Genomic DNA, 57,671 nt, shown 5'->3' on the forward strand with positions numbered 1-57,671 from the left:
TAGTAATTTACGTTCGGCGTCTTGCAAGGGATATCTGTATTAAGCAAACTAAACTAGGAAATTTTTTGTATTCCCCCAAGAATTCTGCTTGATCCTCTTGTCGGCGGTAAAAAAAGGTAATGCGATAAAAAGGAAATACATACAATCATAAAAAAAGCATCAATCTTAACAGACTGATGCTTTTGGTAGCGGGGAGCAGAATCGAACTGCCGACCTTTGGGTTATGAATCCAACGCTCTAACCATCTGAGCTACCCCGCCGTTTCGGTATGCAAATATACCACTTCGTATGTCAATTCAAAAGATTTTTTTATTTTTTTACCAATTCTGACCTATTTAAAACTCGCATTAAACGCAACAAACTCATTTTTAACTCAATAAATTTATCATTAAAAAATAGAAACAGTAGTTGAAAAAATTGATAGTCCTAAAAACAACATGTTTATCAAAAAACAGGGGCAACTTTTTACAAAAAAACTTGCAATAACAAAATAAATATGTATTATTACAAATAATAAGTTGATGCAGTAAAAAGCAATTTTGGAAGAGATTTGTAGCGGGGAGCAGAATCGAACTGCCGACCTTTGGGTTATGAATCCAACGCTCTAACCATCTGAGCTACCCCGCCATTTTGGGAATGCAAATATAGCTTATTTTTGATTTAAACAAACTAAAATTTAAAAAAACATTTTTATGGCAGATAAAATAAAATTCCAACTAGAATATATCATCAACTCTTCACCTAGAATTTTATTTCCGTATTTGCAAGAACCAAACGAATTGGCACAATGGTTTGCAGATGATGTAAACTATAAAGACACCGTTTATACTTTCATTTGGGATGATGAACCTCACCGAGCAAAAATTGTAGCATCGAGAGAAAATAAATCTGTACGCTTTAAATGGCTCGATGATGATCCCTATTATTTCGATCTGGAGATCGATCAAGACGAGCTAACAAATGATGTTGCTCTTAAAATAACAGATTACGCTAAAGAAGAAGACCTTGAAAATAGAAAGTTAATTTGGAAAAATTCAATAGTCTATCTTCAAAGTGTTATAGGTGCATAAAAAAGCCTATCTTTGCAATATATTTCCACTAAGAGCTCCAGCTGGAGCTCCTTAGTTGGAAGATGCCTTAATGTAAAGGCATCAATTTGCTTTGCGTCACGGATGAAAAAGGTTCATTTACTTATTCTTCAAGCTTTCATAAAACCATTTATTGTCACATTCTTTATTGTGATGTTTGTCTTATTGATGCTTTTCCTATTCAAGTACATTGATGATTTGATTGGAAAAGGATTTGAATGGTATACGATCATGGAGCTAATTGGATATCAATGCGTTGTTCAAATCCAAATGGCAATGCCTTTATCCATGCTCCTTTCCTCCATTATGACTTTCGGAAATCTGGGTGAAAGCTATGAATTAGTTGCGATCAAAGCTGCGGGCGTATCTTTACGTAAAGCGATGACCCCACTATTTATACTCGTTGCAATTTTCGCAACAAGTTCTTTTCTGTTCTCCGACTATATTCTCCCCGTAGTGAATCTAAAAATGGGTACGCTACTTACTGATGTACGTAATAAAAAGGCAGATTTCCTCATCAAACCCGGAATCTTTAACAACACCATCCCAGGTTACTCGATCCGCGCTAAAGGAAAAAATAAAGCGGGAACAATTCTCTATGACTTGATGATTTATGATCATCGTGGCGGTAACACAGCCAATAATGTACTTATGGCGAAAGAAGGGTATATCTATAACTCTCCTGACAACAATTATATGATCCTAAAACTTAAGGATGGTATCCGCTATGAGGAAGCACGGACTAAAAACTCCAAAACCTACGATCCACGTCAGCAATTTACGCGATTTAAGTTCAAGGAAACAGAGCAAAAGTTTGATATGGGAAGTTTTCAACAAGGTAAAACGGATGAAAATCTCTTCAAGAGCCACCACGCCATGTTAAACCTGAAACAGTTAGACATGTACATCGATTCCAACCATATTAAGATAGACAGTATGGGAAAAGCGATCGTCCGTACATTAGACACCCGATATAATATCTATTCGAAATATTTTAGTGCGAATCAACCTGGACAGCCAAAGGTCAAAGAAACTAAGATCAAACCTTTTAAAAATTTGCTTACCGATCTGGTTCCCCAAGAACAACGGGCACAGATCACCATGAATGCATTAAACCAATTGAATTATTTAAAGGAAGATCTGAATGGACGTACACTTGAGTTTAAAGATTACAAATCGAAAGATATACGCTATCGGATTGAATGGCATCGCAAGTTTACCCTAGCTGTCTCCTGTCTTTTACTATTTGCAATCGGAGCTCCACTAGGAGCCATTATCAGAAAAGGTGGACTTGGTCTTCCGGTCGTGATGGCCATCATTTTCTTTCTGATCTATCACATTATCTCCACAGTAGCAGAAAAAACAGCGAAAGATGGTGCCATATCATCAGCCGTAGGCATGTGGATGGCCATTATTGTCTTAACACCATTAGCCGCTTTTCTAACGTACAAGTCGACAACTGATTCTGCCTTATTTGATATTGATCAATATAAATTAAAAGTAGAAGCCGCTTGGAAGTGGATTAAGGAAAAGCTTGCAAAAAAGAATAAATTAAAAGAATCACATTAGATTGTGACAACGCTATTATAAATAAATTTAGATTCTACACTAACTTTGTACCAATTACAATATATCAATAAATGGATTTCAAATTAAACACGATCGAAGAAGCGATCGCTGATATACAGGCAGGAAAAGTAGTAATCGTCGTGGATGACGAAGATCGCGAAAATGAAGGAGACTTTGTCACTGCTGCCCGCAATGCAACTCCCGAAATCATCAACTTTATGGCGACTCACGGTCGTGGACTAGTATGTGCCCCAATTACTAAAGAAAGAGCAGATGCATTACACCTTGACTTAATGGTGGGACAGAATACAGCGGTATATGAAACGAACTTTACAGTTTCCATTGACTTACAGGGATATGGTTGTACAACCGGTATTTCTGCATCGGACCGTTCGAAAACAATTAAAGCAATGATCGATCCTAATATCCATTATGAAGAATTAGGTAGACCAGGACATATTTTCCCGCTCATAGCGAAAGATGGTGGTGTATTACGTCGTACAGGACACACTGAAGCTACAGTTGACCTCGCTCGATTAGCAGGATTTGAACCAGCAGGTGTATTGGTTGAGATTTTAAAAGAAGATGGTGAAATGGCCAGACTTCCGGAACTAATGGAAGTTGCTAAAAAATTTGATTTAAAGATCATTAGTATTGAAGATCTAATTGAATACCGTCTTAAGCACGACTCTTTAATCAATGAAGAAGTCACTGTTAATATGCCAACGCAATATGGTGATTTTAAAATGAAAGCCTTTACACAAAAAGACACTGGCGAACAACATTTAGCGCTTTACAAAGGCGAGTGGAATGAAGATGAACCTATTTTAGTACGGGTGCACAGCTCTTGTGTTACGGGTGATATTTTTGGTTCTTGCCGTTGTGACTGTGGCCCTCAATTGCACAAAGCAATGGAAATGATCCAGCAAGAGGGTAAAGGTGTTATTGTCTATATGAATCAAGAAGGTCGCGGTATTGGACTGATCAATAAGCTACATGCTTACAAATTACAAGAAAATGGTTTGGATACGGTAGACGCCAATGTACAGTTAGGGTTCAAGGCAGATTTAAGAGACTACGGTGTAGGAGCCCAGATTCTTAGAAACCTTGGTGTCACAAAAATGCGTCTTATGTCAAATAATCCGACAAAACGTGCTGGCCTAGTAGGTTATGGTCTTGAAATCATAGAAAATGTACCTATTGAAATAACGGCAAATCCCTTTAATGAAGAGTACTTAAAAACTAAAAGAGATCGTATGGGACATACAATCATGAAAAATCTATAAAAAGGAAGTAAAAAAGGCGGTGTTTCTATTGGAAACACCGCCTTTTTTAACATAGAGAATTAAACCCCAATGATGATAAAATCGCTTCCATTTATGATCTTGTTATGGCAGTACTTTCAATAAATAGAAGTAACTTTATAATATGGAACAACAAGGGAGATATATCATCTTTTTCGATGGTGATTGCTTGATCTGTAATCACTTTGTTCAACTATTATTAAGGATCGATCGCAGAAAGAAATTCTTATTTAGTTCCTTGCAGTCTGAATTTGCCCGGACGGCGCTAACAAATATTCCCAAAAATACTGATTCCATCGTTTTCCTATCTCCAGCTGGTACCTATCTCAAAAGTGAAGCTATTTTAAAGATTTGTAAGCAATTGGGCTTCCCTTACATTACATGTTATTTACTAAAGATTTTACCACTTTCGTGGAGAGATGCGCTTTATGATTATTTTGCTAAAAACCGCTATCGATGGTTTGGAAAGAATGAATTTTGTACGATACCTTCAAAATCTGAGCGAGAAAGATTCATTTGAACAAACAGTAATCTTATTGAAGTGAAGTTTAGTTCAGAAATCTTCTAATTATACTTGTGACAATTAAATTTACATCGATGAAAAATACACTTTTAATTGACAGTGCCTATATCAATGGGAAATTTATCAAGTCAAAACACACATTTGATGTGGTAAATCCTGCAACAGGAAAAGTTATTGCTTCGTTGCCAGATTTAAAAGTAGTTGACTGTACTAAAGCCATAATTGATGCTGACAAGGCATGGAAAAGCTGGAAAAACACAACGGTACTGGAACGTTGCAACATTGTCCGCAAATGGTACGATCTTATTCAACACTATAAAGACGATCTTGCGGAAATCATGACCCTAGAAAGCGGCAAACCGCTAAGCGAATCGAGGGTAGAGGTTGACTACGGTAGTTCTTTCGTAGAATGGTTTTCAGAAGAAGGAAAAAGAGCCTATGGTGAAACCATACCTACCCATAAAAAAGGAAGTAGAATGATAACGATTAGGCAAGGTGTAGGTGTCGTAGCCGCAATTACACCCTGGAATTTTCCTTTAGCGATGATCACCCGAAAGGTTGCTCCAGCTTTGGTGGCTGGTTGTACCGTTGTGCTAAAACCGGCCTCCCAAACCCCATTTTCTGCTATAGCATTGGCTAAACTGGCTGAAGATGCAGGGATTCCGAAGGGTGTTTTTAACGTAATTACAGGAAAAGATAGTGTTGGTATCGGCAAAGAACTAGCTACAAACGACCTGATAAGAAAACTATCTTTCACAGGCTCTACCGAAGTCGGAAAAACACTCATAGAACAATCAGCCTCTAACATTAAAAAAGTATCTATGGAGCTCGGTGGTAATGCTCCCTTTTTGGTTTTTAACGATGCGGATATTGATGCTGCTGTCGAAGGAGCGCTTGCCGGAAAATTTAGAAACTCAGGGCAAACTTGCGTTTCCATCAATAGATTTCTAATACAAGAAGATGTCTATGATGAGTTTTCATTGAAACTTAGCCATGCTGTCAGCAAATTGAAAGTTGGTAATGGACTTGACAAAGGCGTCCAGGTAGGTCCTTTAATCAATGCAAAAGGGCTAGAAAAAGTACAGCATCATGTACAAGACGCATTAAATCATGGTGCCGAATTGGCTACTGGAGGAAAGGTCATCAAAGATCTATTTTTCCAGCCAACTGTGCTGACCAACGTCCCGAAAGAAGCGCTTATATTCCGCGAGGAGACTTTTGGTCCAATTTGCGCCCTTTTCAGTTTCAAGACAGAAGAAGAAGGAATAGCAATGGCCAATACGACTGAATTTGGGCTAGCCTCCTATTTTTATAGTACAAATATAAATCGCTGTTTTCGTGTTGCTGAACAGCTAGAAGCTGGCATGGTAGGTATCAATACAGGCCTTATTTCAAATGCAGCAGCTCCTTTTGGTGGAGTAAAACAATCTGGTGTAGGTCGTGAAGGATCTAAATACGGTTTGGATGAATATATGGAATTAAAATATATCTGCTTTGGCGGTGAATAAAAAAGGAGCAAAATGCTCCTTTTATTTTTTCAAAAAATCCACTAGCTTTTCCCTTGTTGAACTGAACGATAAGGCGTCCCCTACTTTCTCATAATTCTGTTTATCCACACAGGTTGGATAAGCATATTTGGCAAAGGCCAGTTTATTATCATCTCGTATAAAAAGTTCCATTAAATCAACAATTTCACTAACACTTAGATGCATACTTTTTAATTCCTGAGCAGCTACAGCAAGTCTATCCTGATCGTTTTCCTTCTGATTTAATAGATCGTTCAATCGATTGGAATTCGTCTTATTCATTACTCCGGCATCAGACAGATCATTATCTTCATTTTCAGCATATCCTCCTTGATTCGCTACACCGTTACGATAAACCTTAGCGTCTTCTGACTGCCTATATTGATCATTATTATATCCCCCACGATTATTGTTTGGCAAATCATCACGATCTTCCGATTGTCTGTATCGCTCATTACCTTGTTCATTACTATATCCATCCCGGTTATTATACGGTAAATCCTCACGATAATTACCGTTGTTATACCGATCTACAGGATTCATGGATTCCAGGATAATCCCCCTATTTCCGCCTCTGCTACTGACAGAAAATACCACATTCATATACTGTCCATTTCTATTGACAAGTTGCACACCACTGCCATTCAATGTGCGTTGCTGTCTGTCAGCAAATACAATACGCAAATCATAACGACGACTCGTCAAATTGGATACCCTAATATCCGTGGAAGCCCTATTATTATACAAAACGTTGTTGATATAAAGAAAAAATGGGACATCTGTAGAATAGATGTTTAATGCCCCTCCAAAAGGTCTGTATCGCTGCGCAAACCCAGCCGTTGCGACAATAAGCAACGAGACCATAACCAAAATTTTCCTGTACATAATCCGATTCAATTTATAATCCTTCGACTACACAGAATAAAAAAGGATTAAGAAACCAAAGAATTTAACATTTTGTTATGCTTTCTTGTTCCGGTACTTCTTATAAAGTTTTACGGCCATCATTAAAGCAATGGATAAAATTAAGAGTCCCAAAACGCCAAATATCCAGTTCAGTGCCGATTTTAAGACAACAGTAAAAACAATAGCGAATAATAAAACTGTTGCGACTTCATTAAACAAACGGAGATTTGTTGAAGTTAATTTGGATTCTTGACGACTCAATTTGAACATAATCTTCTGGCAGGTAAAATGATAGATAATCATTCCCAGAACGAATGTCAGTTTTACATGCATCCACCCCATGGATAATAAACCAGGAGAATAGCATAACATAACTAGTGCAGAAAAGACAGTGATGTACATCGCAGGAGTAGTAATAACCCACCACAGTAATTTTTCCATCTTACTGAATTCTTTATGCAAAACATCAAACGCTTCTTGACTCTTGTCCTTAGCTTCTGTATGATATATAAAGAGTCGAGGCATATAAAACAGACCTGACATCCAACAAATCACAAAGATAATATGAACTGCTTTTGCATATAAATAGACCATAGTTACAAAAATAAGAAAAGTTAATAGCATTCAATACGTCCAAACATCAATTGCGCAAATCTTACATCCAATATACAAAAGTGCTATATCAACCGAAATAGATTAAATATAGGGCAAACAAAAACGACCTGCGAAAGGCAAGTCGTTTTTGTTTTTGAAGTAGATAGCAAACTAATAGCTAAATTCCTTTACAACCTCAATGGCATATTTTACATTATCAAAAGGAATATCTGGCATGATACCATGTCCCAAGTTAAAGATAAAACCATTTTCACCTCTCATGCGCTCAAATAATTCGATAATCTTCTTCTTGATAACAGGTTTATCTGCATACAAAACAAATGGATCCAAATTTCCTTGAACAGCAATACCCTGTGGCAGAGATTGTTTAATATTTTTTAAATCTGCATTCCAATCGATAGAAACAACATCAGGTTGCGCTTCGACCATCATTGGTGCAAAAACAGAAGATCCTTTACAAAAGGAAATGACAGGAATATCCTTACGGTTCAACTTAGCGATAATCTGCTTATTATAATAATGCGAAAAATCACGGTAATCATTCCAGGATAAAGCCAGGGCCCAGCTATCAAATAATTGAATTGCATTTACTCCAGCTGCGATCTGCATGTTAAGATATTCAACCGTTACATCTGCGATCTTTTGAAGGATCATATGTGCCAACTCAGGCTGATTATTCAACATCAACTTCGTTAACTTAAAATCTTTTGAAGATCCACCTTCAACCAAATAACTTAAAATTGTAAATGGTGCTCCCGCGAAACCAATCAAAGGGATACGGCTGTCAAGACGTTGTTGAATGACCTTGATTGCATCAGCAACATACTGTAATTTATCCAAACAGTTGGTAGACAAATCTTCAGCATCCTTTACAGAACGAACAGGATTAGAAAAACGAGGCCCTACACCTTGTTCAAAGGACAAATCCCCTCCCATGGCTTCAGCTGTAACTAAAATATCAGAAAATAAAATAGCTGCATCAATGCCTAACAAATCTACCGGAAGCATAGTGACATCCGCAGCAATTTCTGGTGTTTTGCACATCTCCAAAAAGGAATATTTATTCTTGATATCCCAATATTCCTTCATAAAGCGTCCAGCTTGACGCATCATCCACACAGGAGGTCTTTCCGTTTGCTGCGAAAATGCAGCTTTAATCAATAAGTCGTTTTGTAAAGTAGTACTCACTATAAATGTTTTGAAATTTCGTTTTCTATTTTTGTAATAATGCTGTTCTGTCTAGCCGTCAGATGTAACTTATTGGCAACATCTGTATAAGCTCTCGCTCTTTCATAATCCAACTTTCGCAGCGCTATATTTGCCAGATTAATCATCACCATACCCTTTTCATTATCTTTTTTCCAAGGCAGACGTGAAGCTAGCTGAAAATGATATTCGGCCTCATCGACACGTTCCTCTTTAAGCGCAATATTTCCCATCATAAATTCATAGAAATTACGTCTGCCTTTACGAAGTGCGTCCGGATTCTTTATCTCAGCTAGCAAATTTTTTGTCTTTTCATAATCTTGCCTATGAAAAGCCTGCGTTGCCAAAAAAACGGACCCTTCTCTAAAATGACTCCAAATCAAGTAGCCTATTCCGCCTGCTATCAGTACAGCAGTTTGATAATGCCCTTGGTATAAGCCATAGCCCAAAAATAATGCAGCAATAAAAATAACGGCTATTCTAGCCCTGATTGTCATCATCTCTTTCTACCTATGCGTTATTGTCGGTAAACTTATAACCAACACCTCTGATAGAATGGAAATAAATCGGATGCTTTTGATCTGGTTCGAAATATTTCCGGAAGGTTAAGATAAAATTGTCGATGGTACGTGTAGATGGGTAAACATCGTAATTCCATACGGTCTCCAATATTTGTTCCCGGGATACGGCCTCATTCCGTCGTTCAATCAACAGTTTCAACAGCATGGTTTCCTTCTTTGTCAACGAAGTGATCGTGCCATCTGCATGATGTAGCTCATACGAATTAAAATAGATCGTTTTATCACCAATTTGATAAGAATTTAGTTCTTTCAAATCGTCTGGTTTCATGCCACGACGCACCAAATTTCCAACACGAAGAATCAATTCTTCTAAGTTGAAAGGTTTTATCAGATAATCATCCGCCCCTTTCTTAAGACCCGTAATTCGATCCTCACTGCTATTTTTCGCAGTTAAAAACATGATAGGAACCTCAGTGTTTTGCAGTCGAATAGTTTCAGCCACTTGGAATCCATCAATTTCGGGAATCATCACATCCAAAACCACCAAGTTGAAACGTTCCTCCTTGAAGACTTTTAGTGCTTTTTTTCCATCAGTAGCCGTAGTAACACGGTAGCCTTCCATTTCGAGATTCAACTTGATAGCTTCTAACAAGTGTTCTTCATCTTCGACAAGTAATATTCTTTGTTTACTTTGCATTTCTTTCAAATGTTACTTCAAAAATACTCCCTTTAGGAGTGTTATCTTTAACTTTTATGGTCGCGTCGTGCTTCTGCAATACGGTTTTCACGATATATAACCCCAAACCTGTGCCTTTGGTTTTTCGTGTTGCCTCACTTCCCACGCGATAAAACTTATTAAAGATAAGTTTTTTCTCTTCATCACTGATACCGATACCATGGTCAGCAACAGAAAAAATTATTTTATTATTCTCCGTATATAATTTCACATCCACCATAGCACATGCCGGTGAATACTTAATGGCATTTTCTATCAGATTAGTAACCACATTACTAATCGCAAACTTATCTGCATGAATAATGATATCCGCTTCCAAATAAGGTTTCAAAACTTGTGAACTACAGGAATTCTTCTGAAGCCTATCTACAACCTGTTCTACCAAAGCAGTAAAATTAAAATCCTCCTTCGGCATACTGTAATTTCGGCTGTCCAACTTGGTTGTCATCAATACATTTTCCACCAGATCATCCAAACGCTCGATATCCTTCAGCGAGTTTCTCAAGAACGTTTGTTGTTGCTCTTTGTCAAGATCACGCCTCAAAATAGTTTGAATATACAATTTGACGGAAGCCAATGGCGATTTAAGTTCATGCGTAATAGCCAAAAGAAAGTTCTGCTGTTGTTGAAGCAGTTTCTGCTCCCTCTCAACCAGCCGCTTCAACCGCCATGCACCCCACAAGAAAATAATCAAGAAGAATATTCCCTCTCCTATGATCATGTTCTTTTTACTCGGATCAAAACGGATAAACATCACCCCCCACCATATCAGTTGCATAACCGCATAGAACAATAGAAAATAAAAGAGTAACAGCGCTTTCTTCATGTGACAAAAATAGGTATTCACCCATGTATTCGGAAATATCCGAAGGATTATGACACAAAGAAGAAAATTAACCGATTCGCAATAAGACTAAAATCACCAAACAGTCATATAAACCATCGGAGACCCGATATCGATAAAAGTGACTTTTAATTTCATCACTAGATAACCTAACTGACTTGGAATTTCAGGTTAATTTGTTTTAATTTTGCATATGTTTAATCACGAGAAAAAAGACATTTTCTTCGACCTAGATCATACCATATGGGATTTTGATAAAAATGCCGAAGAAAGTCTGCACGAGCTATATTTTAAATACAAGTTTGATCACTTGTTTAATCAAGAGTCATCCACTCGTTTTATAGAAACTTATACAGTTAACAATCATCGACTTTGGGGACTCTATCATCACGGAAAGATTTCAAAACCAGAACTCAGGAAAGCTCGCTTTGCAGATACCTTTACCGAGCTCGGTGTGGATCCAGAGTTGTTTCCTGAAGAATTCGAACTGGAGTATCTCGCTATCTGTCCAAAAAAAACAAACCTGTTTCCCCATGCACATGAAACCTTGGCTTATTTGGGTGACAGATACAATCTTCACCTGATATCTAATGGTTTTAAAGAGGCCTGTGAGACCAAACTGGAAAAGAGCAACCTAAACAAATACTTCAAACATATTTTTATTTCAGAAGTCATCGGTGTGAATAAACCGGATCCCCGAATATTTGAGTTTGCTATGACGACTGCTCAAGCGCAAGCCCAGCAATCACTGATGATCGGAGATAACCTTGACGCCGACATCCGTGGAGCCGTAAATGTAGGCATGGACGCCATTTTCTTTAACCCAAATGTTATTGAAAAACCAGACGATGTATCACATATGATTATCGACTTGAAAGAATTACAATCGATACTATAGAAAATAGAAAAAGCAGCTTAAAGCTACTTTTTCTATTTTAGAACCTTAACGGTAATATTCTTAAACCAGACGTCATTTCCATGATCCTGAAGACCGATAAGCCCCGATTTGCTATCGCCACCAACATGGCTCAACAATTCAAAAGCCAAAGGCCATTTTTCCTCACTGAATTTACTTTTTTGCAATAAATCAATCCAGGACTTATCCCATAATGTATATTCAACAACCTTTACACCATTTTGAAAATGCTCTACCTTGCCATTGTTTACTCTGATCTTAACTTTATTCCACTCGCCATACGGTTTACCATTCTGAGGCTTAGCAGGGATCATATCGTACAATGATGTCGATTTACGGTTTCCATCTACACCCATTTTAGCATCAGGATGGTTCTCATTGTCCAAAACCTGACATTCTGGAGACGAGATATAAATCGGTTGTCCTTCCACTTCCTTCGCTAAAAAGAAGATACCTGAATTTGCTCCTTTAGCAACTTTCCATTCCATCTCCAATTCGAAATTCTTGAAATCATGAGCAAAGACCAAGTCACCACCTTCTTCTTTACCAACATTGGCTTGACTATCAAATTTGATCGCTCCCTCATTAATTACCCATCTTTTTGGCACTACTGTCTTATCATATCCTCTCCAGCCTTCCATGGAAGTACCATCAAAAATAACATAGGCCCCAGCTTTATTCTTTTTAAATTTCTTGATATCTACACGGGGTAAATCTAAGATTTTGTAAGCAGGAACCTCTTTTTTTGCTTGCGCTACGGCAGTATTAAGATGTGCTGAAAAAGCAATCACCGATACCGCAAGAACTGTTTTTAATAACTTCATTCTTTTTAGTTTTAGGTTTGTTTTAAAATTAAATTTAAGCATTTGAGTGTATAAAGAGGAATATTTTTTAATATTCCTCTCCGCCACCCATTTCATTTGTATTCGACACTTTTTTCTTTGATTTGTTTAAATCTTGGCTACCAAACCGATAGGAAAGTGATAAGGTTACCATCCTCTTCATCCAACGGTGCTCAAAATCTGATATAAGTTGAGCAGTCTCCGTCACACCATTCATTTTTCGCGAATTAAATACATCTCTCACATTCAACATAATTGAAGCTTTCTTCTTGAACACATCTTTTTTTAAGGCTAGATCCATACCTTTCATGGCATTCATCTGCCCCTGAGCCATTACACGCGAAGAATTATACTCGCCTCTCATTTGAGCAGAAAACGTTGGTGTAAAACGATAATTAGCGGTCAGATTAGCATTATAAGCGAAATCCTTTCGTTCTTTAATATCGTAGTCCGGGTTTGCATTATACTGAATGTGGATCAAATTGAGATTAAATGTAAAGTCAAAATCCTTCGTTGCGTTGACTTTTGAAATAAACTCAAAACCCGAAAGATTACGACTGGTCATATTCTCCCATCTACTGTATGTTCTTCCATCCTCTATCTTGTAAACAAATGGCTGAATAACCTCACTTGCGTGATTGAAATAGGCAGAAGATATGAGGTTTACTTTACCAAAGGTTTTGGCAAAGCTCATTTCCAAACTGTGTACATCTTCCGGTTTCAGATTCGGATTTCCCTGACGATAATTCAAATCATCGGATACGTTTAAAAATGGGTTAACTTGCCAACCACGAGCCCGTTGAACACGGCGCGAGTAGCTAAATTGAACTTTATCCCCATTTTCACCAACATCGTAGGTTAAAAACAGTGTTGGATATAACCTGAAAAATTTCTGTTTAGCATTGGATTCCGTTTCCACTGCAGCTGGATCCTTGGAGAAATAGGTGGACTTGAGTTCAAATTGCTCTCCCCGGAGTCCAATTTGATAGCCAATTTTATCTGTTAATTTATTTTGATAATTCGCATAAATCGCATGGACAGTACTCGTAAAATCAAAATCGTTGCTGATTCTATAATCCGGCACATAATTACCTAAAGAATCGAGTGATCTGGAAAATTGTGTATCAAATGACTTTCTGATTTGAGACCTGTAGCCTGCCTCGAATTTGCTTACCTCGGAGAAAGGTAAAACATAATCCAATTGAAGATTGATATTCTTACCATCCTCAGACGTAACATTCTTCCGTGAGGTGGCCTTCCGCCCATCGGTGTAATTTTGAGAAAAATCATTTGTACCATCTTCCTTATCTCTCCCATAACTTGCATTCCCCGTCAACTCCTCTCCTTCTCGCTTAAATTGATGTCTAAAATCGGCGTTTAATTCATAACCAAGATCATCTTCAAATTGTGTTGAATTTCGAACACTCGTTCCTGTCATCTGCGATTGCTTAAAGAACTCGTAATTCAAGTCTTCTATTCGCTTGTTATCACGTATACTTAAATTACCCGAAAAACTCAATGAAGTACGGTCTGTCATATTATAATCAAACCCAGCTTTTACCGTATGGCTATTGCCCTTTCTTGACGATTCGGATTCGCTATAATTACGCGTGCTATCCCCAAAAAACCTGTTGTCCGTTTTCCCACTTCCCAACATGTTTCGTTTATTGAAGTTATAGGATCCGAAGTAATTGAATTTCCGATCACGATAATTCAATGTTATACCAGCCATATAATTATCATAAGAACCAGCGGATGTATTTATCGATCCGTTCAGCCCTGTTCGAATATTTTTCTTTAAAACGATATTGATAATCCCAGTTTGGCCCTCTGCATCATATTTAGAGGATGGATTTGTGATGACTTCAACTTTTTCAATTGAATTGGCAGGTAGACTCTGAAGCAAAGAAGTTACATCATTTCCTGCTAAGGCAGACTCCCGTCCGTCGATTAAAATCTTCACACTACTTGATCCACGCAAACTGACCGATCCATCCTGATCAACTTGCAAAGTGGGGACATTCGCAAGCACATCGGTCGCTGTTCCACCCGCGCTGACCAAACTCTCGCCAACATTGAAGGTTTTACGGTCTATACCAATTTGCATGGCAGGAGCTCTTCCTTCAATAACAACTTCGTTCAACATATTACCTGTAGATTTCAAAGCAATTCGACCTAAGTCCTTGCTTTTACTTCCTAAGACCTCTATACTATCAATGGTTTGTGTCTCGTAGCCAACATAAGTAATACGGACATTATATTTACCAGGTTTAATATCAGACAACAAAAGGAATCCTTGGGATACAGACTGTCCCCCCTTAACAAAGACGTTACTATAGGCGTCCAAGAGCGCGACACTAGCCGATGAAATAGGTTTAGAAGTTTCGCTATCGACTAAAATAGCTTTGATTTGACCTGTTTGAGCAAAAAGAACAACAGGTAAAAAGAATACAAATAAGAAAGATTTAAACGATTTAGCGTAAAAAAACATGCTTCAGCTTAGTTTATAAGTTATAGTGCAAAGAAAACTAAAACTTACAGACAAAATTGAAGCGTAACCATATTATTACGGTAACAAAAGAATAGCAAATTACTCCACAGAAACAGTCAATCCCTCGGCTTTCAGAATTTTACGATAGATCTCCATCTCCGTATAAGTACCCTCCAGTACAGCACATTTCCCCTCAGTATGTACTTTCCAGGCAATCTTCTCAGCTTGCTTCTCGGTATATTGTAAATGATAGATGAGACAATGAATCACATGTTCAAACGTATTGGTTTCATCATTCCACAAAATGAGGCGATTAGACTCTTTCACAGAGGCTAATATCTCTTCTAACGTAAAGGTTTCTTCAGCAGTTTGGGTACCCATGCTGCAAAAATAGAATATTTTTTTCTAAATTAACGATAATATAAAAGGGAAGAATACAATCAATTAGAGGAATTTATTATGTTACAGTCAAAAATTGCAGGAATTGGCTATTACGTCCCAAAAAACGTATATACCAATAATGACCTAACACGCTTTATGGATACCAGTGACGAATGGATTCAAGAACGAACTGGCATTAAAGAACGTAGATATGCAGACCGAATAGGCGAAACCACCACCACTATGGGGGTCGAAGCAGCTAAAATTGCCATCGAACGAGCCCATATTACACCTGAAGATGTCGACTTCATCATCTTTGCCACCTTATCGCCAGATTATTATTTCCCGGGCTGCGCCGTTCTACTGCAACGGGAAATGAAGATGAAGGAGATCGGGGCACTGGATATTAGAAACCAATGTTCTGGTTTTATATATGCGCTTTCTATTGCCGATCAATTTGTCAAAACAGGGATGTACAAAAATGTGCTAGTGGTTGGTTCGGAGAAACACTCTTTTGCGCTTGACTTTTCTACGAGAGGACGAGCCGTTTCCGTGATTTTCGGAGATGGTGCCGGAGCAGTAGTTGTGCAGCCTACAACCGAAAATGGCAAAGGAATCCTGAGCACGCACTTACATTCAGATGGAGCCGAAGCCGAAAAGCTAGCGATGTATTACCCCGGAGCTTCCAGTGGAATTTGGTTAGATAAAATGCCCAATTGGCCGGATCAGGAATTGGGCGGATTATTAATGACCAAAGAGATGCTCGAAGATGGAACTGCGTTTCCAAATATGGATGGCCAGGCCGTCTTCAAAAAAGCTGTTGTCAAATTTCCTGAGGTCATTCATGAAGCGCTGGCAAAAAATAATTTAAAAACCAGTGATATCGATTTATTGATTCCACACCAGGCCAATCTTCGCATTTCGCAATTTGTACAGAAAACTCTTGGATTAAGGGAAGATCAGGTATTCAACAATATTCAGAAATATGGGAATACCACTGCGGCTTCTGTACCGATAGCACTATGCGAGGCTTGGGAAGAAGGAAAGATTAAAGACGGTGATCTCGTATGTTTGGCAGCTTTTGGAGCAGGATTTACCTGGGGTTCAGCCTTAATTCGATGGTAGATAATAGCGTATATAGAAAAAGGGCTGATCATGTGTGATTAGCCCTTTTTCTATATATTTCGGAATAAAAAAATTATCCGTTTGATAATGCTGCTGCACCAGATACGATCTCCGTCAATTCTGTTGTAATTGCAGCTTGACGTGCCTGGTTGTAAGATAGCTTAAGTGATTTGATTAAGTCACCAGCATTCTCTGTAGCTTTATCCATTGCCGTCATACGTGCTCCATGTTCAGAGGCATTCGAATCTAAAACAGCTTTGTATAATTGAATCTTGATTGCTTTAGGAATCAACTCCTCGATAATCTTCTCTTTGGAAGGCTCGATGATATAATCCACCTCAGCTTCTATTTTTGCTTTATGCGTATGTTGCTTGTTTTCCTCCGCAGGTAATAATGGTAAAATCTGCTCTGCAGTCAACTCTTGAACTGCTGCATTTTTGAACTGATTATAGACCACTTCAACACGATCAAAATTACCTTCTTTGAATTGTTCCATGATAAATTCAGTCACCACAGATACAGAACCAAAATTTAAATCAGAAAACAAATCAGAGTGATTAGCTACCATATTGAAGTTACGTTTCGAGTAGAAGTCATAACCCTTTTTACCAATACCAATGATACTCAAATTACCCTTTGCATGTTGCTCGGCATATTTGTTAAAGATCAAGTTATTAGTCGCTTTGATAACATTTGCGTTGAATGCTCCAGCCAAACCTCTATTAGAAGAAACAACAACGATCAACACCTTATTTGGCTCGCGGTCTACTGTAAAAGGAGAGTTACTTCCCTCAACACTCGCAGAAACATCCGCCAAAATATCTCTTAGTTTATTCGCATATGGGCGCAATTGTAAGATAGCGTTAGTAGCGCGCTTCAATTTAGCAGCCGAAACCATTTTCATAGCTTTCGTGATCTGCTGTGTTGATGATACCGAGGTAATCCGGTTTCTTACTTCTTTTAAATTTGCCATATTTGTTTTAAGTATTAAGTACCTAGTATTGAGTATCGAGCCTTGTCGATAGACTCAATACCAAATACTCATTACTATTAATATTTTGATGCTAAATCCTTAGCTACTGTTTCTAATACTGCAGTTAATTCATCGGAGAACTTATTCGCTTTAAAAGCTGACAATACTTCTGGATGACGTTGTTCCAATTGAGTCAAGAATTCTTCTTCAAATTCTCTCACTTTATTTACAGGAACATTACGCAATAAACCTTTAGTTCCGATATAAATGATCGCCACTTGCTTCTCAACAGAAACCGGAGAGTATTGACCTTGTTTCAAGATCTCAACGTTACGAACACCTTTATCCAAGACAGATTTAGTAGCAGCATCTAGATCAGAACCGAATTTCGCAAAAGCTTCCAATTCACGGTACTGAGCTTGATCCAACTTTAATGTACCGGATACCTTTTTCATCGGTTTGATCTGCGCATTACCACCTACACGAGATACAGAGATACCTACGTTGATCGCTGGACGGATACCTGCGTTAAACAAGTTAGACTCCAAGAAGATCTGACCATCTGTAATTGAAATTACGTTGGTTGGGATATACGCTGAAACGTCACCAGCTTGGGTTTCAATGATCGGAAGCGCAGTTAATGAACCACCACCTTTCACCAAGTGTTTGATCGATTCAGGTAGATCATTCATATTGCGTGCGATATCATCTGAAGAGTTGATTTTCGCTGCACGCTCCAACAAACGGCTGTGTAGATAAAATACGTCACCTGGGTATGCTTCGCGGCCCGGTGGACGACGTAACAATAACGAAACCTCACGGTAAGCTACCGCTTGTTTAGACAAATCATCATAAACGATCAATGCTGGACGGCCTGTATCACGGAAAAACTCTCCGATAGCAGCACCTGCCATTGGCGCATAGAACTGAAGTGGAGCAGGATCAGCAGCAGATGCAGCAACAACTACTGTATAAGCCATAGCACCTCTTTCCTCCAATGTACGCACGATATTCGCAACTGTAGAATTTTTTTGACCTACGGCAACGTAGATACAAAATACAGGTTCTCCTGCATCATAGAATTCTTTTTGGTTCAAGATTGTATCGATACAAACAGCTGTTTTACCTGTTTGACGGTCACCAATAACCAACTCACGTTGACCACGACCAACTGGAATCATCGCATCGATCGCTTTGATACCTGTTTGTAATGGCTCAGTTACCGGTTGACGGTAGATAACACCTGGAGCTTTACGCTCGATAGGCATTTCATACAAATCTCCTTGAATAGGTCCTTTACCATCGATTGGTTGACCTAAAGTATTTACAACACGTCCCAACAAGCCTTCACCAACTTTGATGGATGCAATACGGTTGGTACGTTTAATAGTATCTCCTTCTTTGATCTCATCAGAAGGACCTAAAAGTACAACACCAACGTTGTCTTCTTCTAAGTTTAATACAATACCTTGTAATCCGTTATCAAATTCAACCAACTCACCGGACTGAACTTTAGTTAAGCCGTAAATACGAGCAATACCGTCACCCACAGCAAGTACGGTACCCACTTCCTCTAGTTCGGCTTCTGATTTAAAGCCCGACAATTGCTCTCTTAGAATTGCCGAAACTTCATCTGGTCTTACCTCTATCATTTTAATTATTATAAGGGGTTTTTTGATTTATTTTACTTCAAGTATCAGAACAAATTAATTATTCTGATTCAAATATCTTTCCAATTTATTCAACTTACCAGCAATACTTGCATCAATTTGGCGATCGCCGATATTGACTACAAATCCACCGATCAAACTATGATCAACTTTATTGATCAATATCACTTGAGCGTTGGTTTCTTTCGCAAGTACATCTTTCATCGCTGCCAAATTAGCTTCAGAAAGCGGCGCTGCAGATGTAACTGTAGCTTTCACAATTCCTTTTACCTCGTTGTACTCACGAATAAATTCTTGAGCAGTGGCATAAACAATCTCGCCACGACCTTTATTGATCATGATCTTAAAGAATGCCAAGATATTTGGATTGATCTTATCTTTAAATAGCGCATCCAATATGTTTTTCTTCTTGTCCAAAGGAACAATAGGATTGGCAAAAACAGCTTGCAATTCTGTACTGGATTTTAAAACAGCAATGAATGAATCCATATCCGCCTTGATTGTTTCCAGTGAGCCTTGCTCGCTAGCCAAGTCGATTAATGACTTAGCGTATCTTGATGCTACTTTAAATACTGACATAATTCTATTTCGTAATTTGAGTGACCGGATTAGTTCAATTTAACGTCATTAAGCAAATCTGCTACTAAAGCTTCTTGCTTTCCTTGGTCCTCAAATTCTTTGTTTAACACTTTACGAGCAATATCCAAAGACAAAGAAGAAACCTGAGACTTAACCTCTGCCAAAGCTTTGTTCTTTTGTTCGTTGATCTCGATTTTTGCTTGTGCAATCAATTTTGCACCTTCAGCCTGTGCCTGAGTTTTTGCCTCGGCTACAATCTTATCTTTAAGTTCTTTTGCTTCCTTAAGGATAACATCGCGTTCTGCGCGAGCTTCTTTTAGTAATTGTTCGTTCTCATTTGTCAAACGAGCCATCTCTAATTTAGCCTTTTCAGCAGCCTCCAAAGCACTTGCAATACCTTTTTCACGTTCGTCTAGGGCATCAACAATTGGTTTCCATGCGAATTTACCTAATAAAAAGATAATAACCACAAGGACGATGACCATCCAAAAAAACAAACCGTACGAAAACGAATGTATTAATTTATCCATTGTTATACTATATAATGATAATTCTTATTTTTTAAGATTCAGGAATAATACAACCTGCAACCAACCGTTGCAGGTTATACCATAAAACCGTTGTGACTATTTACCTAATAATAAAGCACCGAATGCTAAACCTTCAAGTAAGGCACCAATGATAATCATTGCAGTTTGGATTTTAGATGCTGCTTCTGGTTGACGAGCGATAGCTTCCATTGCAGAACCACCAATTTTACCTAAACCTAAACCTGCACCGATAACGATTAAACCGGCTCCAATTAAATTGTACATAATGTATGATTTGAATAATTAAAAAATTTACTAATTAATGATCGTGATGTTCTTCAACAGCCATACCGATAAATAAGGATGACAACATCGTAAAAATAAATGCTTGTAAGAATGCTACCAATAATTCGATAACCATCAAGAAGATTGTCAAGAACATGGAAACACCGATACTACCTACTACTGTCAATTGATGCTGCAATAAATAAACAATTGCAATCAGTCCCATTACGACCGTGTGACCAGCTGTAATATTTGCAAACAAACGTACCATCAAAGAGAATGGTTTTGTAAACAATCCCAATACCTCAATTGGCGCTAAAACAAATTTAAATGGAACCGGAACTCCTGGCATCCAAAAAATATGCTTCCAGTAGTTTGCGTTTGCTTTGATATTCACAATTAAGAATGTAAAAAGAGCCAAACATAAAGTTACTGTAATGTTTCCTGTAACGTTAAACCCTAGTGGTGTCAAACCAACCAAGTTTAAAATCCAGATCAAAAAGAATACAGACAATAAATAAGGCATGAATTCCTTGTAACGATGACCAATGTTTGGAATAGCCATCTCATCACGTACATAGATAACCAAAGGCTCCAATACACGTCCAACACCTTTAGGTAAATTGTTAGCACCTTTTTTATATGTTTTAGCCAAACTAATAAATGCCCAAAACATTAAAAATGCAGCCAAAAACAAACCAACAACACTTTTAGTGATCGAAAAATCTAAAGGCATCGCTACAGATGGATGAAAATCGACAGCATCATGAATTTCATGAGAACCAATCACATAGGAAGTTTCAAATTCCTTTTTCTCTTCTTTTCCATCTTCATTTATAGTCATAACATAGCTACCATCAGCATTTTTACGATACTCATGACCAGTCAAATTACCAGTAGCATCAGTCTTATAAATTTTCCCGTGATACAATGCATAATATTGACCGCCAACCTCAGCAACTTTATTACCGTGATCGAATGCCGAAGCCATAAAAACTTTCAAGCCATTATCGATCAAAATTACCGGCAATGAAAAACCATAATGTTTACCTGTCTCTTCATCCGAAAAGAAGCTAAAATAATAATCATCTTGTAAGTGATGCTCAATATGGCTATTGATTTCCTCAGCCTGCGATTTTTCTCCGTGTGCATCCTCATTCGCCTTTGTTAAAAATGGCGCAACTGCAAACAGAATAACTGCTAAAAATTGAAGTGTTCTTTTAAGACTCACGATACTACTATTATGTTATTTAAAATTTTTTGCGAAAATACTATATATAAAGCACAAAAGCTACTTTAATATTACATTTTTTTGAAAAAACTATCGTTTTCTCCCTTAGGATTTGTTTAAAGCCTTGTAAGCAAATATAACATCGTAAAAAAGGAATAAAACGACAACGATCAAATAGTTATATTTTAAAATATCAGCCTGCGGTTTTGCCAACCCATTATGGATATAAACATAATTTAGGACAAACTTTAAAGTCAATAATCCCAAGAAAACAAAACCAACATATTGCGGAAATTTCTGCGAACAGTAACTTATCCCCACCATGATGATCACGGATAATATCAGTTGAAAAATATAAATTTCATACAATGGAAAATGTAGATCTTCCAGGGAATGTATACCATCAAAAGACTTTAACAAAAAGAAATGAACGGCAAAAATTAATACCGCAACAAAAAATAAAATAAGGGCCTGCTTTATATATACTATCATCTATCGTTTAATCGATTCACTTGTCTAATGACTTGATATAGAGAAATTCCAATCCCTCCAAGAGTACAGATCTTCATCCATAGTTGGTTCTCAGCATGAAACTTACCGTCCAGCCAATCCCCTAATAAATAAAATGCGTAAATGGTAAAAACCATCTGGGTTGAAATAGTCGTCAGCACCAGCCACTTGTTAGGATCTTTCTTGTTTTCCATAAGCAATCTTAAGGTTATCAATGGGCTTTCAACAAACTATATCACACAATTTGTTACAAATATACGCTATAAATTTTTATTGCCTACAATCCCAAAACTTTTTGTCCAATTTTAATATCCGGATAATCAATATCTGCCCCCAAAAGCATTTTAAGTTCCGAAGAAGACTTATCCGGATTTGCACGAATAACACCAAGAATACGATCCAACTTATCCTGCTCGATCAACTCTGTTGCTTCCACTTCCGTACCAACAAAGTTAATTAAATGTCCATATATCGTACCAGCGACCATCCCGCGCTTAACAGCTATATCAGCAATACTCATCCCATCCTTAAACATTTCTAAGGAAATCTCCTTTGTATCCAACTTCTTAGGTCCTTCTTCATCTGCACTTTGTGCAGCCAATTCGTCTTTTTCTTTGGTCTTCACACTGGCAGCAACATCGAGCATCGCTGTTTGAAAATCTTCCCGTTTTGAAAGCGTTTCAGCAATAAGCAGACAATGCTGCAACTGCTCGCGTTTTCGCTTGTAATCAAGCAATAGTGCTTTTAACTCATCAATATATTTCTTCGTACGTTTTCGTATCTGATACTCTTCAATATGTTTGGTTAAGGCCTCAATCAGATCTACATCCATTTTCGGTAAAAACCAATTGACCGCAGCAGTAGAACGTTCACAAATGACATCATAGTCGATCGCGTTTTTATCCCGCAACAAATCATACAATACAACAATAAACTTATGTGCAACTTTCTCCTGGGTCTGAAGGTGCTTGACCAATTGTTGAAAGAATAGTACTGCTTGTTCCTTTCCATCAATATTACGCTCTTCAAGTGATTTCAGCAGCTCCGAAGTCTCGGCCAATAGACCGTCCCAACGGAAACCATGCATTAAAATCTGGCCAAGATAATTCCGCTGGCATTGCTCCAAAATCTCATTTACATCAACCTGTCCCTGAGCACGCTGCGCAAATTCGACAACTTGGTAATCTGTACGGATAGCATAAGAAGGGATGATCGATTTTAATACAAGCCCATCTAAACTCGTTAAACGGCTCAATGCAACGTACACCTGTCCCGCGGCAAAAGAGGTCCCTGCGTCGATGATTGCTTTTTGAAAAGTTAAGCCCTGGCTTTTATGAATGGTGATAGCCCAGGCCAGTCGAAGTGGAAATTGCGAAAATGTACCCAATATCTCCTCCTTAATCTGATCTTGCCCCTTGTCGTAATTATACCGAATATTCTCCCAGGTCTCCCTTTTTACTGTTACAGATTCCGACCCATCAGGAAATGTAACTGTTACTGTGCCCTGTACCGTATCGATGTCCTTTACCGTACCGATCTTTCCATTGTAATATTTACGTTCATCTCCCGAATCGTTTCGAATAAACATCACCTGCGCCCCTATTTTTAAAGACAACGTTTCTTCAGCAGGGTAGGACCCCTGCGCAAAATCATCTTTGACAACAGCCTTAAGATTTAACATTTTACCTGATAATGAGGCCAACTTGGCTCCGTTTATTTCATCAGCATTTCGATTATGGGAGGTCAATGTAATATACTGCTCCTCTTCATTTGGAACAAAGTCCTGCTGATAGTAACCATTTAAGGTCGTGAGCATGTCACTGGTACATTGATTGTTTCGTATGGCATTTAATATGGAAATAAAACCCTCATCTTGCTGACGATAGATTTTATTAAGCTCTAACATCACCAACGGATTATCCCTTAAAATTTTAGCGTTAAAGAAGAAAACAGAAGAATAATGATCCCGTAAAACATTCCATTCGGCGTCTTTCACTACTGGTGGCAACTGATACAAATCTCCGATAAACAATACTTGTAAACCACCAAAAGGCCGCATATCGCGACGAACAGATTGCAGGATCACATTAATCGCATCCAATGTATCTGCCCGGACCATTGAAACCTCATCAATCACCAAAAGCTCAAGTTCCTGCAAGATAGCCCTGCGCTGCTTGGTCAATTTAATCGTACTGAATAAACGTGATTTATTGTAAATATGACTATCCTGCTCGTCCCAACGTAATTCATAATCTTCTATAAAGGTTCCAAATGGAAGCCAAAATAAAGAATGTAAAGTGGTTCCGCCCGCATTCATCGCTGCGACGCCCGTGGGTGCCGTAATAGCCATCTTCTTGTAGCTATGCTCACGAATATACTTCAAGAACGTCGTTTTTCCTGTACCAGCCTTTCCTGTTATAAATATGTTTTGGTTCGTTTGGTTAACAAAAGCAACAGCCTGCATAAATGCAGTATTTTCCCGATCGACTTGAAAGTTTGACATATCCTGAAATTAGATTGATCACAAAATTAGCAATTTCATTTTTAACTTCACGCGACATATTATAGCTAGGGATATCCAAAACAGCTCCATTATAACGTATTTAGATAAAGCTAAAACGGTTAACTTAAAATATTAATGGATTTTTTTTATATTTAGCAACTGAATTAACGAATAACAAATTTTTAGAATTTTTAATATGGCTATAGATAAAATCGCATTGTTTGAAAAAGTACAGGAAATGCTGACATCCAAAGGTTTTCGTATTGATAAATCAGATGCTGCACGCCCTTGGGGAGGATTTTTCGTTATCGACGAATCCCAAGCACAAGAATTTGCCGATGAGTACTTCGGCGGAATGGATGTACAAGAATTAAGAATCTCAGGGAAATTAAGTCCAAAAATTTTAATTGTTGCACCAGAGAAAAGACTTTCATGGCAATATCACCACCGTCGTGCCGAAATCTGGCGTGTTATCCAAGGTAACGTAGGCGTTATGGTTTCTGACACAGATGAAGAATCGGTTGTTTCAACATTGAAAGAAGGCGAAACGATTAGATTGCGTCAAGGGCAACGTCACCGTTTAATTGGATTGGATGGCTTCGGTATTTTAGCCGAGATCTGGCAGCACACAGATGCCAACAATCCTTCTGATGAAGACGATATTGTTCGCGTACAAGATGATTTTGGCAGATAATAGTCCCACAAGACCGTTACCGCCCAAACAAAGATTCCCAATCAACAATTGGGAATCTTTGTTTTTACCCCAAACATAAAGCGCCATAGCAGCCGATTCACTCTCCCTAATTTGCATTTCATCGCTTTTATCCAAGCTCCTCCACCCCATGTCCATTTCAGGTGTTCCATAACGCAATTCATTAGAAGAGAATATTAATTTTTATTATTTTAGTAGAGATATAATCAACTATGACATGATGAGCAACGACGATACTAAAAGAGGATCCAGTATATTAAACAGTCTGAAGAAATTAATTTTTGAGGACGATCAGCCGCAGCAAACTCCGCCGGCACAAGCCCCACCGGCTCCGACCACTAATGCCGCTCCTGAAAGACCGCAGGTACCACCGGCATATTCATCGCCGACGGTCCAGGCTCCAACTGGAAAAACACCGCCCCCAATCCCTATAACAGCCAATGACGGAACAACCGACCTCAAAGAAATGAAATTAAAGGTCTATGCCATTCTTGAAAAACTCAACGAACAGGGTGTAGATTTTTTCGAAGTATGGAATGCTGCTGCCGCAATGGGAAAAGTAGAGGAAAACACATTAAAAGCAGCCTATACTTCACTGAAATTTGTAGACAGGTCGTTAACCAAGGATAAACTGGTAGCAACTGGCACAAATTATGCTAATAAACTGAAAGAAACCATTGCCAAAGAATCGGAACAAAAACAGGCTGAAAAGAAAAAGACTGAACAAGACCGAACCATGGAGATTGCAAATCTGAACACTGAAATCAAAACAATAACGGATAATATCGCCAAATTGCAAGATGACCTACAGAAAAAACAACTCGCTTTGGGTCAAATTAATGAAAAGTACGAACCAAGAATTAAAGATATCGAACAAAAAATAAACATCGGCAACGCGGCCGTTGATGAAGTGGTCACCGAAATCAACACTGCATTGCATATGATTAATCAATCAATAACATAAAAATAAATCAATGGAAAGAAAAGATCAGTATGTTAATATTCCCGCTGAGATAAAAACGCAACTTCCGATATTTCAAGTACTGGGCGATCATCTGCCTGCACAATTAAAATCACCAGAAGCGAAGAAGACAGCTTCGTCGATCTTCTTTTGGGCACTTTTACTTGGTGGAGCCTTTGCTTTTTTCAAGTACTTACCGATTATGCTGGAATATGCCGGAAAAAGTATACTTTTTGTGATATTCAGTATAATCCTGATTACCTTATTATTGCTAGCCCCAAAGATCATTGCACTATTGCACCGATTGGGAACCGTCCTACTTTTTAAAGGTGAAAAATCCATCATTAGAAATAACCCTATCGAAACCTTACAACTGTTATCAAGAGATGCAAAAGACACCCTGAAACGCGTGAAGGAAAAAATCAGCAATGTAGACGGTGTCCGCATCGACATGATTCAAAGCGGTGAAACTGCTCAAAAAACAGCCGAAGAGAAGTACACCTATGCGAAACGTTTCACCGCTGAAGCGGCTAATCTCGACGAGAAATCAAAGGAGGAAACGAGCAAAAATAATGCAGAGAAGGCAAATGCTTATGCAAGAGATGCCAAAGAAACACGTACCAAAGCATTTCTATTGGGAAAAGAAGGTGAATCTGAAGAGCAAAATGCGCGCAGTTATGTCCAATATGCCAATCAATTTGCAAAAGTATTGGAAGTCCTAAAAGATAATGAAAGCGCAGCGCGTATCTATGTCAGCACCTTGGATAGCAGCATTTCCATTATTTCCAAGAAGCTAGAAGCCACTCAAAAGATGAAAAATGCCACCGATGGCCTAGCCGATGTGTTCAATATCAAAGATGGTTGGGCATTTCAAGAGGCCATGAATGCAGCAACAGGTGCCATCAGTCAAAATATTGCCTCTATCCGATCGAATCTTGATTTCTTGGATCAAAACAACAACATCACCGTGGGTGGCACGCCTACTCAAGGTGAACTGGAAGAGTTTATCCGCAAAGTTGACGAACGTAATCTAAATGTATTAAACGTAACGCAAATGGCCGATGCCAGCTATGAACTCAAACCCGAAGAAAAAGTAGATAAAGGATTTACATTACTCGATTAATATTAACTAAAATCAAACTTATTATACGAACATTATGGAAGAAAAATCAACATGGGCAAGATTAAGATGGCCAATCAAAGCAATTATCATCGCCTTACCTATTCTCGCAATCGGTTATTGGGCCATTCAATCGGGCAAATTTGATGCTAATTCGACAGTCCAAACAACAGATTCAACAAGCAATAATGGTCATGCGGCCGCACCTTCATCAGGCTCAGAAACGACTCGTTCATTCAACTATCAACCCGAAAAACCAGTCGACGGCGAATACAAGGGTGTCGTTGAAGTGGGCGCTTCGGGTTTCAATTCCTTTGTCGTCAATATGGACAAAGAAAATCGCTGGGAGATCATTTCCAAAGACTTTGGAAAGTCATTTGCCTACGAAGGATTGGCAAATACGGAAGACATCCGTAAAGGATTAAAAGATTATATAGGCATGATGCTCGACAAAGGCGTCAAATCCAAAAACATACATTTCGTCATTAGCTCCGGAGCTCAAAAAGAACCTAAAACTTCAGTTATCAGTGCTGAACTAAGAAAAATGGGCTTTGTGGTCAACTTGGTTACAGCGGAGCAAGAAGGAAAATTAGCGTTAAAATCTGTCCTACCGAAAGCTTACGAAGATAATTCATTTGTTGTTGACATTGGCTCCGGTAACACCAAAATTTCCTGGATTGACGGTGACACAAAATCGGTAGAAGCACCCGGTGCAAAATATTATGAAAAAGACCTTAAAGATGACGCTGTCTATACAGAAGTAAAAAAATTAGGCGAGAAAATTCCTTCAAATAAAAGAGAGGTTTGTTTTATTATAGGCGGGGTTCCTTTTGAACTAGCATCACAGACACGCCAAGGTGAAGAGCGTTTTACGGTTTTGAACGATCCAGCATCTTACAAAACAGATAAAGTAAAAACAAAGAGCGGTGTCAACATCTATAAAGCAATTAAAGATGCAACCAATTGCGACACCTTCGTATTTGATTGGGATGCCAATTTCACGATCGGATTCCTACTTTCACTAAACAAATAGTCAAGACGATTAGCATAAAAAAAGCGCTTTTCTCAATAAAAGAGAACAGCGCTTTTTTTTTGCAACCTTTTTTGTTATCCCATAAAACTCAAGAGATATAAAACAATAATGATCGCCAATACTAAAAAAGCGATTTTCCAAAAGCTATAAGGTCGTTGTCCATAAACTTTACCGTTAAATGCATTGACCATGATCTGATAACTCTTTCCTTTATACTGATATGCAGATAACCATACAGGTAAAAGAATATACTTCAATTTAATGGATTTAAAATCGCTATCAATAGAATCAATATCCTGTGTATCACCACCGATGTCATCCTCAACCTGACGTTCGATTTCCCGATCCATAATAGCCCGGGCAGTTTCCGCCGCTTTTACATGATCCACACTAAAAGTTTCAGCGATAAAGCCACTTAAATATTGCTCATTGAAAGGTTTTAGATAGCCCAAATTCCAAGGTCCGATTTTATCAGAGAACTTTTCGGGAAGAGATGTTGATCCCGAAATGACAATATCCTTAAATTGACTATAGATACTACCTGAAGCTGGATACCAATTTGTTCGTCTTTCTTCGTATTCTTCCGTCTCACCATCCGAATTGCGTCTTGTACGCGTCAAATAATAATACTCTCCACGTGACCCGACGTAATCAGAATGTACATCTGCATCATAGGACCAAAATGGTATATACACTCCTTTTAAACGATCATTTCTTGAATTAAAAATTCGCTTAAAGTCATTCGGAGCGAACCATATCTTACCGGCCCATTGTGTCAATAGCCCAAAAGCATTTTTGTAATCAACGGAAAAGGGAACAAGACCATGTGGCTTCACAATACGCTTTTGCTGATGGTCAATTACCAAAGGTGAAGCACAAAAAGCACATAAATCTGCCGTAACATGAGGATTCAAACGCGAGTTTGCGCCACAGTTACTACAATGCACAACTTCAGCCAAATAGCTATAGCGCTCATCAGCGACCCCTTCCATTGCTTGTCCAAAGACTTTATAATCTGTTGATTCAATATGGCCATTTTCCGCTATCGGGTCCGCTATTTCATTTCTAGTTCCACAATAAGAACATTCTAAATAGGAAGTACCAGGCTGATAAGTCAAGATAGCACCACAGCCCTGGCATTTTAACCCCTGCTCTATTTCGGAGGTTTTTTCTTCAAAACTCATAAAACTCGGTCGTGCGTTTTATCCTAAATTCCTGGTATAGGTGGCGGATTCTGCGAGAACAAGTCCTTTAATTCGCCTACCTTTTCAGCCTCAATCCAGTTTTCAAGGCCCTCTTTCCAAACCAAGGTGGCAAGTGTCATCGTCCCGTCTTTTATCAGACCGCGCAGCTGTTCCGGATCAAATGGCCCTTCCTGTTTACCTTTAATGGCCAGGTAATAAGCTACCGTTTTGGGCAATGGAGGCGGTCCTACAGGCCCTGAAGATGCAGCAGCAGATCCCGTACCAGTAGGATTATTCCCATCAAAGCTGTTTTGCTGAAATACATTGCCCATTTGACCAACCATTCCTGCTCCCAGTCCGGCACCAAATCCAGCACCTACGATCCCCCCACTATTGGGATTCTCAGCAGCTTTCTCCATGGAATTAGCGGCTTGAAACTGGGCATATGCCCCTAGATTACCAACGACTCCCATACTGCTTCGCTTATCAAGGGCTTTTTCCACCTCTTCTGGGAATGAAATATTTTCGATTAAGAATTTCGTTAAGCTCAAACCCAACTCATCAAAATCAACCCCAATTTTTTGTTGTATCAAAGCCGAAACTTCATCATAATTGGATGCGAGGTCTAAGGCTGGTATCTTCGACTCAGCAATAGCATCCATCCCACGCGATACCGCAATATTTCGAAGCTGCTCTGTGATATCTTCAACAGTAAAAACAGGCGTCGTCGCAACCAGCTGTTTCATAAAAACAGTAACGTCCTTCACCTGAAAAGAGAAATTACCGAAAGCCCGAAGTCGAATTGGTCCAAATTCAGGATCCCGCAGCATAATAGGATTTTTGGTTCCCCATTTCTGATTGACAAATTGTCGAAGGTTGACAAAATAGACATCGGCTTTGAATGGGCTATTGAACCCATATTTCCAGCCTCTGATGGTTGTCATGATCGGCATATTCTGTGTTGTCAATTCATAGCGACCAGGCTGAAAGACATCCGCAACCACGCCTTCATTCAAAAATACCGCAGCCTGTCCTTCCCGCACAGTCAACTGCGCACCCATTTTTATTTCATTCTGATACCGTGGAAACTTCCACACAATCGTATCTGTGCTATTATCGACCCATTCGATAATATCGACAAACTCATTCCTGATTTTATCAAATAATCCCATAAATTATTCTCGTTACAATTACTTACACTAAATGTAAACATTTCCCATCAAACCAGCAATTTTCTCCGGCGGCACGCAAACTATCGATATCTAAAAAATTTAGCCTTTTAAACTACTTATCGTAGTTTATTTTTTTTACTTTTGTTAGCTAAGTTCTACATTAATTTATGAGTACATATAACGAAGACAGCATTAGGTCCCTGGATTGGAAAGAGCATATTCGCCTTCGTCCGGGAATGTACATTGGAAAATTAGGGGACGGTTCGGCCTATGATGATGGTATCTATGTTTTATTGAAAGAGGTCGTTGACAACTCGATTGATGAGTTTGTTATGGGCGCTGGTAAAATTATTGATATCACGGTAAACGAAAATAAAGTTTCCGTACGCGATTATGGACGTGGTATTCCAATTGGTTCTGTGGTTGATGTTGTTTCTAAAATCAATACAGGTGGTAAATATGATAGTAAGGCTTTCCAAAAGTCAGTTGGTTTAAATGGTGTCGGTACAAAAGCCGTAAATGCTTTGTCCAGTCAGTTTACCGTACAGTCTTATCGTCAAAATATAACACGCATCGCCCAATTCTCCAAAGGGGAATTAGTCAACGATGAACAAAAAGATACCACGCAACGAAATGGTACAGCCGTAACATTTTACCCCGACGATTCTATTTTCCGGAATTATAAATATAGGCCTGAATTTGTTGAAAACATGATCTGGAACTATGTTTTTCTAAACTCAGGTCTTACGATCAACTTTAATGGGCAAAAGTTTATTTCTGAGCACGGACTAAAAGATCTATTGGAACGGAATATTGATGCTGAATCCATGCGCTATCCGATTATTCACTTACGGGGGGATGATATTGAAATCGCGATGACTCACGGCCAGCAGTACGGAGAAGAATATTATTCTTTTGTCAACGGTCAGCATACCACGCAAGGTGGAACACACCAGGCTGCCTTCCGTGAAGCGCTTGTCAAAACAATCCGAGAGTTCTACAAAAAAGAATTTGACGCATCGGATATTCGTTCATCAATCATCGGCGCCATCGCGATCAAAGTCCAGGAACCTGTTTTTGAATCACAGACGAAAACAAAGCTAGGATCTCAAAGTGTAGGCCCGGAAGGTCCTACTGTAAGAGGATTTATCAATGACTTTGTCAAAAAAGCATTGGATGATTACCTACATAAAAATCCGGCTACGGCAGATGCTCTTCAAAAACGTATTCTACAGTCTGAACGTGAACGTAAGGATATCGCCGGGATCAAAAAACTCGCCAACGAAAGAGCGAAGAAAGCCTCTTTGCACAATCGTAAACTACGTGACTGTAAAGTGCACTTCAGCGATAAAAATGAACGTAACCAAGAAACAACTTTGTTTATCACTGAAGGAGATTCGGCATCTGGTTCAATTACCAAATCGCGCGATGTGCAGACTCAAGCAGTTTTCAGTCTAAAAGGAAAACCGTTAAATTCCTACGGTATGTCCAAAAAGATTGTTTATGAAAACGAGGAATTTAACCTCTTACAACATGCACTTAATATTGAAGACGGTCTCGACGGGTTACGCTACAACAATATCGTAATCGCTACCGATGCCGACGTCGATGGAATGCACATCCGTCTGTTATTATTGACATTTTTCTTGCAGTTTTTTCCAGACCTTGTCAAGGCTGGCCACGTTTCCATCTTACAGACACCACTTTTCCGTGTCCGCAACAAGAAGGAAACGATCTATTGCTATTCCGATGAAGAACGACAAAAAGCAATCGCAAAATTAGGCGCTAAACCTGAAATTACCCGATTCAAAGGTTTAGGTGAGATATCACCTTCCGAATTTGGATTATTTATCGGAAAAGATATCCGACTTGACCCGGTTATCTTGTCCAAAGACAATAAAATTCAACAGTTATTAGAATATTACATGGGCAAAAACACACCAGACCGACAAAAGCATATTGTCGAAAATCTACGTGTTGAAGTTGACCTTGAAGAAGAACTAACAAAAAAAGCGGGTTAAAATAACCCGCTTTTTTAGCAACCTACAACCACCTTTCATGCACAACCAAACTTTAATTCTGATCCAATGTCAAGATGCCGTTGGATTAGTCGCCAACATTTCAAATACGCTAGCAAAATATCAACTCAATATTGTCACCATGCGTGAATATGTGGATGAAGAAGCCAACAAATTTTTCGTGCGTGTCGTGTGTAACGGTATCGTACCTGAGCAGAAACAGCTTTCCGACTCTCTTGCCGAAGTACTTCCCCCATCCGCTCAGATACAGATAAACCCCAATAACCGCAAAAAAATCGTCGTCCTCGTGACCAAGGAGCATCACTGCCTCGCCGATATCTTGGTACGACAACACTTCGAAACATGGGGAGCGGAGGTGCAGGCAGTAATTGGCAACTATGAATCACTACGCTCCTTTACGGAAAAGTTCGATATTCCATTTCATTGTATCTCACATGAAAACCTGACAAAGGAAACATTCGAAAAACAACTGATCGCACAAATCCAAAACTATAATTTCGATTATATTATTTTAGCGAAGTTCATGCGGATCTTGTCCCCTCAGTTTGTCAATACCTTTGAAAATAAACTGGTCAACATACACCATTCATTTCTCCCCGCTTTTATTGGTGCCAACCCGTACAAGCAGGCTCATGCAAGAGGAGTTAAGATCATCGGCGCCACAGCGCATTTCGTTACCGACCAACTCGATGAGGGCCCCATCATCGTACAGGATATACGACATGTCAACCACACCTATACTGTAAAAGATATGGTAACTGCCGGAAAAGAAATAGAAAAGGCTGTTTTGAGCCGAGCAATTCGTCTCCTTAGCGAAGATCGTGTGATGCGCAACGACTACAAGACAATTGTATTTGAATAGTGATTACAATCATTTCCCGATAAAACAATCGTTACTTTTTTTCAGCGTTATTCTCCATTATTTCGTAAAAGAAATATTTAAGAATGACGCATACTTTTCATATCCCCGTATTAGGCTTAGCTTTCTCCATCGACTCCGCACTTAAGGTCGCACAATACGGCATCTCCTCCGTAATGTCTATTGTTGACGATGAACTAATTGAGCGCATGCGCCGCTATTACTGCGGACAATATCAAATCTCCTATCATCCGATCGCTAAAACAGAAGAAGATTACCGAGCAAAAAGAATTACGGCCTATCTCAATCTTGTACAGTTTGTGGTCAATAGGCAAATCGAGGCCTTAAAGCGTCAACCTTTTACCGAAAATTCCGAACTTACCAAATATTTTCAGCTTCTACCCGATTCACACCCTTCAAAACCAATTTATCATGCGATGGAAATTGAAAGCAATCGCGCGATTAAAACCGAGCTGCAAGATCTATTGATCAATTACCTCAAAGCGGGAGACATCGATGTTAATATTATGTCCAAAGTCGATAAAATGAATTACCAGGATGGTAACCTATTGAATCAACGTTATTCGGATGCTTCAGCAGCCTTACGTGGTTTTGCAAATTCCACACTGCATTCCTCTCTTATTCTTTCCGCAGGGATGAATCCACACCTATACGCTTACCTCGCTAAATTACCGGCTTTCTTCCCAAATAGTGAAGGTCTATTTGACAAAAAAGTCGTTTTGAAAGTAAGTGACTTTCGATCGGCGCTCATCCAGGCAAAATATCTCGCTAAGCGTGGTGTATGGGTATCTGAATTCAGAATAGAATCCGGTTTGAACTGCGGTGGTCATGCCTTCGCAACCGATGGTTTTCTTCTGGGGCCAATCCTTCAAGAGTTTAAAGAGAAAAAAGAAAGTCTGAAAACCGAACTTTTCGAGATATACCACGAATATTGGACTTCCCAAAAGCGCTCATTAACAACTCCCCCCATCATCAAATATACAGTTCAAGGAGGTGTGGGAACTGCTTCAGAACATCAGTTCTTGTTAAATTATTATGAATTCGATGCCGTAGGATGGGGATCCCCATTTCTGATGGTTCCCGAAGCAACCACGGTAGATCAAGAAACCTTAAAAGCATTGGAAACGGCCAAGCAAGAAGACTTCTACTGTAGTGGGGCATCTCCCTTGGGAATTCCCTTTAACAATTTCAGAAAAAGTGGCGCGGAGTACCTACGATTGGAACGTATAAAAAAAGGGCGCCCCGGTAGCCCTTGTAAAAAAGAATACCTTATTTCGAACACAGAGTTTAGTGATAAACCGATCTGCACCGCATCACGCGTCTATCAACATCAAAAGATCCAGGAACTCCAAAAACAAAACCTGTCCGCTGCAGAATACGATAAAGCCTTCGACGCCATTACAGAGAAAACCTGTCTTTGTGAAGGGCTCGCAGCACCCGCCTATCTCAAGTACAATATCCAGAAGAGCAAAGAACAGACCGCTGTATCCATCTGCCCAGGCCCAAATCTTGTCTGGTTCAAAAAACAATATTCTTTGCGGGAAATGATCGACCACATCTATGGCCGTATTTCGGTTTTTGAAAATGACAACAGACCTTTTATTTTAATTAACGAACTCAATCTTTATATCGATCATATTCAAAAATATGTCGCAGACAATAAAAATATCATGAACGATAAAAAGATAAAATATGTAGCCAAATTCAAAGCACAATTACAAGCTGGAATAACCTATTACAACGAACTTACCCAACACTTATCGCTCATTCCACAAAACATCAGCGCAGCGATCCCAAGACAGCTTGAACTTGCATCACTACGTTTAAAAGACATACATATTTAACTCCCTGATATAGCTTAAAAACAAACACGGGGCGCTTAAATAAGCACCCCGTGTTGTTATCAAAGAATCTTTTGACAAGTCTTACTCCGCTATTTTGCGAAATTTACCAAATACGCCAAGTGGAAGTTTTGGTCCTGCAGTTGCTTGTAAAAACAACTCCCCTATTTCTAAGTTTTCCACTTTTGGAAAAGCCGTCTTAATTAAATTTTCAACAATAACAGAAGAAAAGCCTAATGAATACGTATTTAAAATCAAGAAATGTTCTTTAGGATCCAATAGTTGAACGACCTCAGTCATCATTTCCATAATGTGATCTTCCAATTTCCATTTCTCTCCCTTCGGCCCATGTCCGTATGCCGGTGGGTCCAAAATAATCCCATTATACGTATTACCTCTTTTCAGCTCACGTTTTACAAACTTCAAAGCATCTTCAACCACCCAACGAATGTTATCCAAATTGGAAATTTCCATATTTTCATTAGCCCAGGTAACAACCTGTTTAATCGAATCTACGTGCGTTGTATCCGCGCCGGCAGCCTTTGCTATTAAAGAAGCTCCACCAGTGTATGCAAAAAGATTTAGAACCTTCGGTTTCTCCGTCTTAAATGAACGAACAGATTCCGAAATATAATCCCAATTTACAGCCTGCTCCGGAAATATCCCGACGTGTTTAAAAGATGTCAAGCCCAATCTAAATTTGATTGCCACGTCGTTATTTTTATATTCGATGTGCCAACGGTCCTGAACCTTCGGATTTTTCTTCAACCATTCTCCAGAAGTAGCCGAACGACCTTTGAATTTGATATGGTAACGCTTGTTCCACTCCGCATCACTTAATGCCTTAGGCCATACAGCCTGAGGTTCTGGTCTGATTAAAATTAAATCACCGAAACGTTCCAGTTTTTCAAAATCACCACAGTCAATGAGTTCATAGTCCTTCCAATGCTGTGGGGTCAATAGTTGTATATTTGTTGCTGCCAAAATCAAAATTTTCCGACAAAACTAAGCTAAATTTCAATATAAAAGAAATCTGCACGATGCTAACGCAGATCAAACACCTAAAATTAAGCGCAATAAAACCCTCTTCTCACATGTTATTGCCCCATTGAAGCTTTAGCACTTTTCATTAATGGACTTGCAAAAACAAAGTTGTTCAATTCTTCCACATCCGATCGCATCATATCCTTATTGGAACCTTCCCAGAATTTTTGTCCCTTATAGAGAAACAAAATATACTCACCGATTCCCATCACAGAATTCATATCATGTGTAACAACGACTGTCGTACATTTCAATTCTTGCGTAATTTTTAGCACCAATTCGTCAATAACAATCGAAGTCTCCGGATCTAATCCCGAATTGGGTTCATCACAAAAAAGGTATTTGGGGTTCATACTAATTGCGCGTGCAATTCCAACCCGCTTTTTCATCCCCCCCGATAGTTCCGCAGGAAACAATTTATTTCTTCCCTCCAGATTAACCTGTTCCAGACAATGATTTGCCCGATCTAATTTCTCCGCTTTAGACATATCCGTAAACATGTCCAGCGAAAACATGATATTTTGTTCTACCGTCATCGAATCAAACAGCGCTGAATTTTGAAAAAGCATGCCTATTTCTTTTCGAATAGGAACGCGCTCTTCAAAATTCATCCGAGTAAAATCCTTGCCATCAAAAATCACCTTTCCTTTTTCCGGTTGATGCAGGCCCACAATACATTTCAATAAAGTACTCTTTCCGGAACCCGACCCCCCGATAATCAAACTCACTTTTCCAGGTTCGAAATTTGCACTGATACCCTTCAGAACGTGATTGTCTCCAAATGACTTGTTAATATCTTCGATTTGAATCATAAAATCTTTTTAAAGCATTAATGCGGTTATCACATAATCTGCAGCAAGAATAGTTATGCAGCCAACTACAACTGCTTCTGTGCTAGCTTGCCCAACTTCCAAAGCTCCCCCCTTCACATTATACCCTTTATAAGCTGATATCGAAGTAATAATAAACCCAAATACAACAGCTTTAACAAGGGCAACTGTCACCGTAAAACCATTGAAACCATCTTGAATTCCTAAAATATAATCCGCCTGTGTCACAGCACCCGAAAGTGACCCGCCCAACAGACCGCCAACTAAAGCGCATACGATGGAAATAATAACCAACATCGGAATCATGGTGATACCTGCCAATATTTTGGGTAATATCAAATAACCAGGGGCATTGATCCCCATAATTTCCAAGGCATCAATTTGCTCTGTCACACGCATGGATCCGATCTGCGAAGATATAGACGACCCAATTTTTCCCATTAAAACTAACCCCGAAATCGTTGGTCCCAATTCCAAAATATTTGAATCCCGGTTGATCGAACCAATAATAGAATTTGGGATCAAGTCCGAAACCATCTGAAAGGCAATTTGCATGGTCATAACAGCTCCAATGAAGGTAGAAATAATGACAATAAGTCCCAAAGATCCTATACCAATATCGGTCATTGCCAGTACGGTTTCCTTCCAATAAATTCGACCTTTCTCCGGTCTTTTAAAAACTGATTTCAGGAGGATGAGATATGCACCAATGTGATGAAAGATCATATTATCTATTTAATTTCAATGTATTACGCCAATTTTACGACTATACTAAACCAAGTAATCCATTAAAGGTAATTAATTCCAGCAAATATATAAACAAGCGAAAACCCAAAAAGTATACGAAAAACGAAATTACTTACCGATCAATTAGTCACATTTACCGATTTTTTATGTATAATAGCCTAAACATTCATACGGTATCTCTCAAAGCGACTTACTTTTGAGACATATTAACAAACGGAATTAGTTATGAATACACGAAGAATAACAACTGGTATCACCATTCTCTTTATAGGAGTTGTCTTATTATTATCACAGCTCAACACGATTTCTTTCAACTGGGTAGGTATTTTTAGATACTGGCCGCTGTTTATTGTCCTTGCTGGAATTCGTATGCTGGTACCCAAAGACCAACAGATTGGACAGTTTGTTGCCATTGGTTCTACCGTAGTGATTTTAGGTTTTTTGACTTACATAGGATTGTCGACACCAAAGGAATCGCTCGTTAATCAACTCTTAAAAAGTAAGACCCTTGGCGTTAGAGATAAAGATGATCCCAATGACAAAACAAACTATTCAACAGAAAAACTCAATGTACCGTTGGACGATAAAATTCATAGCGCTACCTTAAACCTCGATTTGGGGGCCACTTCATTAAGAAATGATAGTAGCACTACGACAGAAATCTTCTCGGCATTTAACACATCAAAAGAATATTTACTGGGCGTAACTGTACATGGAGAGTCCGCAGACAAATTAGATATCAACTTAAAGGGAAAATTCAAAAACAAGGATTTTAACAGCAAAAACAACAATACGTTCATCGCTTTAAACCCCAACATCCTATGGAATCTGAATTTTGATGTCGGTGCAATTGATGCCAAGTTGGATCTTTCACCCTACAAGATAGAAACATTGGATATCGATGCTGGAGCTACTAGCTTGAAGTTAAAATTAGGACAACCCCTAGCAACAACTAAAATTTCGATGGATGCTGGAGCCTCCTCTATTGAAATCGCCATCCCAAAAAATGCTGCCTGCCGCATTACAAGCGACAATGCATTATCCTCGACAGATTATGAAGGCGATTTCCTAAAAAGTGAAGGCGAGGTAAAATCGACGAATTACGATTCGGCCGCTCAAAAATTCGATTTCGACATCAACGGTGGCATCGCGTCAATAAAAATTAGAAGATATTAATTGACAGCCAATTTTTAGTCAAGAAAAGCTAACTTTGTGTTAGATATGGACACAAGTAATATGTTGACATTACCTGGAATCTATTGCAATTCCAAGGTAGATTATTCGAGATGGAAAACGAGGGAAATTCAGATCGGTGATATTCCCATGGGTGGCGGTAATCCCATTCGTATTCAAAGTATGACTACAGTAGATACAATGGATACGATGGGTTCGGTTGAGCAGACCATCCGAATGGTTGAGGCGGGCTGCGAATACGTTCGAATTACCGCTCCTAGTATTAAAGAAGCACAAAATTTAGCTAACATAAAAAATGAACTTCGCAGAAGAGGCTATAAGGTCCCTTTAGTTGCTGATATTCATTTTACACCAAATGCTGCCGAGGTTGCCGCTCGTATCGTCGAGAAAGTAAGAGTCAATCCTGGTAACTATGCAGACAAGAAAAAGTTTGATCAGCTATCTTATACCGATGCAGAATACAAGCGTGAGTTAGAGCGCATCTATCAAAAATTCACTCCGCTCGTAAATATCTGCAAAGAAAATGGTACCGCCATGCGTATAGGTACCAACCACGGCTCACTGTCTGACAGGATCATGAGTCATTACGGCGACACCCCCGAAGGGATGGTCGAATCTGCCATGGAATTTATCCGGATGTGTGAAGATCTGAGTTTCTACAATCTCTGTATCTCAATGAAATCATCCAACCCACAGGTCATGGTCAAAGCCTACCGATTGCTGGTCGAAAAAATGGTTTCCGAAAACATGAACTACCCCCTACATCTCGGTGTAACCGAAGCTGGAGACGGTGAAGATGGTCGTGTAAAATCTGCCGTTGGTATCGGAACACTTTTGGAAGATGGACTGGGTGATACTGTACGTGTATCGTTAACCGAAGAGCCTGAGCGGGAAGCCCCAGTCGCCATAGCACTTGTCAATAGATACAGTAAAAGAAAGGCAAACATCGAGAGTCAGCCCAAACAAGAGATTGTTCAGCTCTCTCCAGAGACACCAAATGTTCCTTATGCCAGCCAGGAAGTAAATACCTTTATCGGAGGCTCTTTGGTACCAAGGATTGTGGTCGACATTTCTAAAGAAAATCTGAAAGACGCTCAGATCCTTTCCAAAGTTGGCTATCGCTATGATATCCTATTAGATAAATACCACATGGGTGAGCAGTCTGTAGACTTTGTCTATCTCGCAGACAATTTGCCATCCTTTACGATGCCGGCAAATCTGAAGCAAGTATATAACTATAACACCTGGTCAAAACTTACCGATCAAACTAATATTCATCCCCTCTTTACCTTAGACGAATTCGTAAAGTCGGACAACAAGGATAAAGTCCTGAATATGGTCAAAATCTGTAATTCAGATTTGTTAACCCCACTGTTTGAATCTTTACAGCTTGACAAAACTGTCGTATTTATAGTAGAAACCGATTATTTTCACGGTATGGCAGATCAAAGACAGTTCTTTCGAAACCTACAGGAAATCGGTATCGATAATCCTGTCATTATCAAACGTTCTTATTTGGAAGAAGATTTCTCAGGACCCATTGGTGATTTTATGAATCCCGAAGAACCTATTTCAAAAATACAGCTGTACGCCTCTACTGATCTAGGAGCATTATTAATCGATGGTTTGGGTTCAGGAATTTGGATTGACTCTCCGGCAACAGCATTGGAAAACATCGCTTCGCTTTCTTTCGGAATTCTACAAGCAACACGATCCAGAATATCCAAGACAGAATATATTTCCTGCCCAAGTTGTGGCAGAACTTTATTTGATCTCCAAGAAACCACGCAGATGATCCGAAGCCGTACCAATCACTTAAAAGGCTTAAAAATTGGTATCATGGGCTGTATCGTTAATGGCCCTGGAGAGATGGCCGATGCTGACTATGGTTATGTTGGGGCGGGGCCTGATAAAGTGACGCTATATAGAGGTCAGCAGATCGTTAAGAAAAATGTGAGTTCTGCACATGCCTTAGACGAATTGATCAAGATCATTCAAGATGATGGACTGTGGATCGAAGAAATACAACAAGACTAAAATTAACAAATCAAGTTTAACATAAAACAGCAAAGGGAATCATTTGATTCCCTTTGCTGTTTTATGTTAACGCGTAAACTTATATTACAAGCTACCTTTTTATCGAAATATGTTACCTTCTTATCGAACAGAAAATCTTTTCACCACAGTTTCTGAACCAGCGACTACCCGTACAAAGTAAAACCCTGTCGTTAATTTTCCGCCATGCTCAAAGGAAAGATTTTGAATTCCTGAATCTAAGTTGCCATTCATTAATTGGAGAATCTCATTGCCCAATGCATCCATTACTTTAATAGAGACACTCGACGATTTTGCCAATTTAAAAGAAAGATTTATTTGCTCCGCAATCGGATTATAGAAAACCTTCACATTATTGATAAGTTTCTCTGTGTCCTTGATGTTGTTGTCTTCCCCAAATGCCTCAGTACCGTCCCAAATATGTTGCGAAATAGTATGGTCATAAGGAGACTTTGCATACACCCGAGTCATCCCGCTGCACAATGTCAGTGCGGATAAAAGTGTTAAACAAGCTGCTTTAAGTAGATTTCTCCCCATAGTGTTAAATTAGACTTCAAATACTGGTTACGGTTTAATCAAATATAACGCTAACTATTTGAATTATCAACAACAAAGTTAGTATTTTGTTTAAAAGTTTTTCAGCAAATAGATTCATTCTAAGTTTCTTTTAACAAATTTTAACAGCTCTTGCGCATGTCAAAGTAAATGCTAAAATTTGGCGCAGGAAATGTACCTACTTAAAGTACAGGCAAAAAGTATATTTTTGCAGTATATTTTGAAATAAAATAATTGATAAATGGCAGACAACAGTCATCACAACAGTATCAATAAGGTGAGTTTCGCCGGATTATTGATCAGTTTAGGAATCGTTTTTGGAGATATCGGAACTTCTCCATTGTATGTTTTCAAAGCAATCATGGGACAAGGAGCCATTCAAAAAGACTTAGTCTTGGGCGGGCTATCCTGTGTTTTTTGGACACTGACCCTCCAGACAACAGTAAAGTATGTTTGGATCACTCTCCGGGCGGACAATAAAGGTGAAGGTGGTATCCTATCCCTTTATTCATTGGTACGCAAGCGTGCCCCTTGGTTAATTTTTCCAGCGATGATCGGTGCGGCGACCTTATTAGCCGACGGAATGATCACCCCTGCCATCACAATATCCTCGGCTATTGAAGGTTTGGATCTCAAATTCCCAGGATTACCTACAGTACCTATTGTAGTTACAATTATCTCCTTATTGTTTATTATTCAACGATTTGGAACATCCGTTGTAGGAAAGGTTTTCGGTCCATTAATGACCATCTGGTTTTCCATCATCGGTGTAATTGGTTTATCTCATCTTCACCTCGCACCGGAAGTGATGAAAGCAATCAACCCTTACTATGCCTTCCATATTTTAATTACTTACCCCCATTCACTATTATTGATCGGTGCAGTATTTTTATGTACTACAGGCGCCGAAGCATTGTATTCGGATATGGGACACTGTGGTAAAAACAATATCCGTATCAGCTGGATCTACGTAAAAATCACACTTATACTAAATTATTTCGGGCAAGGAGCCTGGTTATTAACACAGGAAGGACGTGTTCTAGGGGGTGAAAATCCGTTCTATTCAATCATGCCCGATTGGTTTATCGGTTACGGTATCGCTATCGCAACGATCGCAGCGGTCATCGCCAGTCAAGCCATGATATCTGGCTCTTATACCCTAATTTCGGAAGCAGTACGTTTGAATATATGGCCTAAGGTGGCTATCCGCTACCCCAGCGAACATAAAGGACAATTGTATGTACCATCCATCAATTTAATTTTATGGGTCGGCTGTATGATCGTCATCTGGGTATTTGAAGAATCAAGCCGAATGGATGCAGCCTATGGGCTTGCGATCAATTTAACGGTATTGATGACCACAATCTTAATGGGATACTTCCTCGCTATGAAAAAGGTCAATCGCGTGCTTATTGCGGTATTTTTGGTTGCTTATTTTGTTATTGAATTAACGTTCTTAATAGGAAATGGTGTCAAAATAGCGCATGGTGGTTGGTTAACCTTGATGCTTGCCACTGCGTTATTTGGAACAATGTATTGCTGGTACACGGCGCGAAAAATTAAAAATCGTTTCGTTAACTTCATTAACATCAACAAATACTACCCAATTATCTCCGAATTGAGCGAGGATAAATCGGTTCCTCCATATGCATCACATTTGGTGTATCTGACAAGTGCAAATTTCAAATCCGAGATAGAGGCTAAAATTATTTATTCAATTATTAATAAAAAACCAAAACGTGCGGATGTATATTGGCTCGTCCACGTTGATGTGATGGATCATCCACATACAAAAGAGTATTCGATCGATCAGCTTATCCCGGGTAAGTTAATACGCGTTGATTTTAAACTTGGCTTTAGAGAAGAACAGCGCATCAGCTTGCTGTTCAGAAAAGTAGTTGAGGAAATGGTAAAAAAAGGTGAAATTGATATTACCAGTCAATACGACACTTTACGTAAACACAATATTCCAGGTGACTTTAAGTTTGTTGTTTTGGAAAAAGTACTCTCCAAAACCAACCAAATGACATGGATAGAGAAGGTAATTATGGACATCTATGGTTACCTCAAAAAAATGAGTTTGTCCGAAGAAAAAGGTTTCGGTTTAGATTCCAGCTTCGTTACAATTGAGCGGGTTCCACTCAATTTTCCTCAGACTTCAGAGGTCCATCTCATACGGAAAGATTAATACTCCTCAAGGTGATGCCCAAGCATCACCTTTTTTATTCAATAGAATTGCATTACTTTTGTTGCAAATAATACATCATGGCAGACGCTAATCCAAAAAAGAAATTACACCCTAGAAATAGACATCTCGATAACTATAATTTTGAAGAATTGAGCAAAGTCGAACCTTCGCTCAAAGATTTTGTTATAGAAAATGCTTATAACGTAAAATCCATCGATTTTAACAATCCCGATGCTGTTAAAACGTTAAACAAGGCGCTTCTAAAAAAATATTACCACATTCAACACTGGGATATTCCCAAAGAGAATCTTTGCCCCCCTATCCCGGGCCGAGCAGATTATATTCATTACATCGCAGACGTGCTTGCAAGGGATAATAATGGTGAGATTCCAAAAGGTGGAAATATCCATATACTCGATATCGGTGTTGGTGCAAATTGTATCTACCCCATCATCGGGCATCAGGAGTATGGATGGAGCTTTGTAGGATCTGAAATTATCAAGAGCGCATACAAAAATGCAATCGAGATAACACGGACAAATATGAGCTTAAAAAAGAGTATACAAATCCGTCTACAAAATAACCCGAAAGCCATATTCAAAGATATTATCCTTCCAGGTGAGAAATATGATGTGGTAATCTGTAATCCCCCATTTTTTAGCTCTCAAACCGAGGCTTTACAGCAGTCAATCCGTAAGACTACAGGCATTAAAGAAGCTAAAATAGACGAAAAACCTGTCACACAAGCATTTTCTGGACAAGGAAGCGAGTTGTGGTGTGATGGTGGTGAAAAAGCTTTCTTGTCACGCATGATCTTTGAAAGTCAATTTCACAAAGATCAAGTAAAATGGTTCACAACATTAGTTGCTCACCGCGAAGACATTCGCTTTCTACAACACAAACTAAAGAAAATAAGTGTAAAAGAGACCGAGGTGATCCGCATGGAACAAGGCAATAAGGTAAGCCGAATCCTTTTGTGGAGATTCTAATACGTCCACGATATTCAAAGAAAAGGAGCTATCTTTTATGCAGATAGCTCCTTTTCTTTGAACCATTATTGTACGACGCTTCTCATATACTATACTTGCGCCTGTTTATTTAACTTTGAATGTTTATAGCCATACATAAAATATACAGCCAATCCGATTACGAGCCAGATCACAAATATTATCCAGTTACTTGCCCCCAATTCCGTCATCAAATACAAATTGATCAGGATACCAACGACAGGCAATAGCGAAAAGTTCATTTTAAAGCTATAAATACTCAGGCCAAGCCAGGTTAACCAAAATATAATGACCAACATTTTATGTTCTATAATTTCCAGGATGGAAAGCGATTTCCACTCCTGAATCGTCTCTTGCGCATAGATAAAAATAAGCACAATAGCGATCAGTAGCCCTGCACCAACTAAATATTTACCATTGATGTAAGGAACTTTAAATTTGGATTTTGCAGATAAGCCCGAATAATCCATATACAATACACCTGCACAAACAAGGATAAAGGCAAAAAAGGTGCCCACGCTCGTTAGATCCACAAAGAAGTCCATTTTAAAAAATAACGAAGGGATAGCAACCACCAAACCCGTTACAATAGTCGCAAAAGAAGGTGTTTTATATTTTGGGTGGATCGTCGCGAATTTCTTCCACAACAAACCGTCCCGACTCATAGTCATCCAAATTCTTGGTTGAGCCAATTGATACACCAGCAAGGCACTGGTAATGGCAATCACAGAGGTCACCGATATAATTCCGGCCATATGGTCAAAGCCGACATATTTAAATACGAAAGCAAGTGGATCCTTCACATTTAATTCGGTATAGTTAACCATCCCCGTCAAGACCAGGGTAATGGCAACATACAATACAGTACAAATCAATAGACAATAGATCATTGCCTTAGGCAGATCGCGCTGTGGGTTTTTACACTCTTCGGCAGTTGTGGAGATCGAATCGAATCCGATAAAGGCAAAGAAAACCGCGGCCACACTTCCGAGTACACCTTTGAGACCATTCGGTGCAAAAGGTGTCCAATTTTCAGGTTTAATGAAAAATATACCCCCAAAAATGACAGCCAGGATAATTGCCACCTTTATCATAACCATGACCATACTTGCTTTCTGGGACTCTTTGATTCCGATATAAACCAACCAAGTGACCAAAAATGTAATGACACCTGCCGGTAAATCGAAAATAATAGGCAATCCCCCAATTCGTGGCGCACTATTAAAAGCATCCAGACCATGTTGGTCGATTGCGGTCAGGGCCGCCGCGCCATGTTGGTTCATCTTGTCTACAGCATCATAAGCATAGCCTGGTGCCATGGATAACCAAGCCGGTATGTGAAGACCAAAGCCCTCTAGCATGGAGACAAAATATTGCGACCAGGAAATGGCAATAACCGTATTGGAAACAGCATATTCTAAGACCAATGCCCAACCTATAATCCATGCAAACAACTCACCAAAAGCTACATAAGCATACGTATATGCTGATCCTGAAACAGGAACTGTACTGGCAAATTGCGCATAGGCCAATGCCGTAAAAACACAGGCAAAAGCTGTAAAAACGAAGAGCAGTGATACTGCCGGCCCACCTTCATAACTCGCTAACCCAATTGTGCTAAAGATTCCAGCCCCTACAATAGCGGCGATACCCAACGAAACCAGATCTGTTACCCCCAATACCTTTGCAAGGCCTGTCCCCCCCTCTTTTTGAGTGTCATGCAGAATCTGATCAACACTTTTCTTCCGAAAAAGTCTATGTGACATGTAAATTTAGTTTTTGATACTTAAAATTATGCGAAAATAAATATTTTCAAGGTCTTATACTATTGGTATTTTCCGATAGACTAATTAAAGTCCACCAGCTCATATTGAATATACTGGTAAATTTCCTGATAATCGGTCATCTGCGTATGTAAATAGGAAATCAACTGTTCTGTCAGAAGCTGTCTTTGCTCCACGGAAACTTCAAATTGCCACAATCGTTTACAAATATTGAAAAGTGCACCTGCAATTTTTTCTACCTCAGCATAGTCATAAATATACTTCCACTCAATAAACTGATGATAGAACTTTTCAAACTTAGGAATATCATTCAGTTGATTAATTTTCAAAAACTTCCGAACAGCGTCTTCATTGACATGCATTAGCGCAGCGTAGAATTTATCGATGGAGACCGCTTTATTTTGTGTTAGGATATGATCCAGCAATAGCTCCAACGCGATATGCGCCATAAAGGACGGCCGGATAGGCAGCCCCGCTAAACTAGACTGGATTTTTAGTTTCAGTTGATGTGTATGATGAAAAAAATAAGGTGAATTGTGAAACAGGCGATCGACCTCGATATGACGGTTCCAACCTATATACAATTGCTCCAGTAAAGGATTGTCCAAAAGCTCATCTTCATACTGACGTGGTTTTAGCATAAAGGATTTATCAGCATTTTTTAATAAATCGGGTAGCAATCCACCTACAATACGTTCGGCATTGGTTGCAAACCGCTCAAAATAGAAATGTGACAAAAAATTCATACCAGCTTATTAGCGTGTGCTTTTATATGGAATTATTCGCTCAATATACGCTTAATCTCCTATCTTTGCATCTTGTAAATTAAAAAATTAAATCCATTTAACAATGAGCTTTGTAGAAGAATTACGTTGGAGAGGCATGTTGCAAGATATTATGCCAGGCACTGAAGACTTACTGAATAAAGAAAAAGTCGCTGGTTATATCGGCTTTGATCCCACAGGCGACTCTCTACACGTAGGACACTTGACGCAGATCATGACTTTGATCCACTTCCAAAATGCAGGCCACAAACCTGTTGCCCTGGTTGGAGGAGCGACAGGAATGATCGGAGACCCTTCTTTCAAATCTGCAGAGCGTAACTTGTTGGACGAAGCTACCTTACAGCATAATGTAGCTTGTCTGAAAAAACAGTTAGGCAAATTTCTTGAATTTGGAGAAGGTGAAAATGACGCCCAAATGGTTAATAATTACGACTGGTTCAAAGATTTTAAATTTTTGGATTTTATTCGTGATATCGGTAAAATGATTACCGTTAACTATATGATGTCTAAAGATTCGGTAAAAAAACGTCTGGAAGGCGACAATGGTCTTTCATTTACAGAGTTTACCTACCAATTGATTCAAGGATATGACTTCTACTACCTTTGGAAGCATCATAACTGTAAAGTTCAAATGGGTGGGTCCGACCAATGGGGTAACATTGTAACAGGAAGTGAAATGATTCGTCGCCAAGATCAGGGAACAGCTTATGCAATCACCACACAATTAATCAAAAAAGCCGATGGTCAGAAATTTGGAAAAACCGAATCTGGTGCCGTATGGTTAGATCCAAAGAAAACCTCTCCGTATAAGTATTACCAATTTTGGTTGAATACGTCAGATGATGATGCTAAAAACTGGATCAAAATTTTCACACTCAAACCTCAGGACGAAATAGCGTCTATTATTGCAGAACATGATGCAGCGCCACACTTACGTTTAGTTCAAAAAGCACTGGCAAAAGATATCACCATTCGTACCCACTCCGAAGAAGCATACGAAACTGCGATCAAAACTTCTGAATTTCTTTTTGGTAATGGTTCTTTAGAATTTTTGAACAACTTAGATCACGAGGCTGTTTTAGAGGTATTTGAAGGCATTCCTCAATTTCAGGTCGCTAAAGCGGACCTTGCAGCAGGCATCAATATTCTTGATTTACTGGCTGTTCAGACACAAGTATTCCCTTCCAAAGGTGAAGCCCGCAAAATGCTTCAGGGCGGCGGAGTTTCTATCAACCGAGAAAAAGCAACTGATATAGAAGAGTCAGTTACGGAAAATCACCTTGTAAACAATAAATATATTGTTGCACAACGCGGTAAAAAGAATTATTATCTGATTATCGCAGATTAGTGATCAGCAATATCCTGATTTAATAATCCATAAGCATAAAGAAGTCCCTTTTGAACAAATCAAAAGGGACTTCTTTATGCAATCCAAAGCTGTTCTTCTTCCGCTAAAAAATCGGTCCGGTTAATTTAATAGTTTTTCAAATGCCTTACGCGACGCTCCTCTAAAATGTACCTCCCCACAATATTGATACCCCAGCTTTTCGAACACATGCAACATTCCTCCATTGTCAAAATTAGTATCCACCTTGATACTATAAACCCCATGATCAACCGCGATCTTCTCCACCCCAGACATGATTCCCGTTCCCACACCTTTCATATGCGGATCCTGCGCCGAGGCCAATCGGTGTATACCGACATAAGGTCCATCACTTAACCATTTTCCGTCAATATCATTATAAGCAGGTTCGACATCAAAAATAACAGCTACATAACCTACAATCCTATGCTCCACTTCAACGACATGCCCGTAGCCCTTATCAATATCCGACTGCACCACATCTTCATTCGGATAACCATCTTGCCATTGTCGGCTGCCTTGTTCTTTCCTGAGGGCAATTGCTTGTTGTATAATTTCCCAAATCCGTCCTTTATCAGCCAATGTCGCTTTTCGTATTTCAAACTTGTTCATCCTATCTCTTATTTTTATTCGTAAAACTACATATTTTACAGCAACTCCAAAGAATACACCAAAACAGCAATCTGTATAGATATGCACATTCTTTGATCAAACCTATTTGCAGGGCATAGTATTTGCTAGTCATTATAGCTATCTAGCTTTTTAGCTACATCTAAATTTATTCATTCATAAAAAACGACAAACTTAAAATAATAGGCCATCAGCATCTTTAAAATACTATCAAAATAACTAAGTTTGTAAGCAGTATAATTGTGAGCTTTTCAATGTCAAACAAAGGAAATACATTTAGGCAGACAGGAAATTCAGTTTCCGGCAAACGTGCCCCTCAAAAGGAATCAACAACATTTAAAAAAGAAAAAAGTCAAAAAAATAGTGTACCAAGAGATTATTCTGATGCACAGCAAAAGGCTGTCAAGATATTAGGGATTTTATTGATCTTGCTTTCATTGGCATTTGCTACAGCTTTCGTCTCCTACTTATTCACTTGGGAAGACGATCAAAGTTATATCGCAAAAACCAATGGCGGATGGTCGACATTATTCAGATCTACAGAAGAAATTCATGATGAAGCTGTTGATCTACCTGTTGTCGATAATAAACTAGGGAAATTTGGCGCATTGCTTGCCAACCAATTCATGTACGAATGGTTTGGCGTCGCATCTTTTCTCTTTATCCCGGTATTATTCATTTTAGGATATCGCCTGTTGTTCAAGAAATCATTACTTCCATTGTACCGTACTGTGGTCTATTCTTTTGTTGCAATCGTTTTTATCTCGGTAACATTAGGCTTCCTACATGGATTTATGGCAGATACACCGCATATGCTCGAGGGGAAATTTGGTTTTTGGACCAATAAATTACTGGAAGCACAAGTAGGTATTGTCGGCGTTGGCTGTATATTGGCTTTTGCCTACCTGACGACATTAATCTTACTTTACAACCTCGATTTTAAATTTGTCCTATTCAGTAACAGGAAATCCAAGTCATTCTCCGAAGATATGGACGATGAGGATGAAGATGAATACGCTCCACAAAATCTAAGAAACAAAATTCATATTGAAGATGATTCCATCCAATCTGTACGGGAATCTTTTCAACGGCCAACATCAATCAATGAGCGATTTCAATCTGCTCGTGAAAAAGATATACAGGAAGAACTTCAACGCCCTGCCTTTACACATCACCCCGTACCTGAAGTACAAATTGATCCGAAAGACAAAGTGGTACTCTCGTTCGACGACAGTCCGCTGGAACGAACAGAGAATACACCTTCAATCAGTTTTACAATTGATCAGCCGAATGAAGAATTTGAAGCGGAAGACTTACCACTAATCCGGGAATATCAAGCACCGAAAATTGAAGCAGAACCTCAACAAGAGCCAGAAGCTGCCATCGAACCCGATGCAGTACCAGGTCTGGTGGTCGAGGATATCAAAGAGGAAAAAGAGATTACTGCCAGTGACCTTGTGGCCCAATTCGGACAATATGATCCAAAATTGGATCTTTCTGGTTACCAACATCCGGCATTGGATTTATTGAAGGACTATGGTGGTGGTAAAATTACCATCAATCAACAGGAACTCGAAGCGAACAAAAACAGGATTGTTGATACACTGAGAAACTACAGTATCGAGATCGAAAGTATCAAAGCAACTATAGGTCCAACGGTAACTTTGTATGAAATTATACCAAAACCAGGTGTACGGATTTCAAAAATCAAAAATCTGGAAGATGACATTGCCTTAAGTCTTGCGGCATTAGGTATACGGATTATTGCACCTATGCCTGGAAAAGGAACAATCGGTATTGAGGTACCAAATTCCAGTCCGGAAATGGTATCCATGCGATCAGTACTTGCTACGGAGAAGTTTCAGAAAACAGACATGGATCTCCCGATTGCTTTAGGTAAAACGATTTCCAATGAAGTCTATATTGCCGATTTAGCTAAAATGCCCCACCTTCTAGTTGCGGGAGCGACCGGACAAGGTAAATCAGTAGGTATCAACGCCATTCTGACCTCCTTGCTGTATAAAAAGCATCCGGCCGAACTAAAATTTGTCCTTGTTGACCCTAAAAAAGTGGAACTTTCTCTATTCAAAAAAGTAGAGCGCCACTTCCTTGCAAAATTGCCTGACGACGGAGATGCAATTATCACCGATACGAAGAAGGTAATCAACACCTTAAATTCTCTGTGTATAGAAATGGATCAACGTTATGATTTGTTAAAAAATGCACAGGTACGGAATTTAAAGGAATATAATGCAAAATTTATCAATCGCAGATTAAACCCTGAGGAGGGTCATCGATTCTTACCATATATCGTTCTTATTGTTGATGAGTTTGCCGACTTGATGATGACAGCAGGAAAAGAGGTCGAAACACCGATTGCACGATTGGCACAATTGGCCCGTGCGGTAGGGATTCACTTGGTTATTGCAACCCAACGTCCTTCTGTCAATATCATTACCGGTACAATCAAGGCCAACTTCCCTGCACGTCTTGCATTCCGTGTATTATCGAAAGTCGATTCACGGACCATTCTAGATACAGGCGGTGCAGATCAGTTGATCGGTCGAGGTGACATGCTTCTAGCGACTGGAAGTGATTTGATACGTATTCAGTGTGCTTTTGTTGATACGCCAGAGGTTGAACAAATTTCCGACTACATCGGTGCACAACGAGGCTACCCTTCGGCATTTATGCTTCCGGAATATGTAGACGAAAACGGAGATGGTTCTGGTAGTGTGGATTTTGATCCCAAAGACCGCGATCAGTTGTTCGAAGAAGCTGCCCGATTGATTGTCATGCATCAGCAAGGCTCAACTTCATTAATCCAACGTAAATTAAAATTGGGTTATAACAGAGCAGGACGAATCATCGATCAATTGGAAGCTGCTGGAATTGTAGGTCCATTTGAAGGAAGTAAGGCCCGCGAGGTACTTTATCCAGATGAGTATTCATTAGAACAATTTTTGGAGACGTTAAGAAAGGACAACTAAGATGAAAAAACAATTGTGGTTTATGGTAGGTTTGCTAATTATTGCATACAGCCAAAACAGTTATGCACAAAATGATACCGCTGCTAAAGCATTACTGACGAAAGTAAGCCAAAAGTACAATGCATACAAAACAATACAGGCCAACTTCTCATTAGCTATTAAACAAGCTAATGGTGGCTCACATACTGACGCTGGAACAATATACCTGGACAAGAGTAACAACAAGTACCAGGTCAGTACCAAAAATCAAGTATTGATATCGGATTCCAAGACACAGTGGAATATCATGAAAGCCGAAAAGGAAGTGGAAATCTCAGAAGCAAGCAATTCGACCAACGAGATCAATCCAACAAACATATTCAGCTTCTACACCAGCGGTTTTAAATATACCTTGACCAATACTGAAAAGGTAAAGGGACTTACGCTAAGTGTCGTTGAATTAAGTCCGCTCGATAGCAAAAAAAACTATTCAAAGATAAAGCTGCGTATCAATAAGGCAAGTAACCTGATCTATGATACGACCGTTTTTGATAAAAGTGGTAATCGCTATACCTATACATTAGCTTCGCAAGAAGGCAATAAAGCGCTTTCAGGTAGTCTATTTGCATTCAACAAAAATGATTACAAAGGTTTTGAAATCGTCGATTTAAGATAAAAATCTATCGTCGCTATAACACTGATTAAAGTACCATAAAAAAGGCTTTCCAGTATTGGAAAGCCTTTTTTATGGTACTTTAATCGTTATATTTTACTTTACGCAATTTTATAGCATATTGGGTTCCTTATCCAAGGTCTCGCTTTCTTTGTTTGCATAACGCGAATAACCATGCTTTTGCGGATGTTCGATAATTTCCTTCATAGAAACCAGTTTGTAAACATACGAACCCGTTTCATTATTCAATTTCAATGCAAAATAGTCGTCCTTTTTTTGTCTTCTTATAGAACCTCTTAAACTACCATCACCGACATTATATGCTGCAGCTACCAAGGTCCAGTTTCCAAATTGGGCATACAGGTATTTCAGGTATCTGGCAGCAGCATGTGTAGATTTGACAAGATCTTTCCGGTCATCTACTCTACCATTGACTTTCAATCCATACAATCGCGCTGTTGCCGGCATAAACTGCCAATAACCACCAGCTCCCTTAGATGAAACAACAGCTTTACTAAGCCCGCTTTCCACTAAGGGGATATACTTAAAATCCTCCGGAATACCATGTGATTTAAGGATCTTTGCGATCATAGGCAAATAGGTCTCTGCCTTTTTGTGCATATCGTATGATCCTGTTTTTTTAAACGAGAATCGATTGAAAAATTTGCGCAATTTACTTTCCACAAGCGGACGATCCATCGGTAATGAATCTTCAGCAAATGTCAATGAATTCATATAAGATTCAAACGAATTGCTTTTTTCTTTTTTTTCTTCTTCGTCCCCATGATGAGCGGGAACTACTACGAGCTTCGGTTCAACGATCTTATCGCCGTTTGAAGCGTTGTTGTGTGGGGTTGAGTATAATTTTGACAGCAATAAAGCAAACAAAATCAAACTACTACATAAAACTTTCTTTCTTATCATTCACTCCCTTAATGCTATCCTATCCACGACTCCAATCGATCAAAAAATAGCTTGGTTCAAATTCAAGGGTACAAAGGTAAACACTATTTATTTAAAAAACAAATAGTTACATTACAGACCACTTAAAGTGGCTTTTTTAGCGTAAAAACGCAGCAAATCCAAGAAAAGACAAAAAGATAAGGATTTTTTCGCAAAACCCAAAATTATACCTAACTTTGTGGTTCACATTTTAGCAAAACACAATGCCATTCAGCAATAAAAGGAACAGTCGTGATGACAACTCCAGAAAGTCACGAGGCAACTCAGATAGCTTCAAATCTAGAGGCGATAAGAACAATAGTTTCGGAAAAAAATCATATGGGTCGAATGACCAATCTGAAAGAGGTTCTTTCAGAAAAGATGATAATCGTGAGAACAGATCATTCGGATCTAAAAAATTCTCAGACAAACCTCCTTTCCGAGGAGAGAACAATTCCTTCCGTTCAAAAGATAATTCAGAAAAATCCTTTGGTAGAGGAGGCCGCTCATTTGATAAAAATGATTCTTCAAGATCTTTTGACAAAAAAGATTCCTTCAATAAATTTGATAGATCAGAACGTTCTTTTGACAAAAAAGATAACTTCAAACGTTCCGATAGAAATGACTCTTCAAGATCTTTTGACCGTTCAGAACGTTCTTTTGATAAAAGAGATAGTTTCAAACGTACAGATAGAAATGATTCCTCAAGATCTTTTGACCGTTCAGAGCGTTCTTTTGATAAGAGAGATAGTTTCAAACGTACAGACAGAAATGATTCCTCAAGATCTTTTGATAGATCAGAACGTTCTTTTGACAAAAGAGATAGTTTCAAACGTTCAGACAGAAATGACACTCCAAGATCTTTTGACCGTTCAGAGCGTTCTTTCGATAAAAAAGATAACTTCAAACGTTCAGACAGAAATGACAGCCCAAGATCATTCGATAGATCGGAGCGTTCTTTTGATAAAAGAGATAATTTCAAACGTTCAGACAGAAATGACTCTTCAAGACCTTCTAACAGAAAGTTTGATGGCGAAAGAAGTAGAAATTTTGATGACAACAAAAACTTTGGTGATAAACAATATATTAAACGTCCAAAGAAAAAAGCAGAGGATGCAGAGGATGATGGCTTAGTTCGTTTAAACCGTTACATCGCCAATGCTGGTATTTGTTCAAGACGTAAAGCTGATGAGCTTATCATTGCTGGTGTCATTTGGGTAAATGGAGAACCTGTTACTGAATTGGGTACCAAGGTAGATCCTGCAACAGATGAAATCCGTTACAACAACGAACGTTTAAAACGTGAAAAAAATGTTTATGTTCTGTTGAACAAACCAAAAGATTATATCACGACTACAGATGATCCTCAGGAGCGTCATACCGTAATGGAACTTGTTTCTAAAGCGACAAAAGAAAGAATCTATCCTGTTGGTCGTCTTGACAGAAACACAACGGGGCTACTTTTAATGACAAATGATGGTAGTCTTGCTGAAAAACTTTCACACCCGCGTAACAGCATCAGCAAAATCTATAATGTCGAGTTAAACAAAAGCCTTACACAAGGTGATTTTAACAAAATCAGCTTTGGTATCGAATTAGAAGATGGTGTAATCAAACCCGATGACTTGAGCTATGTCCAAGGTGGATCAAAACGTGAAGTTGGCATCCAAATCCACTCAGGAAAAAATCGTATCGTACGTCGTATTTTTGAGTCATTAGGATATGAAGTCGTTAAATTGGACCGTGTGGTTTATGCAAACTTAACGAAAAAAGATCTTCCACGTGGCCGCTGGAGATATTTAGAGGAGCGTGAAATCGTGCAATTAAAGCACCTGATTTAATCGCTTAAGAAGATAAATAAAAATAAAGGACGGTCATTCAGTTAACCGTCCTTTATTTTTTATATTTGCTCTTTCAAATAAAACAACAAAGAATATGACTGATCCGAAAACACTTTCATCCGTTGCGGAATTCCATAAAACATTCCAACATCCAATCCTAGACACCCCTACGATTCCATCTGAACAAAGATGTGCCTTACGGGTATCGTTGATCGCTGAGGAATTAAAAGAATTAGAAGAAGCCATCCAGGATAAGGATTTGGTAGAGATTGCAGACGCACTATGTGACATTCAATATGTACTTGCTGGAGCGGTATTAGAATTTGGTTTAAAAGATAAATTCTCAGCTCTTTTTGATGAAGTTCAACGTTCCAATATGAGCAAGGCATGTAAAGACGAAGCAGAAGCCATCGCTACACAGGAGCACTATAAATTAAAAGGCGTAGAATCCTATTATAAAGAAGTTGATGGCAAATTCCTGGTATTCAGAACAGCCGACAATAAAACGTTAAAATCTATCAATTACTCTCCAGCCGATCTAAAAACGATTGTTGAGGGCTAAATAAAAGATGGTGATCGTACCCTATTTTTTGTAGGTAAACAGCAAAGGCTTCTTTAGAGAAGCCTTTGCTGTTTTTTATAGCGTGGAATATATTCATTAAACACGATAGCATACAATTATCTATCAAAAGAGTAGAAATTATTGGAGGCGACTAAAAAAGACTTCCTTGCACGACCTGACGTGCTTCCAATCCCTTATCGATGTATGTTTGAATACCTGATTTCGGTAAGCCCCAATTCGGGGCAATTAACAATTCTTTATCTGCAATCCCGAAAATACGTTGAATGATCAGATCAGGACGCAATCGAGGAATAAACTTCGCTAAGAACTCGGTGTAACCTTCCATCGAAAAAAGTTCAAAGGGCTCACGTTTGAACTTAACCCCCATAATAGATCCCTCTACAATATGTAGGTGATGTAGCTTCACAAATTTAATCTGTGGAAAGCGGTTGATTTCATCTGCATATTTCAACATCATTTCTTCAGATTCCCATGGGAAGCCAAAGATTGTATGTACACAAAGTTCCAAAGGGGTATCTTTCAGCATATCCATGACCTGAACAAATTCGTCGTGAGAACAGCCTCTATTGATCTGCTCCAATGTATCGTTGTAGATCGACTCCATACCCATTTCCAAATCCACATCGTAACGATCTGTATAAGACTCCAACAATGCAATCTTT

52 protein-coding genes and 2 tRNA genes (1 of these 54 running past the window's edge) are annotated in these 57,671 nt (G+C 38.9%); 23 read left to right on the top strand and 31 right to left on the bottom strand.

The window, feature by feature from the left end:
- Nucleotides 1-183 precede the first annotated feature (183 nt).
- Both L1283_RS23240 and L1283_RS23245 read right to left on the bottom strand, forming a co-directional pair.
- Nucleotides 184-260: transfer RNA gene (locus tag L1283_RS23240), tRNA-Met, on the bottom strand.
- Nucleotides 261-553: 293 nt separating this feature from the next.
- Nucleotides 554-627: transfer RNA gene (locus L1283_RS23245), tRNA-Met, on the bottom strand.
- Nucleotides 628-692: 65 nt separating this feature from the next.
- Between L1283_RS23245 and L1283_RS23250 the strand changes: the two genes are divergently transcribed.
- The 5 genes from L1283_RS23250 to L1283_RS23270 all read left to right on the top strand — a co-directional run bounded on the left by L1283_RS23250 (nt 693) and on the right by L1283_RS23270 (nt 5,992).
- A complete protein-coding gene (locus L1283_RS23250; protein ID WP_046671984.1) occupies nt 693-1,070 on the top strand; it encodes an START-like domain-containing protein in 378 nt (125 codons plus the stop codon).
- Between the two features lie 102 nt (nt 1,071-1,172).
- The gene (locus L1283_RS23255) at nt 1,173-2,657 is read left to right on the top strand and encodes an LptF/LptG family permease (protein WP_145327958.1); all 1,485 of its coding nucleotides are present in this window, start codon (nt 1,173-1,175) and stop codon (nt 2,655-2,657) included.
- A 71-nt stretch (nt 2,658-2,728) separates the two neighbouring features.
- Nucleotides 2,729-3,943, top strand: a complete 1,215-nt coding sequence (locus L1283_RS23260; RefSeq protein ID WP_145327957.1) for a bifunctional 3,4-dihydroxy-2-butanone-4-phosphate synthase/GTP cyclohydrolase II — start codon at nt 2,729-2,731, stop codon at nt 3,941-3,943.
- A 142-nt stretch (nt 3,944-4,085) separates the two neighbouring features.
- Entirely contained in the window at nt 4,086-4,481 is a 396-nt protein-coding gene (locus L1283_RS23265) for a thiol-disulfide oxidoreductase DCC family protein (protein ID WP_075994159.1), read from the top strand.
- A 77-nt stretch (nt 4,482-4,558) separates the two neighbouring features.
- Nucleotides 4,559-5,992 (top strand): NAD-dependent succinate-semialdehyde dehydrogenase, encoded by a 1,434-nt coding sequence (locus L1283_RS23270; protein ID WP_145327956.1) that lies wholly within the window; start codon nt 4,559-4,561, stop codon nt 5,990-5,992.
- A 21-nt stretch (nt 5,993-6,013) separates the two neighbouring features.
- On the opposite strand, the gene L1283_RS23275 is transcribed toward L1283_RS23270, so the two are convergent.
- The 6 genes from L1283_RS23275 to L1283_RS23300 all read right to left on the bottom strand — a co-directional run bounded on the left by L1283_RS23275 (nt 6,014) and on the right by L1283_RS23300 (nt 10,820).
- Complete coding sequence (locus L1283_RS23275) at nt 6,014-6,895, bottom strand: DUF4476 domain-containing protein (protein ID WP_145327955.1); 882 nt, start codon at nt 6,893-6,895, stop codon at nt 6,014-6,016.
- Between the two features lie 75 nt (nt 6,896-6,970).
- On the bottom strand, nt 6,971-7,540 hold the full coding sequence (locus L1283_RS23280; protein ID WP_312352403.1) for a CopD family protein: 570 nt from the start codon (nt 7,538-7,540) through the stop codon (nt 6,971-6,973).
- A gap of 141 nt (nt 7,541-7,681) precedes the next feature.
- Entirely contained in the window at nt 7,682-8,719 is a 1,038-nt protein-coding gene (gene hemE, locus L1283_RS23285; protein ID WP_088162929.1) for a uroporphyrinogen decarboxylase, read from the bottom strand.
- Entirely contained in the window at nt 8,719-9,237 is a 519-nt protein-coding gene (locus L1283_RS23290) for a hypothetical protein (RefSeq protein WP_231585185.1), read from the bottom strand. The genes hemE and L1283_RS23290 overlap by 1 nt, the downstream gene beginning before the upstream one ends.
- A gap of 10 nt (nt 9,238-9,247) precedes the next feature.
- Nucleotides 9,248-9,955 carry a response regulator transcription factor gene (locus tag L1283_RS23295; RefSeq protein WP_429626487.1) on the bottom strand — a complete coding sequence of 236 codons (708 nt, stop codon included), beginning with the start codon at nt 9,953-9,955 and terminating at the stop codon, nt 9,248-9,250.
- Nucleotides 9,945-10,820 carry a sensor histidine kinase gene (locus L1283_RS23300; RefSeq protein ID WP_088162930.1) on the bottom strand — a complete coding sequence of 292 codons (876 nt, stop codon included), beginning with the start codon at nt 10,818-10,820 and terminating at the stop codon, nt 9,945-9,947. The genes L1283_RS23295 and L1283_RS23300 overlap by 11 nt, the downstream gene beginning before the upstream one ends.
- A 211-nt stretch (nt 10,821-11,031) precedes the next feature.
- Between L1283_RS23300 and L1283_RS23305 the strand changes: the two genes are divergently transcribed.
- Nucleotides 11,032-11,736, top strand: a complete 705-nt coding sequence (locus tag L1283_RS23305) for a YjjG family noncanonical pyrimidine nucleotidase (protein WP_075994164.1) — start codon at nt 11,032-11,034, stop codon at nt 11,734-11,736.
- A gap of 32 nt (nt 11,737-11,768) precedes the next feature.
- On the opposite strand, the gene L1283_RS23310 is transcribed toward L1283_RS23305, so the two are convergent.
- The 3 genes from L1283_RS23310 to L1283_RS23320 all read right to left on the bottom strand — a co-directional run bounded on the left by L1283_RS23310 (nt 11,769) and on the right by L1283_RS23320 (nt 15,468).
- The gene (locus L1283_RS23310; protein ID WP_083663849.1) at nt 11,769-12,578 is read right to left on the bottom strand and encodes a 3-keto-disaccharide hydrolase; all 810 of its coding nucleotides are present in this window, start codon (nt 12,576-12,578) and stop codon (nt 11,769-11,771) included.
- Nucleotides 12,579-12,645: 67 nt separating this feature from the next.
- Nucleotides 12,646-15,087 carry a TonB-dependent receptor domain-containing protein gene (locus L1283_RS23315; protein WP_286848467.1) on the bottom strand — a complete coding sequence of 814 codons (2,442 nt, stop codon included), beginning with the start codon at nt 15,085-15,087 and terminating at the stop codon, nt 12,646-12,648.
- 99 nt (nt 15,088-15,186) lie between these two features.
- On the bottom strand, nt 15,187-15,468 hold the full coding sequence (locus tag L1283_RS23320; protein ID WP_046671971.1) for an ATP-dependent Clp protease adaptor ClpS: 282 nt from the start codon (nt 15,466-15,468) through the stop codon (nt 15,187-15,189).
- 78 nt (nt 15,469-15,546) lie between these two features.
- Between L1283_RS23320 and L1283_RS23325 the strand changes: the two genes are divergently transcribed.
- Complete coding sequence (locus tag L1283_RS23325) at nt 15,547-16,593, top strand: 3-oxoacyl-ACP synthase III family protein (RefSeq protein ID WP_088162933.1); 1,047 nt, start codon at nt 15,547-15,549, stop codon at nt 16,591-16,593.
- Nucleotides 16,594-16,666: 73 nt separating this feature from the next.
- On the opposite strand, the gene atpG is transcribed toward L1283_RS23325, so the two are convergent.
- The 9 genes from atpG to L1283_RS23370 all read right to left on the bottom strand — a co-directional run bounded on the left by atpG (nt 16,667) and on the right by L1283_RS23370 (nt 24,874).
- Nucleotides 16,667-17,566, bottom strand: coding sequence for an ATP synthase F1 subunit gamma (gene atpG, locus L1283_RS23330; RefSeq protein WP_120333225.1), 900 nt, complete (start codon nt 17,564-17,566; stop codon nt 16,667-16,669).
- A 77-nt stretch (nt 17,567-17,643) separates the two neighbouring features.
- A complete protein-coding gene (gene atpA, locus L1283_RS23335) occupies nt 17,644-19,218 on the bottom strand; it encodes a F0F1 ATP synthase subunit alpha (protein WP_075994168.1) in 1,575 nt (524 codons plus the stop codon).
- Between the two features lie 54 nt (nt 19,219-19,272).
- Nucleotides 19,273-19,815, bottom strand: a complete 543-nt coding sequence (gene atpH, locus L1283_RS23340; RefSeq protein ID WP_075994169.1) for an ATP synthase F1 subunit delta — start codon at nt 19,813-19,815, stop codon at nt 19,273-19,275.
- Between the two features lie 29 nt (nt 19,816-19,844).
- Nucleotides 19,845-20,345: a F0F1 ATP synthase subunit B gene (locus L1283_RS23345; RefSeq protein ID WP_046671966.1), complete on the bottom strand. Its 501-nt coding sequence runs from the start codon at nt 20,343-20,345 to the stop codon at nt 19,845-19,847.
- A gap of 96 nt (nt 20,346-20,441) precedes the next feature.
- Nucleotides 20,442-20,630 (bottom strand): ATP synthase F0 subunit C, encoded by a 189-nt coding sequence (atpE, locus tag L1283_RS23350; RefSeq protein ID WP_021188666.1) that lies wholly within the window; start codon nt 20,628-20,630, stop codon nt 20,442-20,444.
- 34 nt (nt 20,631-20,664) lie between these two features.
- Entirely contained in the window at nt 20,665-21,861 is a 1,197-nt protein-coding gene (gene atpB, locus L1283_RS23355) for a F0F1 ATP synthase subunit A (RefSeq protein WP_248932536.1), read from the bottom strand.
- 105 nt (nt 21,862-21,966) lie between these two features.
- On the bottom strand, nt 21,967-22,353 hold the full coding sequence (locus L1283_RS23360) for a hypothetical protein (RefSeq protein WP_075994171.1): 387 nt from the start codon (nt 22,351-22,353) through the stop codon (nt 21,967-21,969).
- Nucleotides 22,350-22,565: an AtpZ/AtpI family protein gene (locus tag L1283_RS23365; protein ID WP_075994172.1), complete on the bottom strand. Its 216-nt coding sequence runs from the start codon at nt 22,563-22,565 to the stop codon at nt 22,350-22,352. Before L1283_RS23365 ends, L1283_RS23360 begins: the two co-directional genes overlap by 4 nt.
- A gap of 83 nt (nt 22,566-22,648) precedes the next feature.
- A complete protein-coding gene (locus L1283_RS23370; RefSeq protein WP_145327951.1) occupies nt 22,649-24,874 on the bottom strand; it encodes a helix-turn-helix domain-containing protein in 2,226 nt (741 codons plus the stop codon).
- Nucleotides 24,875-25,070: 196 nt separating this feature from the next.
- Here L1283_RS23370 and L1283_RS23375 point away from each other — a divergent pair, with 196 nt between their 5' ends.
- The 4 genes from L1283_RS23375 (at nt 25,071) to L1283_RS23390 (ending at nt 28,700) form a co-directional block, all read left to right on the top strand.
- Nucleotides 25,071-25,568, top strand: a complete 498-nt coding sequence (locus L1283_RS23375; protein WP_046671961.1) for a cupin domain-containing protein — start codon at nt 25,071-25,073, stop codon at nt 25,566-25,568.
- Between the two features lie 235 nt (nt 25,569-25,803).
- Entirely contained in the window at nt 25,804-26,550 is a 747-nt protein-coding gene (locus L1283_RS23380; RefSeq protein WP_145327950.1) for a hypothetical protein, read from the top strand.
- Nucleotides 26,551-26,560: 10 nt separating this feature from the next.
- Nucleotides 26,561-27,670, top strand: coding sequence for a hypothetical protein (locus L1283_RS23385; RefSeq protein WP_088162938.1), 1,110 nt, complete (start codon nt 26,561-26,563; stop codon nt 27,668-27,670).
- Nucleotides 27,671-27,704: 34 nt separating this feature from the next.
- The gene (locus L1283_RS23390; RefSeq protein WP_145327949.1) at nt 27,705-28,700 is read left to right on the top strand and encodes a hypothetical protein; all 996 of its coding nucleotides are present in this window, start codon (nt 27,705-27,707) and stop codon (nt 28,698-28,700) included.
- Nucleotides 28,701-28,774: 74 nt separating this feature from the next.
- Here L1283_RS23390 and L1283_RS23395 read toward each other — a convergent pair whose 3' ends face one another.
- Together L1283_RS23395 and L1283_RS23400 are read right to left on the bottom strand one after the other, a co-directional pair.
- The gene (locus tag L1283_RS23395) at nt 28,775-29,884 is read right to left on the bottom strand and encodes a zinc finger domain-containing protein (protein WP_145327948.1); all 1,110 of its coding nucleotides are present in this window, start codon (nt 29,882-29,884) and stop codon (nt 28,775-28,777) included.
- Nucleotides 29,885-29,907: 23 nt separating this feature from the next.
- Nucleotides 29,908-31,056 carry an SPFH domain-containing protein gene (locus L1283_RS23400; RefSeq protein ID WP_286848462.1) on the bottom strand — a complete coding sequence of 383 codons (1,149 nt, stop codon included), beginning with the start codon at nt 31,054-31,056 and terminating at the stop codon, nt 29,908-29,910.
- Between the two features lie 167 nt (nt 31,057-31,223).
- Between L1283_RS23400 and L1283_RS23405 the strand changes: the two genes are divergently transcribed.
- The 3 genes from L1283_RS23405 to L1283_RS23415 all read left to right on the top strand — a co-directional run bounded on the left by L1283_RS23405 (nt 31,224) and on the right by L1283_RS23415 (nt 35,819).
- Nucleotides 31,224-33,077 (top strand): DNA topoisomerase IV subunit B, encoded by a 1,854-nt coding sequence (locus tag L1283_RS23405; protein WP_075994179.1) that lies wholly within the window; start codon nt 31,224-31,226, stop codon nt 33,075-33,077.
- Between the two features lie 37 nt (nt 33,078-33,114).
- Nucleotides 33,115-33,957 carry a formyltetrahydrofolate deformylase gene (gene purU, locus L1283_RS23410; protein ID WP_145327945.1) on the top strand — a complete coding sequence of 281 codons (843 nt, stop codon included), beginning with the start codon at nt 33,115-33,117 and terminating at the stop codon, nt 33,955-33,957.
- Nucleotides 33,958-34,040: 83 nt separating this feature from the next.
- Nucleotides 34,041-35,819 (top strand): hypothetical protein, encoded by a 1,779-nt coding sequence (locus L1283_RS23415; protein ID WP_145327944.1) that lies wholly within the window; start codon nt 34,041-34,043, stop codon nt 35,817-35,819.
- 81 nt (nt 35,820-35,900) lie between these two features.
- Here L1283_RS23415 and L1283_RS23420 read toward each other — a convergent pair whose 3' ends face one another.
- From L1283_RS23420 to L1283_RS23430, 3 genes are all read right to left on the bottom strand, one after another.
- Entirely contained in the window at nt 35,901-36,806 is a 906-nt protein-coding gene (locus L1283_RS23420; RefSeq protein WP_145327943.1) for a class I SAM-dependent methyltransferase, read from the bottom strand.
- Nucleotides 36,807-36,913: 107 nt separating this feature from the next.
- Nucleotides 36,914-37,672, bottom strand: a complete 759-nt coding sequence (locus L1283_RS23425; RefSeq protein ID WP_145327942.1) for an ABC transporter ATP-binding protein — start codon at nt 37,670-37,672, stop codon at nt 36,914-36,916.
- Nucleotides 37,673-37,681: 9 nt separating this feature from the next.
- On the bottom strand, nt 37,682-38,416 hold the full coding sequence (locus L1283_RS23430) for an MlaE family ABC transporter permease (RefSeq protein WP_046671950.1): 735 nt from the start codon (nt 38,414-38,416) through the stop codon (nt 37,682-37,684).
- Between the two features lie 246 nt (nt 38,417-38,662).
- Between L1283_RS23430 and L1283_RS23435 the strand changes: the two genes are divergently transcribed.
- Both L1283_RS23435 and ispG read left to right on the top strand, forming a co-directional pair.
- The gene (locus L1283_RS23435) at nt 38,663-39,613 is read left to right on the top strand and encodes a LiaI-LiaF-like domain-containing protein (RefSeq protein ID WP_286849951.1); all 951 of its coding nucleotides are present in this window, start codon (nt 38,663-38,665) and stop codon (nt 39,611-39,613) included.
- A 45-nt stretch (nt 39,614-39,658) separates the two neighbouring features.
- On the top strand, nt 39,659-41,668 hold the full coding sequence (ispG, locus tag L1283_RS23440; protein ID WP_286849952.1) for a (E)-4-hydroxy-3-methylbut-2-enyl-diphosphate synthase: 2,010 nt from the start codon (nt 39,659-39,661) through the stop codon (nt 41,666-41,668).
- Nucleotides 41,669-41,788: 120 nt separating this feature from the next.
- Here the strand turns inward: ispG and L1283_RS23445 are convergent, their stop codons facing one another.
- Nucleotides 41,789-42,223, bottom strand: a complete 435-nt coding sequence (locus L1283_RS23445) for a T9SS type A sorting domain-containing protein (protein WP_083663760.1) — start codon at nt 42,221-42,223, stop codon at nt 41,789-41,791.
- A gap of 259 nt (nt 42,224-42,482) precedes the next feature.
- Between L1283_RS23445 and L1283_RS23450 the strand changes: the two genes are divergently transcribed.
- Together L1283_RS23450 and rlmF are read left to right on the top strand one after the other, a co-directional pair.
- On the top strand, nt 42,483-44,429 hold the full coding sequence (locus tag L1283_RS23450; RefSeq protein ID WP_088162949.1) for a KUP/HAK/KT family potassium transporter: 1,947 nt from the start codon (nt 42,483-42,485) through the stop codon (nt 44,427-44,429).
- A gap of 77 nt (nt 44,430-44,506) precedes the next feature.
- Nucleotides 44,507-45,418, top strand: coding sequence for a 23S rRNA (adenine(1618)-N(6))-methyltransferase RlmF (rlmF, locus tag L1283_RS23455; RefSeq protein ID WP_088162950.1), 912 nt, complete (start codon nt 44,507-44,509; stop codon nt 45,416-45,418).
- An 89-nt stretch (nt 45,419-45,507) separates the two neighbouring features.
- Here rlmF and L1283_RS23460 read toward each other — a convergent pair whose 3' ends face one another.
- A complete protein-coding gene (locus L1283_RS23460; protein ID WP_145327940.1) occupies nt 45,508-47,202 on the bottom strand; it encodes an amino acid permease in 1,695 nt (564 codons plus the stop codon).
- An 80-nt stretch (nt 47,203-47,282) separates the two neighbouring features.
- Nucleotides 47,283-47,966 carry an ACP phosphodiesterase gene (locus L1283_RS23465; protein WP_145327939.1) on the bottom strand — a complete coding sequence of 228 codons (684 nt, stop codon included), beginning with the start codon at nt 47,964-47,966 and terminating at the stop codon, nt 47,283-47,285.
- Between the two features lie 103 nt (nt 47,967-48,069).
- On the opposite strand from L1283_RS23465, the gene tyrS reads away from it, so the two are divergent.
- Entirely contained in the window at nt 48,070-49,353 is a 1,284-nt protein-coding gene (gene tyrS, locus L1283_RS23470; protein ID WP_145327938.1) for a tyrosine--tRNA ligase, read from the top strand.
- Between the two features lie 120 nt (nt 49,354-49,473).
- Here tyrS and L1283_RS23475 read toward each other — a convergent pair whose 3' ends face one another.
- A complete protein-coding gene (locus L1283_RS23475; RefSeq protein WP_145327937.1) occupies nt 49,474-49,983 on the bottom strand; it encodes a GNAT family N-acetyltransferase in 510 nt (169 codons plus the stop codon).
- Between the two features lie 272 nt (nt 49,984-50,255).
- On the opposite strand from L1283_RS23475, the gene L1283_RS23480 reads away from it, so the two are divergent.
- Nucleotides 50,256-52,991: an FtsK/SpoIIIE family DNA translocase gene (locus L1283_RS23480; protein WP_286736748.1), complete on the top strand. Its 2,736-nt coding sequence runs from the start codon at nt 50,256-50,258 to the stop codon at nt 52,989-52,991.
- A gap of 1 nt (nt 52,992) precedes the next feature.
- The gene (locus tag L1283_RS23485) at nt 52,993-53,646 is read left to right on the top strand and encodes a LolA family protein (protein ID WP_145327935.1); all 654 of its coding nucleotides are present in this window, start codon (nt 52,993-52,995) and stop codon (nt 53,644-53,646) included.
- Nucleotides 53,647-53,754: 108 nt separating this feature from the next.
- On the opposite strand, the gene L1283_RS23490 is transcribed toward L1283_RS23485, so the two are convergent.
- Nucleotides 53,755-54,567, bottom strand: a complete 813-nt coding sequence (locus L1283_RS23490; protein WP_286849960.1) for a lytic transglycosylase domain-containing protein — start codon at nt 54,565-54,567, stop codon at nt 53,755-53,757.
- 242 nt (nt 54,568-54,809) lie between these two features.
- On the opposite strand from L1283_RS23490, the gene L1283_RS23495 reads away from it, so the two are divergent.
- On the top strand, nt 54,810-56,426 hold the full coding sequence (locus L1283_RS23495; protein WP_286849962.1) for a pseudouridine synthase: 1,617 nt from the start codon (nt 54,810-54,812) through the stop codon (nt 56,424-56,426).
- A 94-nt stretch (nt 56,427-56,520) separates the two neighbouring features.
- Nucleotides 56,521-56,988 (top strand): nucleoside triphosphate pyrophosphohydrolase family protein, encoded by a 468-nt coding sequence (locus tag L1283_RS23500; RefSeq protein WP_046671593.1) that lies wholly within the window; start codon nt 56,521-56,523, stop codon nt 56,986-56,988.
- Nucleotides 56,989-57,139: 151 nt separating this feature from the next.
- Here L1283_RS23500 and L1283_RS23505 read toward each other — a convergent pair whose 3' ends face one another.
- Nucleotides 57,140-57,671 carry the 3' portion of a TIGR01212 family radical SAM protein gene (locus L1283_RS23505; protein ID WP_046671592.1) on the bottom strand. The gene runs 410 nt beyond the window's last position, so only the last 532 of its 942 coding nucleotides appear in the window; its start codon lies beyond the right edge, outside the window; the stop codon is at nt 57,140-57,142.

The organism is Sphingobacterium sp. HSC-15S19 (genome assembly GCF_050433745.1).
GTDB classification, from domain to species: Bacteria; Bacteroidota; Bacteroidia; order Sphingobacteriales; family Sphingobacteriaceae; genus Sphingobacterium; species Sphingobacterium siyangense.

Bases quoted from the DNA above. Each gene is read 5' to 3' on its own strand.
- L1283_RS23250 (WP_046671984.1), top strand. From the start codon at position 693: ATGGCAGATAAAATAAAATTCCAACTAGAATATATCATCAACTCTTCA.
- L1283_RS23255 (WP_145327958.1), top strand. From the start codon at position 1,173: ATGAAAAAGGTTCATTTACTTATTCTTCAAGCTTTCATAAAACCATTT.
- L1283_RS23260 (WP_145327957.1), top strand. From the start codon at position 2,729: ATGGATTTCAAATTAAACACGATCGAAGAAGCGATCGCTGATATACAG.
- L1283_RS23265 (WP_075994159.1), top strand. From the start codon at position 4,086: ATGGAACAACAAGGGAGATATATCATCTTTTTCGATGGTGATTGCTTG.
- L1283_RS23270 (WP_145327956.1), top strand. From the start codon at position 4,559: ATGAAAAATACACTTTTAATTGACAGTGCCTATATCAATGGGAAATTT.
- L1283_RS23275 (WP_145327955.1), bottom strand. From the start codon at position 6,895: ATGTACAGGAAAATTTTGGTTATGGTCTCGTTGCTTATTGTCGCAACG.
- L1283_RS23280 (WP_312352403.1), bottom strand. From the start codon at position 7,540: ATGCTATTAACTTTTCTTATTTTTGTAACTATGGTCTATTTATATGCA.
- L1283_RS23290 (WP_231585185.1), bottom strand. From the start codon at position 9,237: ATGATGACAATCAGGGCTAGAATAGCCGTTATTTTTATTGCTGCATTA.
- L1283_RS23295 (WP_429626487.1), bottom strand. From the start codon at position 9,955: ATGCAAAGTAAACAAAGAATATTACTTGTCGAAGATGAAGAACACTTG.
- L1283_RS23300 (WP_088162930.1), bottom strand. From the start codon at position 10,820: ATGAAGAAAGCGCTGTTACTCTTTTATTTTCTATTGTTCTATGCGGTT.
- L1283_RS23305 (WP_075994164.1), top strand. From the start codon at position 11,032: ATGTTTAATCACGAGAAAAAAGACATTTTCTTCGACCTAGATCATACC.
- L1283_RS23310 (WP_083663849.1), bottom strand. From the start codon at position 12,578: ATGAAGTTATTAAAAACAGTTCTTGCGGTATCGGTGATTGCTTTTTCA.
- L1283_RS23315 (WP_286848467.1), bottom strand. From the start codon at position 15,087: ATGTTTTTTTACGCTAAATCGTTTAAATCTTTCTTATTTGTATTCTTT.
- L1283_RS23320 (WP_046671971.1), bottom strand. From the start codon at position 15,468: ATGGGTACCCAAACTGCTGAAGAAACCTTTACGTTAGAAGAGATATTA.
- L1283_RS23325 (WP_088162933.1), top strand. From the start codon at position 15,547: ATGTTACAGTCAAAAATTGCAGGAATTGGCTATTACGTCCCAAAAAAC.
- atpG (WP_120333225.1), bottom strand. From the start codon at position 17,566: ATGGCAAATTTAAAAGAAGTAAGAAACCGGATTACCTCGGTATCATCA.
- atpA (WP_075994168.1), bottom strand. From the start codon at position 19,218: ATGATAGAGGTAAGACCAGATGAAGTTTCGGCAATTCTAAGAGAGCAA.
- atpH (WP_075994169.1), bottom strand. From the start codon at position 19,815: ATGTCAGTATTTAAAGTAGCATCAAGATACGCTAAGTCATTAATCGAC.
- L1283_RS23345 (WP_046671966.1), bottom strand. From the start codon at position 20,345: ATGGATAAATTAATACATTCGTTTTCGTACGGTTTGTTTTTTTGGATG.
- atpE (WP_021188666.1), bottom strand. From the start codon at position 20,630: ATGTACAATTTAATTGGAGCCGGTTTAATCGTTATCGGTGCAGGTTTA.
- L1283_RS23360 (WP_075994171.1), bottom strand. From the start codon at position 22,353: ATGATAGTATATATAAAGCAGGCCCTTATTTTATTTTTTGTTGCGGTA.
- L1283_RS23365 (WP_075994172.1), bottom strand. From the start codon at position 22,565: ATGGAAAACAAGAAAGATCCTAACAAGTGGCTGGTGCTGACGACTATT.
- L1283_RS23370 (WP_145327951.1), bottom strand. From the start codon at position 24,874: ATGTCAAACTTTCAAGTCGATCGGGAAAATACTGCATTTATGCAGGCT.
- L1283_RS23375 (WP_046671961.1), top strand. From the start codon at position 25,071: ATGGCTATAGATAAAATCGCATTGTTTGAAAAAGTACAGGAAATGCTG.
- L1283_RS23380 (WP_145327950.1), top strand. From the start codon at position 25,804: ATGATGAGCAACGACGATACTAAAAGAGGATCCAGTATATTAAACAGT.
- L1283_RS23385 (WP_088162938.1), top strand. From the start codon at position 26,561: ATGGAAAGAAAAGATCAGTATGTTAATATTCCCGCTGAGATAAAAACG.
- L1283_RS23390 (WP_145327949.1), top strand. From the start codon at position 27,705: ATGGAAGAAAAATCAACATGGGCAAGATTAAGATGGCCAATCAAAGCA.
- L1283_RS23395 (WP_145327948.1), bottom strand. From the start codon at position 29,884: ATGAGTTTTGAAGAAAAAACCTCCGAAATAGAGCAGGGGTTAAAATGC.
- L1283_RS23400 (WP_286848462.1), bottom strand. From the start codon at position 31,056: ATGGGATTATTTGATAAAATCAGGAATGAGTTTGTCGATATTATCGAA.
- L1283_RS23405 (WP_075994179.1), top strand. From the start codon at position 31,224: ATGAGTACATATAACGAAGACAGCATTAGGTCCCTGGATTGGAAAGAG.
- purU (WP_145327945.1), top strand. From the start codon at position 33,115: ATGCACAACCAAACTTTAATTCTGATCCAATGTCAAGATGCCGTTGGA.
- L1283_RS23415 (WP_145327944.1), top strand. From the start codon at position 34,041: ATGACGCATACTTTTCATATCCCCGTATTAGGCTTAGCTTTCTCCATC.
- L1283_RS23425 (WP_145327942.1), bottom strand. From the start codon at position 37,672: ATGATTCAAATCGAAGATATTAACAAGTCATTTGGAGACAATCACGTT.
- L1283_RS23430 (WP_046671950.1), bottom strand. From the start codon at position 38,416: ATGATCTTTCATCACATTGGTGCATATCTCATCCTCCTGAAATCAGTT.
- L1283_RS23435 (WP_286849951.1), top strand. From the start codon at position 38,663: ATGAATACACGAAGAATAACAACTGGTATCACCATTCTCTTTATAGGA.
- ispG (WP_286849952.1), top strand. From the start codon at position 39,659: ATGGACACAAGTAATATGTTGACATTACCTGGAATCTATTGCAATTCC.
- L1283_RS23445 (WP_083663760.1), bottom strand. From the start codon at position 42,223: ATGGGGAGAAATCTACTTAAAGCAGCTTGTTTAACACTTTTATCCGCA.
- L1283_RS23450 (WP_088162949.1), top strand. From the start codon at position 42,483: ATGGCAGACAACAGTCATCACAACAGTATCAATAAGGTGAGTTTCGCC.
- rlmF (WP_088162950.1), top strand. From the start codon at position 44,507: ATGGCAGACGCTAATCCAAAAAAGAAATTACACCCTAGAAATAGACAT.
- L1283_RS23460 (WP_145327940.1), bottom strand. From the start codon at position 47,202: ATGTCACATAGACTTTTTCGGAAGAAAAGTGTTGATCAGATTCTGCAT.
- L1283_RS23465 (WP_145327939.1), bottom strand. From the start codon at position 47,966: ATGAATTTTTTGTCACATTTCTATTTTGAGCGGTTTGCAACCAATGCC.
- tyrS (WP_145327938.1), top strand. From the start codon at position 48,070: ATGAGCTTTGTAGAAGAATTACGTTGGAGAGGCATGTTGCAAGATATT.
- L1283_RS23475 (WP_145327937.1), bottom strand. From the start codon at position 49,983: ATGAACAAGTTTGAAATACGAAAAGCGACATTGGCTGATAAAGGACGG.
- L1283_RS23480 (WP_286736748.1), top strand. From the start codon at position 50,256: ATGTCAAACAAAGGAAATACATTTAGGCAGACAGGAAATTCAGTTTCC.
- L1283_RS23485 (WP_145327935.1), top strand. From the start codon at position 52,993: ATGAAAAAACAATTGTGGTTTATGGTAGGTTTGCTAATTATTGCATAC.
- L1283_RS23490 (WP_286849960.1), bottom strand. From the start codon at position 54,567: ATGATAAGAAAGAAAGTTTTATGTAGTAGTTTGATTTTGTTTGCTTTA.
- L1283_RS23495 (WP_286849962.1), top strand. From the start codon at position 54,810: ATGCCATTCAGCAATAAAAGGAACAGTCGTGATGACAACTCCAGAAAG.
- L1283_RS23500 (WP_046671593.1), top strand. From the start codon at position 56,521: ATGACTGATCCGAAAACACTTTCATCCGTTGCGGAATTCCATAAAACA.